The organism is Clostridium sp. BSD2780061688st1 H5 (genome assembly GCF_005845155.1).
Lineage (GTDB): Bacteria > Bacillota > Clostridia > Lachnospirales > Lachnospiraceae > Claveliimonas > Claveliimonas intestinigallinarum.
Window position 1 is genome coordinate 1 of sequence record NZ_SPGT01000002.1, and the last position, 56288, is coordinate 56288.

General features: G+C 53.3%; 61 protein-coding genes and 7 tRNA genes (1 of these 68 running past the window's edge). 54 read left to right on the plus strand and 14 right to left on the minus strand.

Features of this window, described 5'->3' with window-relative positions; genetic code table 11:
- Positions 1 to 294: 294 nt before the first annotated feature.
- Positions 295 to 585 (plus strand): hypothetical protein, encoded by a 291-nt coding sequence (locus FGQ86_RS01265; RefSeq protein ID WP_138302766.1) that lies wholly within the window; start codon positions 295 to 297, stop codon positions 583 to 585.
- Between the two features lies 1 nt (position 586).
- Positions 587 to 778, plus strand: coding sequence for a helix-turn-helix transcriptional regulator (locus FGQ86_RS01270; RefSeq protein WP_171031487.1), 192 nt, complete (start codon positions 587 to 589; stop codon positions 776 to 778).
- Between the two features lie 65 nt (positions 779 to 843).
- Here the strand turns inward: FGQ86_RS01270 and FGQ86_RS01275 are convergent, their stop codons facing one another.
- From FGQ86_RS01275 to FGQ86_RS01325, 11 genes are all read right to left on the minus strand, one after another.
- Positions 844 to 1038: a transposon-encoded TnpW family protein gene (locus FGQ86_RS01275; protein WP_138302768.1), complete on the minus strand. Its 195-nt coding sequence runs from the start codon at positions 1036 to 1038 to the stop codon at positions 844 to 846.
- 14 nt (positions 1039 to 1052) lie between these two features.
- Entirely contained in the window at positions 1053 to 1895 is an 843-nt protein-coding gene (locus FGQ86_RS01280) for an ATP-binding protein (protein ID WP_138302769.1), read from the minus strand.
- Entirely contained in the window at positions 1892 to 2650 is a 759-nt protein-coding gene (locus tag FGQ86_RS01285; protein WP_138302770.1) for a phage replisome organizer N-terminal domain-containing protein, read from the minus strand. The genes FGQ86_RS01280 and FGQ86_RS01285 overlap by 4 nt, the downstream gene beginning before the upstream one ends.
- A 112-nt stretch (positions 2651 to 2762) precedes the next feature.
- Positions 2763 to 3149, minus strand: coding sequence for a cysteine-rich VLP domain-containing protein (locus FGQ86_RS01295; protein WP_138302771.1), 387 nt, complete (start codon positions 3147 to 3149; stop codon positions 2763 to 2765).
- Positions 3139 to 4764 carry a relaxase/mobilization nuclease domain-containing protein gene (locus FGQ86_RS01300; protein WP_138302772.1) on the minus strand — a complete coding sequence of 542 codons (1626 nt, stop codon included), beginning with the start codon at positions 4762 to 4764 and terminating at the stop codon, positions 3139 to 3141. The genes FGQ86_RS01295 and FGQ86_RS01300 overlap by 11 nt, the downstream gene beginning before the upstream one ends.
- Positions 4736 to 5134 (minus strand): plasmid mobilization relaxosome protein MobC, encoded by a 399-nt coding sequence (mobC, locus tag FGQ86_RS01305; RefSeq protein ID WP_138302773.1) that lies wholly within the window; start codon positions 5132 to 5134, stop codon positions 4736 to 4738. Before mobC ends, FGQ86_RS01300 begins: the two co-directional genes overlap by 29 nt.
- A 593-nt stretch (positions 5135 to 5727) precedes the next feature.
- Positions 5728 to 6144 carry a pyridoxamine 5'-phosphate oxidase family protein gene (locus tag FGQ86_RS01310; protein ID WP_087213563.1) on the minus strand — a complete coding sequence of 139 codons (417 nt, stop codon included), beginning with the start codon at positions 6142 to 6144 and terminating at the stop codon, positions 5728 to 5730.
- Between the two features lie 105 nt (positions 6145 to 6249).
- Positions 6250 to 6384, minus strand: coding sequence for a hypothetical protein (locus FGQ86_RS16565; RefSeq protein WP_279230569.1), 135 nt, complete (start codon positions 6382 to 6384; stop codon positions 6250 to 6252).
- A gap of 154 nt (positions 6385 to 6538) precedes the next feature.
- Positions 6539 to 7183 carry an ABC-2 transporter permease gene (locus tag FGQ86_RS01315; protein ID WP_138302774.1) on the minus strand — a complete coding sequence of 215 codons (645 nt, stop codon included), beginning with the start codon at positions 7181 to 7183 and terminating at the stop codon, positions 6539 to 6541.
- Positions 7180 to 8043, minus strand: coding sequence for an ABC transporter ATP-binding protein (locus FGQ86_RS01320; protein WP_076776056.1), 864 nt, complete (start codon positions 8041 to 8043; stop codon positions 7180 to 7182). The genes FGQ86_RS01315 and FGQ86_RS01320 overlap by 4 nt, the downstream gene beginning before the upstream one ends.
- Positions 8043 to 8420, minus strand: a complete 378-nt coding sequence (locus FGQ86_RS01325; protein ID WP_076776053.1) for a GntR family transcriptional regulator — start codon at positions 8418 to 8420, stop codon at positions 8043 to 8045. The genes FGQ86_RS01320 and FGQ86_RS01325 overlap by 1 nt, the downstream gene beginning before the upstream one ends.
- Before the next feature lie 370 nt (positions 8421 to 8790).
- Between FGQ86_RS01325 and fba the strand changes: the two genes are divergently transcribed.
- The 24 genes from fba (at position 8791) to nspC (ending at position 26643) form a co-directional block, all read left to right on the plus strand.
- Positions 8791 to 9654: a class II fructose-1,6-bisphosphate aldolase gene (fba, locus tag FGQ86_RS01330; RefSeq protein ID WP_033124688.1), complete on the plus strand. Its 864-nt coding sequence runs from the start codon at positions 8791 to 8793 to the stop codon at positions 9652 to 9654.
- 104 nt (positions 9655 to 9758) lie between these two features.
- Entirely contained in the window at positions 9759 to 11870 is a 2112-nt protein-coding gene (locus tag FGQ86_RS01335; RefSeq protein WP_138302775.1) for a glutamine synthetase III, read from the plus strand.
- Between the two features lie 157 nt (positions 11871 to 12027).
- Positions 12028 to 12507: a DUF1700 domain-containing protein gene (locus FGQ86_RS01340; protein WP_138302776.1), complete on the plus strand. Its 480-nt coding sequence runs from the start codon at positions 12028 to 12030 to the stop codon at positions 12505 to 12507.
- A gap of 277 nt (positions 12508 to 12784) precedes the next feature.
- Positions 12785 to 13000 (plus strand): hypothetical protein, encoded by a 216-nt coding sequence (locus FGQ86_RS01345; RefSeq protein ID WP_138302777.1) that lies wholly within the window; start codon positions 12785 to 12787, stop codon positions 12998 to 13000.
- 115 nt (positions 13001 to 13115) lie between these two features.
- Complete coding sequence (locus FGQ86_RS01350; protein WP_138302778.1) at positions 13116 to 14279, plus strand: class I SAM-dependent RNA methyltransferase; 1164 nt, start codon at positions 13116 to 13118, stop codon at positions 14277 to 14279.
- Between the two features lie 2 nt (positions 14280 to 14281).
- Complete coding sequence (gene rdgB / locus FGQ86_RS01355; RefSeq protein WP_138302779.1) at positions 14282 to 14908, plus strand: RdgB/HAM1 family non-canonical purine NTP pyrophosphatase; 627 nt, start codon at positions 14282 to 14284, stop codon at positions 14906 to 14908.
- A gap of 30 nt (positions 14909 to 14938) precedes the next feature.
- The gene (locus FGQ86_RS01360; RefSeq protein WP_138302780.1) at positions 14939 to 15421 is read left to right on the plus strand and encodes a metallophosphoesterase; all 483 of its coding nucleotides are present in this window, start codon (positions 14939 to 14941) and stop codon (positions 15419 to 15421) included.
- Positions 15422 to 15529: 108 nt separating this feature from the next.
- Positions 15530 to 15604, plus strand: a tRNA-Pro gene (locus FGQ86_RS01365).
- Between the two features lie 11 nt (positions 15605 to 15615).
- Positions 15616 to 15686, plus strand: a tRNA-Gly gene (locus FGQ86_RS01370).
- 42 nt (positions 15687 to 15728) lie between these two features.
- A tRNA-Arg gene (locus tag FGQ86_RS01375) sits at positions 15729 to 15802 on the plus strand.
- Between the two features lie 96 nt (positions 15803 to 15898).
- A tRNA-His gene (locus FGQ86_RS01380) sits at positions 15899 to 15972 on the plus strand.
- A gap of 18 nt (positions 15973 to 15990) precedes the next feature.
- Positions 15991 to 16062 (plus strand) — tRNA-Gln (locus FGQ86_RS01385).
- 10 nt (positions 16063 to 16072) lie between these two features.
- Positions 16073 to 16145 (plus strand) — tRNA-Lys (locus tag FGQ86_RS01390).
- Positions 16146 to 16184: 39 nt separating this feature from the next.
- Positions 16185 to 16264, plus strand: a tRNA-Leu gene (locus FGQ86_RS01395).
- A gap of 158 nt (positions 16265 to 16422) precedes the next feature.
- On the plus strand, positions 16423 to 16857 hold the full coding sequence (locus tag FGQ86_RS01400) for a hypothetical protein (RefSeq protein ID WP_138302781.1): 435 nt from the start codon (positions 16423 to 16425) through the stop codon (positions 16855 to 16857).
- A 28-nt stretch (positions 16858 to 16885) separates the two neighbouring features.
- Positions 16886 to 18199, plus strand: a complete 1314-nt coding sequence (locus FGQ86_RS01405; protein ID WP_138302782.1) for a potassium transporter TrkG — start codon at positions 16886 to 16888, stop codon at positions 18197 to 18199.
- Between the two features lie 16 nt (positions 18200 to 18215).
- Entirely contained in the window at positions 18216 to 18878 is a 663-nt protein-coding gene (locus FGQ86_RS01410; RefSeq protein ID WP_033124697.1) for a TrkA family potassium uptake protein, read from the plus strand.
- A gap of 25 nt (positions 18879 to 18903) precedes the next feature.
- A complete protein-coding gene (locus tag FGQ86_RS01415) occupies positions 18904 to 19956 on the plus strand; it encodes an inorganic phosphate transporter (RefSeq protein WP_138302783.1) in 1053 nt (350 codons plus the stop codon).
- A gap of 31 nt (positions 19957 to 19987) precedes the next feature.
- Positions 19988 to 20611: a DUF47 family protein gene (locus FGQ86_RS01420; RefSeq protein WP_033124699.1), complete on the plus strand. Its 624-nt coding sequence runs from the start codon at positions 19988 to 19990 to the stop codon at positions 20609 to 20611.
- Between the two features lie 472 nt (positions 20612 to 21083).
- Positions 21084 to 22550 carry an aminotransferase class I/II-fold pyridoxal phosphate-dependent enzyme gene (locus FGQ86_RS01425; protein ID WP_033124700.1) on the plus strand — a complete coding sequence of 489 codons (1467 nt, stop codon included), beginning with the start codon at positions 21084 to 21086 and terminating at the stop codon, positions 22548 to 22550.
- 3 nt (positions 22551 to 22553) lie between these two features.
- Positions 22554 to 23405, plus strand: coding sequence for a polyamine aminopropyltransferase (gene speE, locus FGQ86_RS01430; protein ID WP_033124701.1), 852 nt, complete (start codon positions 22554 to 22556; stop codon positions 23403 to 23405).
- Positions 23395 to 24255 carry an agmatinase gene (gene speB, locus FGQ86_RS01435; RefSeq protein WP_138302784.1) on the plus strand — a complete coding sequence of 287 codons (861 nt, stop codon included), beginning with the start codon at positions 23395 to 23397 and terminating at the stop codon, positions 24253 to 24255. Before speE ends, speB begins: the two co-directional genes overlap by 11 nt.
- Positions 24256 to 24285: 30 nt before the next feature.
- Entirely contained in the window at positions 24286 to 25488 is a 1203-nt protein-coding gene (locus tag FGQ86_RS01440; RefSeq protein ID WP_033124703.1) for a saccharopine dehydrogenase family protein, read from the plus strand.
- Between the two features lie 9 nt (positions 25489 to 25497).
- Positions 25498 to 26643, plus strand: a complete 1146-nt coding sequence (nspC, locus tag FGQ86_RS01445) for a carboxynorspermidine decarboxylase (RefSeq protein ID WP_138302785.1) — start codon at positions 25498 to 25500, stop codon at positions 26641 to 26643.
- Between the two features lie 30 nt (positions 26644 to 26673).
- Here the strand turns inward: nspC and FGQ86_RS01450 are convergent, their stop codons facing one another.
- Complete coding sequence (locus FGQ86_RS01450) at positions 26674 to 27552, minus strand: AraC family transcriptional regulator (protein WP_138302786.1); 879 nt, start codon at positions 27550 to 27552, stop codon at positions 26674 to 26676.
- Between FGQ86_RS01450 and FGQ86_RS01455 the strand changes: the two genes are divergently transcribed.
- From FGQ86_RS01455 to yfcE, 5 genes are all read left to right on the plus strand, one after another.
- On the plus strand, positions 27518 to 28801 hold the full coding sequence (locus FGQ86_RS01455; RefSeq protein WP_138302787.1) for a beta-galactosidase trimerization domain-containing protein: 1284 nt from the start codon (positions 27518 to 27520) through the stop codon (positions 28799 to 28801). The two genes, FGQ86_RS01450 and FGQ86_RS01455, sit on opposite strands and share 35 nt — an antisense overlap.
- A 20-nt stretch (positions 28802 to 28821) precedes the next feature.
- Positions 28822 to 30174, plus strand: coding sequence for a glycoside hydrolase family 30 beta sandwich domain-containing protein (locus tag FGQ86_RS01460; RefSeq protein ID WP_242842798.1), 1353 nt, complete (start codon positions 28822 to 28824; stop codon positions 30172 to 30174).
- Between the two features lie 25 nt (positions 30175 to 30199).
- On the plus strand, positions 30200 to 31723 hold the full coding sequence (locus tag FGQ86_RS01465; RefSeq protein ID WP_138302788.1) for a family 43 glycosylhydrolase: 1524 nt from the start codon (positions 30200 to 30202) through the stop codon (positions 31721 to 31723).
- Between the two features lie 288 nt (positions 31724 to 32011).
- The gene (locus FGQ86_RS01470) at positions 32012 to 32779 is read left to right on the plus strand and encodes a hypothetical protein (RefSeq protein ID WP_033124707.1); all 768 of its coding nucleotides are present in this window, start codon (positions 32012 to 32014) and stop codon (positions 32777 to 32779) included.
- Positions 32776 to 33321, plus strand: a complete 546-nt coding sequence (gene yfcE, locus FGQ86_RS01475; protein ID WP_033124708.1) for a phosphodiesterase — start codon at positions 32776 to 32778, stop codon at positions 33319 to 33321. Before FGQ86_RS01470 ends, yfcE begins: the two co-directional genes overlap by 4 nt.
- A 32-nt stretch (positions 33322 to 33353) precedes the next feature.
- Here yfcE and FGQ86_RS01480 read toward each other — a convergent pair whose 3' ends face one another.
- On the minus strand, positions 33354 to 33983 hold the full coding sequence (locus tag FGQ86_RS01480; RefSeq protein ID WP_052083828.1) for a membrane protein: 630 nt from the start codon (positions 33981 to 33983) through the stop codon (positions 33354 to 33356).
- A 222-nt stretch (positions 33984 to 34205) separates the two neighbouring features.
- Between FGQ86_RS01480 and FGQ86_RS01485 the strand changes: the two genes are divergently transcribed.
- From FGQ86_RS01485 to FGQ86_RS01495, 3 genes are read left to right on the plus strand one after another with little or no spacing between them, the layout of a single operon-like run.
- On the plus strand, positions 34206 to 35189 hold the full coding sequence (locus FGQ86_RS01485; protein ID WP_171031488.1) for an AraC family transcriptional regulator: 984 nt from the start codon (positions 34206 to 34208) through the stop codon (positions 35187 to 35189).
- On the plus strand, positions 35182 to 35907 hold the full coding sequence (locus tag FGQ86_RS01490) for an ATP-binding cassette domain-containing protein (RefSeq protein ID WP_138302790.1): 726 nt from the start codon (positions 35182 to 35184) through the stop codon (positions 35905 to 35907). Before FGQ86_RS01485 ends, FGQ86_RS01490 begins: the two co-directional genes overlap by 8 nt.
- A 38-nt stretch (positions 35908 to 35945) precedes the next feature.
- On the plus strand, positions 35946 to 36878 hold the full coding sequence (locus FGQ86_RS01495) for a SufD family Fe-S cluster assembly protein (RefSeq protein ID WP_138302791.1): 933 nt from the start codon (positions 35946 to 35948) through the stop codon (positions 36876 to 36878).
- 94 nt (positions 36879 to 36972) lie between these two features.
- Here the strand turns inward: FGQ86_RS01495 and FGQ86_RS01500 are convergent, their stop codons facing one another.
- Complete coding sequence (locus FGQ86_RS01500; RefSeq protein WP_138302792.1) at positions 36973 to 37995, minus strand: LacI family DNA-binding transcriptional regulator; 1023 nt, start codon at positions 37993 to 37995, stop codon at positions 36973 to 36975.
- 306 nt (positions 37996 to 38301) lie between these two features.
- Here FGQ86_RS01500 and FGQ86_RS01505 point away from each other — a divergent pair, with 306 nt between their 5' ends.
- From FGQ86_RS01505 to FGQ86_RS01600, 20 genes are all read left to right on the plus strand, one after another.
- Positions 38302 to 38931: a hypothetical protein gene (locus FGQ86_RS01505; protein ID WP_033124714.1), complete on the plus strand. Its 630-nt coding sequence runs from the start codon at positions 38302 to 38304 to the stop codon at positions 38929 to 38931.
- A gap of 26 nt (positions 38932 to 38957) precedes the next feature.
- Positions 38958 to 40172, plus strand: coding sequence for an MFS transporter (locus FGQ86_RS01510; RefSeq protein ID WP_138302793.1), 1215 nt, complete (start codon positions 38958 to 38960; stop codon positions 40170 to 40172).
- Between the two features lie 87 nt (positions 40173 to 40259).
- Complete coding sequence (locus tag FGQ86_RS01515; RefSeq protein ID WP_033124716.1) at positions 40260 to 41633, plus strand: NCS2 family permease; 1374 nt, start codon at positions 40260 to 40262, stop codon at positions 41631 to 41633.
- Positions 41634 to 41657: 24 nt separating this feature from the next.
- On the plus strand, positions 41658 to 43070 hold the full coding sequence (locus tag FGQ86_RS01520; protein ID WP_138302794.1) for an FAD-dependent oxidoreductase: 1413 nt from the start codon (positions 41658 to 41660) through the stop codon (positions 43068 to 43070).
- A 144-nt stretch (positions 43071 to 43214) separates the two neighbouring features.
- Positions 43215 to 44033, plus strand: coding sequence for a hydroxyethylthiazole kinase (gene thiM / locus FGQ86_RS01525; RefSeq protein WP_138302887.1), 819 nt, complete (start codon positions 43215 to 43217; stop codon positions 44031 to 44033).
- A complete protein-coding gene (gene thiE / locus FGQ86_RS01530) occupies positions 44020 to 44649 on the plus strand; it encodes a thiamine phosphate synthase (protein ID WP_279230571.1) in 630 nt (209 codons plus the stop codon). The genes thiM and thiE overlap by 14 nt, the downstream gene beginning before the upstream one ends.
- Positions 44646 to 45347, plus strand: a complete 702-nt coding sequence (locus FGQ86_RS01535; RefSeq protein WP_138302795.1) for an HAD family phosphatase — start codon at positions 44646 to 44648, stop codon at positions 45345 to 45347. The genes thiE and FGQ86_RS01535 overlap by 4 nt, the downstream gene beginning before the upstream one ends.
- Positions 45344 to 46138, plus strand: coding sequence for a bifunctional hydroxymethylpyrimidine kinase/phosphomethylpyrimidine kinase (gene thiD, locus FGQ86_RS01540; protein ID WP_138302796.1), 795 nt, complete (start codon positions 45344 to 45346; stop codon positions 46136 to 46138). The genes FGQ86_RS01535 and thiD overlap by 4 nt, the downstream gene beginning before the upstream one ends.
- 157 nt (positions 46139 to 46295) lie before the next feature.
- Positions 46296 to 46727 carry a hypothetical protein gene (locus FGQ86_RS01545; RefSeq protein ID WP_033124721.1) on the plus strand — a complete coding sequence of 144 codons (432 nt, stop codon included), beginning with the start codon at positions 46296 to 46298 and terminating at the stop codon, positions 46725 to 46727.
- A 136-nt stretch (positions 46728 to 46863) separates the two neighbouring features.
- On the plus strand, positions 46864 to 47175 hold the full coding sequence (locus FGQ86_RS01550; RefSeq protein ID WP_033124722.1) for a hypothetical protein: 312 nt from the start codon (positions 46864 to 46866) through the stop codon (positions 47173 to 47175).
- 3 nt (positions 47176 to 47178) lie between these two features.
- Positions 47179 to 48225, plus strand: coding sequence for a V-type ATPase subunit (locus FGQ86_RS01555; RefSeq protein WP_138302797.1), 1047 nt, complete (start codon positions 47179 to 47181; stop codon positions 48223 to 48225).
- On the plus strand, positions 48222 to 50168 hold the full coding sequence (locus FGQ86_RS01560; RefSeq protein ID WP_138302798.1) for a V-type ATPase 116kDa subunit family protein: 1947 nt from the start codon (positions 48222 to 48224) through the stop codon (positions 50166 to 50168). The genes FGQ86_RS01555 and FGQ86_RS01560 overlap by 4 nt, the downstream gene beginning before the upstream one ends.
- 2 nt (positions 50169 to 50170) lie before the next feature.
- Entirely contained in the window at positions 50171 to 50605 is a 435-nt protein-coding gene (locus FGQ86_RS01565) for an ATP synthase subunit C (RefSeq protein ID WP_138302799.1), read from the plus strand.
- A gap of 1 nt (position 50606) precedes the next feature.
- Positions 50607 to 50915 (plus strand): V-type ATP synthase subunit F, encoded by a 309-nt coding sequence (locus FGQ86_RS01570; protein WP_033124726.1) that lies wholly within the window; start codon positions 50607 to 50609, stop codon positions 50913 to 50915.
- An 18-nt stretch (positions 50916 to 50933) separates the two neighbouring features.
- Positions 50934 to 51521 (plus strand): V-type ATP synthase subunit E, encoded by a 588-nt coding sequence (locus FGQ86_RS01575; protein ID WP_243127118.1) that lies wholly within the window; start codon positions 50934 to 50936, stop codon positions 51519 to 51521.
- Positions 51514 to 53280: a V-type ATP synthase subunit A gene (locus tag FGQ86_RS01580; protein ID WP_033124727.1), complete on the plus strand. Its 1767-nt coding sequence runs from the start codon at positions 51514 to 51516 to the stop codon at positions 53278 to 53280. Before FGQ86_RS01575 ends, FGQ86_RS01580 begins: the two co-directional genes overlap by 8 nt.
- Positions 53281 to 53297: 17 nt before the next feature.
- On the plus strand, positions 53298 to 54728 hold the full coding sequence (locus FGQ86_RS01585) for a V-type ATP synthase subunit B (protein ID WP_138302800.1): 1431 nt from the start codon (positions 53298 to 53300) through the stop codon (positions 54726 to 54728).
- A gap of 182 nt (positions 54729 to 54910) precedes the next feature.
- Positions 54911 to 55534, plus strand: coding sequence for a V-type ATP synthase subunit D (locus FGQ86_RS01590; RefSeq protein WP_138302801.1), 624 nt, complete (start codon positions 54911 to 54913; stop codon positions 55532 to 55534).
- A 308-nt stretch (positions 55535 to 55842) separates the two neighbouring features.
- A complete protein-coding gene (locus FGQ86_RS01595) occupies positions 55843 to 56184 on the plus strand; it encodes an addiction module toxin RelE (protein ID WP_138302802.1) in 342 nt (113 codons plus the stop codon).
- A gap of 14 nt (positions 56185 to 56198) precedes the next feature.
- Positions 56199 to 56288, plus strand: the 5' end (the start) of a protein-coding gene (locus FGQ86_RS01600) for a type II toxin-antitoxin system MqsA family antitoxin (protein ID WP_033124731.1). Its footprint extends 219 nt past the window's final position; 90 of the gene's 309 nt are visible here — the first part of the coding sequence; the start codon lies at positions 56199 to 56201; the stop codon falls past the right edge of the window.

The window sequence follows — 56288 nt, forward strand, 5'->3', positions numbered from 1 at the left end:
AGGGCGGTAATGAGGTTTTGGGTGGCTTGTCTTAACATAAAATCCTCCGTTTCCGACAGCCAGCCCCACTATTCCGTATTATTATCATATCACATGGGGTGGCTGTCTGTATAGACCAATCTGCTTCTTTATGGTCTGTCAAAATAATTGATTTTCCTTGTAAGAATATCTGGCGAAAAACAGCCAGAAAAATGTCAAAAACTCTTGACATTTTTCTGTCGCTCTGATATTATGAAAATGTCAAAAGTATTTGACACTTCTGTATTGATTAAGTATCGAAAGGAGCGAAGTATTATGCCAGTAGGAGCCATTATTTTTTTAGCAGTTGTTCTTGTTGTGTTTCCCGTATTAGACATCATCATGTTAGTATCGCTTTTAAGACCAGGAGACGAACGCAATCAAATCATTGCGTGGAAAGCCAGTTCTTTTACCTTGCTTGCAATGGTGGGGGCAAACATATTGAGTGTCATTGAAAATTTTGTAAGAGCGCAACCCATGACCCAAAACCCTTTTATCCAACTGGAAGTTGCCGCTATCGTGTACTTTATAGCTCTCATGTATTATAGACGAAAGCATGGTGGTTGATATGGAGAACACAATTCGGAATAAGCGGAAAGAATTAGGTCTGTCACAAGAGGAATTAGCAAAAAAATGTGGTGTTTCCCGTCAAACAGTCAATGCAATAGAGAATAATAAATATGACCCAACGCTGGCTTTAGCCTTTTGCCTTGCAAAGGAATTACAAGTAACCGTTGATGAATTATTTACACCTTCATAAGATTTGACCGATTGTATTTTTAGCGGCCATGCTCCCCGGCATGGCCGCTTTTTCCATGCCCCGGCTCACGCCGGATAAGTTGGCTCCTGTGTAGCAGCGGCTTCCGCTTCCAGTACCCGCGCCATTTTATCGGCGGCGGTGGTCGTGGTATCTTTCTTGAAATAGCCGGACACGACAAGGACGGAATTGCCCATGCGGATTTCCGTCACGCAGTCGGGGCGGCGGGTGGTGCGGTGGTCGTGCTGCTTGTTATCTGCCATAGGCAATACTCCTTTCAGTCGGTAATCAGTTTCTTCATGCTCTCCATTTTCCGCTGCGCGGTTTCCTGCCGGAAGTTGTCGCCGGTAAAGCGTACCGGGACGCACATGGAAAGCAGGCGGTCATAAATCCGGGAATGGGCGGTGTCCTCTGGGTTGTGCAGGTCGTCCAGCGTGAGGTTGGTCGTGACGATCAGCGGCTTGCCGCTGCGGTAACGGCTGTCAATCACATTGAAAACCTGTTCCAATCCGTACTCGGTGCCGCGCTCCATGCCGAAGTCGTCAAGGATAAGCAGCGGATAGCGGCAAAGGCGGGAAATGTATTCGTTCCTGCCCTCGAAGCTGGCGGCAAGGTCATTGAGGATAAGGGCAAAGTTCGTCATGTGGACGGGGATTTCTTTCTCCATGAGGGCGTTTGCGATACAGCCCGCAAGGTAGCTTTTCCCGGTTCCCACGCCGCCCCAGAACAGGCAGCCGATATTGTCGGCTCGCATATCCTCCCAGTGTTCCACATACCGGCGGGCAATCCCGGCCTGCGGGTTCCTGCCGTTGTCGTTCTCAAAAGTCCAGTCCCGCATGGTGGGGTCGGTAAAGCCACGGCGTTTCAGTTCTTCCACGGTGTCAAGGTGCCTGCGCCGCTTCTCGGCGGCCTCCCGTTCCTCGCGGGCGGCTCTCTGGCAGTCGCACTCTGCCGGGTGGCGGTCGCGTCCAAAGATAGCGGCCTTATCCGGCGCAAAATAGGCTTCTTTCGGTTTGCGGCACTTGCCGCAGTACAGTAAACCGTCCTCGCCGGTGTAGTCCTCCGGCTCCGGGGTGGCAGTCGGCATATTCTCCAAAACAGCGTTGATTTCGTTCTTCATAAACTCTCGCCCTCCTTGCATGAGTAGTCTGGTATGCCCTTTTTCGGGGCTTTCTTGGCTGCGTCCTCCTGCGCCCATTTGTAGATTGTGGCGGCATGGCTGCGGTATCGCTTGCCGCTGGACGCGATATGGCAGGATAGCCGGTCAATGTAGTAGTTCCATTTGTCTGGCAGGTCTGCTTTCAGCCCGTCCAGTTCTGATTGCGAAAGAAAGACATTTTCATACCGGCCATAGGCGGCGCGGGCGGGCTGTCCCTTATCTAACTCTCGCTCTCTCTCTTTTTCTATCTCTATCTCTTTCTCTATCTCTATCTCTGGTGGACAAATGTCCGCTTGATATGGTGGACATTTGTCCGCCCCGGCCTTTGGCAAGGCTTTTTGCTCCTGCAAAGCCAGCCTTGCCCGCCGTTTTCGCTCCCCCTCGGTAGAGGATTGACCGATCAGCAGTTCAATGTTGCTCATATACAGCGCGCCATTCTGTAACGGTTCCACAAGCCCCAGCTTCATAAAAATCTGCAAGGCTCGCTCTACGGTGCCGACTTGCTGGCGGGTAATGGTGGCAATCATCTGCGCGGTGTAGGGGATATTTTCATCAAGCTGCAACTTCCCGCCGTTTTTCAGCGATTTCAGGTACAGTTTCAAGAGAATGTTGGAATAGAGGATACCGTCCTGCATACTTTCCAGCAGCACGATAGCGTCCTCGTCAAAGTAATTCTCTTTCAGCTTGAGGTAGTAGTATTTTCGGTTGTCTGACATGGTTCCTCCTTTGGGTGGATTTGGGGCGTTTGTACGCATTTAGAACGCCGTTTCCGGGGGAAAAGGATAAATGTATCGCGTACCCTTTGACACCCACGAAAAAAGCCTTAATTTATGCGGGTTTGAAAGGCTCTAAAGCGTGACATCTCTGCCTTTGTTTCCGCTTCCTCTCGGCGGCTTTGATTTTCTTCATGCGTCCGGCGCAGTCGGGGCAGTATTTTCCCCGGTTGGATTTGGGGACAAAGGCCGCCCCGCAGACGGCGCAGCGTTTCCGGCTCCCTCGGTACAAAAGGGCTGCGGCCAGTTCCCCGTCAAGGGGCAGGACAGCCACACGGAACCAGCGGCACATGAGGGAAAGGGAAATGCTCTGGACGCACACGCAAGGCTCCCCGTCGTCTAACAGCAGGCAGTTCCCCTCGTCATAGTTACAGCACTCATGTACCAGCCGCCGCGCCTGCCGGTGCTGGCGGTAGTCCATGCGGGGCGGGTTATCGCTCATGGCTCTGCTCCTTTCTGCGGTGGGGTTCCTCCCGGCGCAAAATCTGGTCGATGTTCCGCTTGACGGTCTGCAACTCCTTGAACCGCTGTTTCTGTTCGTGATAGGTGTTATACAGGCCGTCTTTCTCGGAGATAAGCTGCTCGATCTCGGCCTGCAATGCTTTCCGGGCGGGCAGCTTGGTAATGCCATGCGCCTTGAAATACCGGGCGGCGGCTTCGGCTATGATAAAATCGCTCTCGTTTGCCTGCCGGTAGGCGGCGCGGGCTTTCTCGGATTTCTGCGCTTTCAGCCCGTCGCGGGTGGGCTTGGTCTTGGCGTAGGCAAGTACCTGTTGCTGCAACTCCTTTTTCCCTTGTAGCTTGGTTTCCAGCGCTTTCAGTTCGCCGCTGGTTTGGCGCATTTCCTGATAGGCGGTATCAACGGCGGCTTCTAACTGCTCCGGGGAAGTGAAGCCGTATTCCTGATACACATTCAGCGTCGCGGCCATTTGTTTGAGGTTGTGCATGGTCGCCCAGCGTTCATAGCCCCGGCCTTTGCCCTCGGCCATTTTCTGCTCAATGTCCACAAGCCGCTGCACACCGTCCTGTTTCGGGGCGGTTTGTGGGGCTTTTGTGGGCTGTATGCCGGTTTTCCCATGCCGGAGGTATTCGGGTATGGCCGCGGCCTTTTCTGTGGCTCTGGCGGCGTTCTGCTCCAAAACGGCAAGGACAGCGGTGCGGTCAAAATCGTCGCCCAGCTTTCGGGCGGTAATGGGTTTCGTCCTGTCCGGCGTGAGGTAGGACAGCCGCCCCCGGCTCTCCTTGACGCTCACGCCCTCCCGCAGCAGCAGAGAGGAAAACTCGTCAAAGCTGGCGGCGGTGGCAAGGGCTTTCCGTATAGTCTGCCGCAGCTTCTCCTTGTTCGTTTCAAACTTGGTTTGCCGGGGCGTGATACCGCCTGCAATCATGGGGGCGTTCTGCTTGTCCAGCGCGGCCTGCCCCTTTTTCTGCGCCCAATACTCCCGATCTGTGACGCGGTTCTTGCTGCCGTTCAAGAGGTCGATTTGGTAAAGCCCCTCCCGGTGACACATCTCCATGATTTCGGACTTGAAGTAGCGCAAGGCCGCGTCGGTACAGCGGTGCTTGCAACCGGCTTTCGTATCGGCTGGCCTGTCCATGTAGGGCAGGAACGGCACTTCCTCTATCCGCAGCGAATTGATAACGATATGCACATGAATGTTGCCGCTGTGGTTATGGCCGTCCGGGTGGGTGCATACAAGGGCTTGGTGGCCGGGGAAATGCTCGGCGCAAAACTTCTTGCCCAATTCCTGCGCCCGGTCTACGGTCAAGCCGTTGTCCGGCCCGTCCCGTGGGTCAAAGCTGATGATATAGTGGTGGCTTTTCACATCTTCCCGCCGCTGGTTCTTCCCATAGCGGAGATTTGCCCGCATACACGCAACGGCAAAATCCTCCCCGTCGCAGTTCAGCGTGGACAGCCGGTAGTCCTCGCGGGGGATAAGCCTGCCGGTTTCATCAAGGACGGGCTTCATGGTAAACTCGTCATGCTCAAAGAGAAGATATTGCTCGGCGGCTCCGTAGTCGGCGTTTTTAGAGTTGATATGCTTGAGTGTTGCCAACCGCGTCACCTACTTTCTTGAGGACTTCATACTTGAGGGCGGCAAGGTCGGCTATGGCGGCGCGTACTTCGCCGGAGAGGGCGTTGTAGGGTGCGCCGTACTCGTTCAGATACCGGGCAATCTGGTTGAGGTTGCCGCCGATCCTGCCGTACTCGGCGGCCAGCTTCCCGACAGCGGAGAGCAGTTCGTCATTGACCGCCGAAACATGGATAACGGGGCGTATGGTCGCCCGCCGTATCGCCTGCCGGAGAAATTCGGACTGGCTGATACCATAGGGCGCAAGCCGCGCTGTGAAGTCGGCGTATTCATCTTCGGACAGCCGGGTTTTCACAACGCGGCTGCGGTGGGGTGTGTTGTATTTCTTTCGCATGGTCGTGACCTCCTTTCTTGCCGCATGAGCGCGGCGGGGATAAGCGGCGCAAGCCGCATAGCAGGGTTTGGGGAAGGCACTCCCCAACAAGTTTCCCGCGAGGGACAAAACCGCAGAATTGCGGATTTTGGCACCGTGGTAGAAACTTGCTCTTTGTAAGCCGTAGACTGCCCCTGTCCGGGCTTTTCCGTACATAGAGCGAACAGGGCGGGGCTTTCAGCCCGCTGTGCGCGGTCTTTTTTTCTTTCGCCAAAGATACATTTGAAAGGCCGCCAGCTACCCGCTGTCCGGGGATTTTTTCAAATTTTCTTTTGCCTTAGTAATTCGGGAAACAGGATTTTGGCAACCGGCGGGGCAGAGAATTTTTCCTTTCACTCCCTACAACACCGCGTTTTGAAATTTGCCAAATGGGGCAGGCAGCTTTTTTCCGGCTTCACCTATCTACTACGGGTGACTTTGCGATTTTGCCAAATGGACAACAAAAAAGCAGCAAATCTTTTCAGACTTACTGCTTTCGCTGGCCGCCGGTGGGCGGCGGTTATTCAGTTTTGTAAGTTCAGGTCAGGTTGGCCCGACAAATTAGGATTTGAAGTTTAAAATTCATATCTTGTTCCATGTGAAAGTAACAGTCCGTCCGTTAATTTCACGCATAGAATTATGGTGTTTTCATCATCAAAATCATTATGCCCATTATCAATCCATTCGGCAAAAACGATTTTCAGTTTCTCAGCAATTATACGATTTTCTTCTTTTCCAAAATACCCTAAATTGTTTCCCTTTCCATGTGCAGTAAACCAGTCACTCGCTATTGCAACATTTGGGTTTTTTTCTATTTGTTTTATTTTGTTAGAAAGTGCATATGTAATAATATAAAATGAGCCATCCTCATAATAAGCATTTACATTCCGCACATATGGCATTTCTTGTTCCACCGTTGCTAATGCAATCACCGTGTCTTTTCCAAAACGTTCGATCATTATTTTTTCAGCTTCTGAGCTTAATTTTCTCATAAGGTTATCTCCTATACAAATTCCAATTTCTGTTGCGTCCATTTCTTGATAACAAAAGAGTTACATCAGAGTTTTTATTAAACGTATTCCAAATTCATCAGATAATCAAGGGAAACTTCCCGTTCCCACCTCCGGCGCAGATTCAAAAAGTTTATCTATGGCTGCGTGCCGAATAACAATCTTGCAAAAGGCGTTAATGGTGTACTGGATATGTACTTTGTAGGCTTCATCTTCGGTCATGGAAATTCCCCCTCTCTGATAATAGTTCGGGGCGGCAGCACTCCTTGCTGTCGCCCCTTGATTGCCTACCAGCAAAGGCGGGCGGGGCTGTCAACGGCGGCGCGTGTGCGCCGTTCATCTTGACCGTTGACTGGCTCGGCTGGCTTTGCTATCTTTAAGCATATTTCCTTTTGAACAATGAAATCGACAAAACATAAGATAGTGCGAAAATAACGATTGTACTCACAAATCCAATTATCATGCTCAAATCAAAATTCTCTACAACAAAGCCCATAATCGCATTGTTTGTTACTCGTGACCAAATCCCTAAAACTACCAACAGTATGATTAGAATAAACATCACTGCAAATCCCGCATTGACCCCCATCCAATAGTTAGAGGGCAGTATAAAGGCAAGGAACAGTAAGACAACACAAAATGAAGCTACAGACATAAACAAATAAAAACCAAACTGATATGCTGGAAAGCAGAAGTAGGAAATCGTGTTTACTGCAAGAGCAACACATAATCCGATGATTGCTGCAATCCCCGCAAAGGCATAACGGCTACTGACAATCTGCTTTTTTGAGAGCGGTAACGCAACCGCATATTTTCCCCATTTCCATTGTTCATCAGAATTGGCAAGGATAATCAGCATAGAGGCAACTTCCAGCGGAACAAGTAGGAAACTAATATAAATGGAACCAGCCCCCTCCAAAATAATCATCAAAGCAGCAATGATAGCGAGATCCATGATAAGACGGGCAATTCCGTATTTTTTCTTAACTGTCAGGAAGTCTTTTGTCAATAAACCTTTCATTGCATTTCCCCCTTTACATAGAACAACATGATTTCTTCAATCGTGGCCGGGCCAACGATTGCATTTGGATATTGTTTTGCGGCCTTGTTGCGGTCTTTTACCAGAACCTTAAACTGATAATCTTCTTTCCGGTAAGCAACGATTTCGGATTTATCCAGAGTGTCAAATACAGCGGCACCACAGCTCAAAATGCCGTAATTGTCAACCAGTTCGTCTTTTTCGTGGGTGAAAATCAATTTTCCTTTGTGGAGAAAGGTAATATAGTCCGCCACCTTTTCCAAATCACTTGTGATATGAGATGATACTAAAACGGAGTGGTTTTCATCTTGAACAAAGTCAATGAGCATATCTAAAACATCATCACGGATGATAGGGTCAAGTCCGCTGGTTGCTTCGTCCAAAATCAGCAGTTCCGCCTTGTGGGACAGAGCCACAGCAAATGCCAATTTCACTTTCATGCCTTTGGAAAAGTCTTTAATTTTTTTATCCTTCGGCAGTTCAAATTTTTCGAGATGCTGGCGATAAAGCGGCCAATCCCAGCCGGAATAAATTCCAGACATGAACTTCCCGATTTCTTCTGCCGTGAAGATGTCAGGGAAATGATTTTCATCGAAAACCACGCCGAGCTTATCTTTAATTTCGATTTCATCTGAAATATGGTCTTTACCAAAAATGAGTATTTTACCACCAGTTTTTTGTGTTTCATTTAGGATACAGTTAATCGTTGTCGATTTTCCTGCACCATTTTCTCCAATCAGCCCCATAATGACACCACGGGGGAGTGAAAAACTTACTTTGTCAAGAACAAAGTCGCCGTAATCTTTCGATAATTCTCGAATTTCCAAAACATTATCGCCCATCATTCATCCTCCTGATACATTAGTGTGAGTAATTCTGCCAGCTTATCCAGAGATATTCCGCTTGTGCGGGCAATCTCGATAGCTTCTGAAAACTTTTCTTCTATCTTTTTCTGCTGTTCTTCCAGATAGAAATCTTGATTTTGCGCTGATACATAACAACCCTTTCCGGCGGTCGTTTCAATAAAGCCATCTTCTTGCAATGTGGCGTATGCCTTTTGAACCGTTAAAATGCTGATATGCAATGACTTTGCCAATGACCTTACAGACGGAATTGCTTCGCCAGCTTTTAACTCACCACTCATAATTGCCGCTTTAATTTGTGACGCTATCTGCTCGTATAAAGGTCGGCTTGCCTTATTGCTTACGACTATCTCCAAATTCCCACCACCATTCCGTTCTTTAGTGTTATGCTGTTACAAGTACAGTATAAAACGGAAAAGCACAGATGTCAAGAGGGTAAATTACAAAAATCAGGCCAAACGCTTGTGTTCAGTCTGCTTTTTGCAATTTATATGGACATGGAATAGTGTATGGCTGTCTTTCAAATTCGTGTGTTACTTTATGGCACATGAGCATTAAAGCCCGGGATCTCTGCATATATGGATGAACGGCGGCACGGACAGGAGTGTGCAGATAAAAAAGATTGTCATTTTTATGGGATTGAGCTATAATAAAAAAAGCGAAGTCTGTGCTGTGCGCGGTACATGACGCTGCGCAGCATAATTTAAGGAAGTGGAGGAGACAATCATGTTAGTATCAGCAAAAGAGATGCTTGAAAAAGCAGTAGAGGGCCACTATGCAGTAGGCCAGTTCAACATCAACAATCTGGAGTGGACAAAATCCATCCTTCTGACAGCAGAGGAGCTGAAATCTCCCGTGATCCTGGGCGTGTCCGAGGGCGCAGGAAAATATATGACAGGTTTCAAGACAGTTGCTGCCATGGTGAAGGCTATGATCGAGGAGCTGAACATCACAGTTCCGGTTGCCCTTCATCTGGACCATGGAACATACGAGGGATGCTACAAGTGCATCGAGGCAGGATTTTCATCCATCATGTTCGACGGCTCCCACTATCCCATCGAGGAGAACGTTGCTAAGACAAAAGAGCTTGTTGCCGTATGCGCGGAGAAAGGACTGTCTCTGGAGGCAGAGGTAGGCTCCATCGGCGGCGAGGAAGACGGCGTTGTGGGAATGGGCGAGTGCGCAGATCCCCAGGAGTGCAAGATGATCGCTGACCTGGGCGTTACTATGCTGGCAGCCGGCATCGGAAACATCCACGGAAAATATCCGGCAAACTGGCAGGGACTCAGCTTTGAGACTCTGGACGCCATCCAGAAGCTGACAGGCAAGATGCCTCTCGTACTTCACGGCGGCACAGGTATCCCGGAGGATATGATCAAGAAGGCCATCAGCCTTGGCGTTGCGAAGATCAATGTAAACACAGAGTGCCAGCTCTCCTTTGCTGACGCTACACGCAAATACATCGAGGCAGGCAAGGATCTTGAGGGCAAGGGCTACGATCCCCGCAAGCTTCTGAAACCGGGCGCAGACGCGATCATGGCAACTGTAAAAGAGAAGATGGAGTTATTCGGTTCCGTAGGCAAAGCCTAAGAAGAGCCGGCCATATAGGAAGAAGAGCGAAGGTGTTCCGGTCCGGTGAGGGCCGGAGTACCTTTTTCTGGTCATACAGGGAAAGAAAGGATACAGGGTAAAATATGAGCGAATTGATTAATATTGCGGAGATCTTTGGAGAAAATGTCTTTGATGACGCTACCATGCAGGAGCGACTGCCAAAGAAAGTCTATAAAGATCTGAAAAAGATGATCGAGGACGGCAAGGAACTTGACCTTGCCACTGCGGACGTCATTGCCCATGAGATGAAAGAGTGGGCCATTGAGAAGGGAGCAACCCATTACACCCACTGGTTCCAGCCGCTGACGGGAACCACGGCGGAGAAACATGATTCCTTTATCTCCGCTCCCATGGAGAGCGGCAAGGTGCTGATGAGTTTTTCGGGCAAGGAGCTGATCAAGGGAGAGCCGGATGCATCTTCCTTCCCGTCAGGCGGTCTGCGGGCTACCTTTGAGGCGAGAGGCTACACGGCCTGGGACTGCACGTCCCCGGCTTTTGTGAGGAAGGATGCGGCGGGAGCGACTCTGTGTATCCCCACGGCCTTCTGTTCCTACACGGGGGAGGCTTTGGACCAGAAGACTCCGCTCCTCCGCTCTATGGAGGCTATCAATGAACAGTCTCTGCGTCTGATCCGTCTGTTCGGCAACACGACAGCTAAGAAGGTAACACCCTCTGTGGGCGCGGAGCAGGAATACTTCCTGGTAGATGCCAGGAAGTTCCACGAGAGAAAGGACCTGATCTACACCGGGCGCACGCTCTTTGGAGCTATGCCGCCCAAGGGACAGGAGCTGGACGACCATTATTTCGGCACCATACGACAGCGGATCGCGTCTTTTATGAAGGATGTCAATGAAGAACTCTGGAAGATGGGCGTGACAGCCAAGACACAGCACAATGAGGTGGCGCCGGCCCAGCATGAGCTGGCCCCCATCTACGCCAAGGCCAATGTGGCGGTGGATCACAACCAGATTGTTATGCAGACCCTGAAGCGGATTGCCTCCGAGCACGGTATGAAATGCCTTCTCCACGAGAAGCCATTTGCCGGCGTCAACGGCTCCGGCAAGCACAATAACTGGTCCCTCACAACGGACGAGGGCAAGAACCTGCTGGATCCGGGCAAGACACCCCACGAGAATATCCAGTTCCTGCTTGTTCTCACCTGTATCCTGAAAGCGGTGGACGAGCATGCGGCTCTTCTGCGGGAGTCAGCGGCAGACCCGGGCAATGATCACAGACTGGGAGCCAACGAGGCACCTCCGGCCATTATCTCTGTCTTTTTAGGAGAGCAGCTGGAGGATGTGCTGGAGCAGCTGATCATGACAGGGGAGGCTACCCACAGCCTGAATACCGGGAAACTGCAGACCGGTGTGCGGACCCTTCCGGATCTTGCCAAAGATACGTCCGACAGAAACAGGACCTCTCCGTTTGCGTTTACAGGCAACAAGTTTGAGTTCCGTATGGTGGGCTCCAGAGACTCTGTGGCAGGCTCCAACATCGTGCTCAACACTATCGTGGCGGATGCATTTGCCAAAGCCTGCGATATCCTGGAAAAGGCGGATGACTTTGAGAAGGCAGTCCATGATCTGATCAAACAGTATGCCACAGAGCACTACCGCATCGTCTTCAACGGAAACGGCTACTCGGATGAGTGGATTGCGGAGGCGGAAAGAAGAGGGCTTCCCAATATCCGTTCTATGGTGGAGGCTATCCCAGCCCTGGTGACGGAGGATACTATCACTCTGTTTGAAAGATACCACGTATTCACAAGAGCAGAGCTTGAGTCCCGTGCGGAGATCAAGTATGAGAATTACGCAAAGGCTATTAATATAGAAGCAAGGACTATGATCGATATGGCCAGCAAGCAGATCATCCCGGCCATCATCAAGTACACAAAGACACTGGCAGATACTGTGAACTCTGTGAGAGAGGCGGGAGCGGAGCCGGTTGTACAGACGCAGCTTCTGGGAGAGATCTCAGACCTTCTTGTGCAGACCAAGAAAGCGCTGGATGTTCTGGTGAAGGAGACTGAGTCGGCGGCGTCCATGGAAGAGGGCGAGATCCAGGCCAGATTCTACCACGATACGGTGTTCCCGGCTATGGAAGCGCTCCGTGCGCCGGTAGATGAGCTGGAAATGATCGTGGACAAAGAAGCGTGGCCTATGCCATCCTACGGCGATCTCATGTTTGAGGTATAGAAAGAAAAGGGCGCTTCATACTTAATAAAGTTATAATAAAATGTTCATAACCCTGCACTTGGAATAGAGGGACAGATATGCTATTCTAGGTGCAGGGTATTTTGCGCCAGGGAAGAGCCGCGGCGCGCATGGAATAAAAGGGCAGGAGGACAGGTGAATGACAAGACAGGAATTTCTGGCAAAACTCAGGCAGGCGCTGGAGAGTGAACTGGACCACAGGACTGTGCAGGAAAATGTGGATTATTACAATTCCTATATTATAGAAGAGACGGCGAAGGGAAGGCCGGAGAGCGATGTGATCGCAGAGCTGGGTGATCCCTGGGTGATCGCCCGCTCCGTCATCGGCATGTCCGGGGACGGGCTGGGAGCCCAGACAGCCTATGAGACGGCTTCGGGAAGAGGCCAGGAAAACAAGAGCCGGGAAAAGAGCGGCGGCTACCAGGGCAGAGGGGAGGGAGGCGGATTTTCCGCTTTCGGAACCTGGTGGAAAAGATTGCTTCTTGTTCTGGGGATTATCGGCGTATTTCTGCTGGTGATCGCAGTGATCGGGGGGATCTTCTCCCTGCTGATGCCGATTCTCGTGCCGGTGCTGGTGATCGTGCTGATCATCCGGCTGATCGGCGGGGTGAGGCGGTGACAGATCCTTGAACTGGAAAAGAGGAGACGGCGCAGAAAAGCGAGAAAATAAAAAGACAAAGGTAAAAGACCGATGGGGGAGCCATCGGTCTTTTGAGGGGAGTATAAATAATTAATAAGGGGTTGTAGAAAGTATTCTTTCTACATGCATAAGTATAATATACTGCACTGGAAAAAGCAAGAAAAAAATTAAAAAAAACTTAATATATAAATGGACACATAGAAAGGCTGTTTTCGGACACACTAACTGTGTACCAAATGAACAGGAGGAATGAAATATGGCAAAGAATTGTAATCATTCAAACAACATGGGAAATTCTGAAAACGCATATGAGTCCAAAAAGAATGGGTACAGCAAAAACGCTTCCCGAAATGCCAACGACAAAAATGCGTCTACAAAAAACACAGCTGGAAAAAATGCATCCGGCAAAAACGCATCCAGGAACCAGACGACAGACAGCTACAATTACAGTGACACAACAGACAACTACTAGATGGCTGTCAGACAGGACAAGGGCGGAGATCTCGCGAGGGATCTCCGCTTTTGCATTGACAAAATTCTTTTTTGACCATAAGATGTAAGTTAAAGATAGAGAGATGGAGAGAGATATGGATAGAATAGAACTGATCGCCCCCTGTCATTTCGGCCTGGAAGCAGTGCTGAAAAGAGAGATACAGGATCTGGGATATGAGATTTCCGGGACGGAAGACGGCAGAGTGACTTTTTATGCGGATATGGCAGGCATCAGCAGGGCAAATATTTTCCTGCGGACTGCGGAGAGAGTGCTTCTTAAGGCCGGGGAATTCAAGGCGGAGACTTTTGATGAGCTCTTTGAAAGGACCCGGGAGATCCCCTGGGAGAGATACATACCCTCTGATGGAAAATTCTGGGTGGCCAAGGCGGCGTCAGTGAAGAGCCGGCTGTTCAGCCCCTCGGATATCCAGTCCATCATGAAGAAAGCCATGGTCCGGAGGCTGCAGGAGCACTACCGCACGGACTGGTTTAAAGAGGATGGAGCCTCTTACCCCCTGCGGGTCTTTCTCAAGAAAGACGTGGTCACTGTAGGGATCGACACCTCCGGGGTATCGCTTCACAAGAGAGGATACAGGGAAGTGTCGGGAAAGGCGCCTATTACGGAGACGCTGGCGGCTGCCCTGATCATGCTGACTCCCTGGAGGGGCGACCGGATCCTGGTGGACCCTTTTTGCGGCAGCGGGACTTTCCCCATTGAAGCGGCCATGATGGCGGCAGATATCGCGCCGGGCATGAACCGTTCCTTCACGGCGGAAGAGTGGACAAATCTGATCCCAAGGAGAGCCTGGTACGATGCGGTGGACGAGGCTGCATCCCGGGTGCGGACTGAGATTGAGACGGATATACAGGGATATGACATTGACAGCTCTGTCATCAAAGTAGCCAGACGAAATGCCCGGGAGGCGGGAGTGGATCACCTGATCCATTTTCAGGAGAGGGATGTGAGGGATCTGCGGCATCCGAAAAAGTACGGCTTTGTCATCACAAACCCGCCCTACGGGGAGAGACTGGAGGACAAGAGGGACCTTCCGGATCTGTACCGTGCATTTGGGGAGAGCTTTAAAAGGCTGGACAGCTGGTCAGCCTACATGATCACCAGCTATGAGGATGCGGAGCGGTATTTTGGCAGAAAGGCGCAGAAGAACCGGAAGATATATAATGGAATGCTGAAGACGTATTTTTATCAGTTTCCGGGGCCAAAACCTCCCAGGAAAGATGCAGGAAAAGGAGCAGACTGAAGATGAAAAAGATTATATTTGCCACAGGCAATGAGAATAAAATGGTGGAGATCCGGCAGATCCTGTCAGACCTTGGCATGGAGATCCTGTCCCAGAAGGAGGCGGGGATCCAGGCAGATCCGGAAGAAAACGGGACCACCTTTGAGGAGAACGCCCTGATCAAGGCCAGAGCAGTGCGCAGCATTGCCGCCGGGATGGAGGAGAACAAAGATGCGGTTATCCTGGCTGACGACTCAGGACTGGAGATCGATCACCTGAACAAGGAGCCGGGTATTTACTCCGCCCGCTATATGGGAACGGACACATCCTACGATATCAAGAACAATGCGCTGCTTGAAAGACTGGAAGGCGTGCCGGACGAGGAGAGAACCGCCCGCTTTGTATGTGCCATTGCCGCCGCTTTTCCTGACGGCACGGAGGAAGTGGTGCGGGGAACGATGGAGGGACGCATCGGCCATGAGATCGCAGGAGGGAACGGGTTTGGCTATGATCCAATCTTCTTCCTGCCGGAGTACGGCTGTACAAGCGCCCAGCTGTCCCCGGAGAAAAAGAATTCTCTCAGCCACCGGGGCGAGGGGCTGAGAAAGATGCGCAGGATCATGGAAGAGCGGCTGGAGGAAGGCCGGTAGGCACAGAATAGTTGGAGAAGGAATGGTCAAATGAGGATACTGATCGTAAGTGATACACACAAGGCCCATGGAAATCTGGAAAGAGTGCTGCAGATGGAGGGACCCATCGATATGCTGATCCATCTGGGTGATGTGGAAGGGAGAGCGGACTATATTGAGGCGATAGCCGGCTGTCCGGTGCATATGGTGAGCGGAAACAATGACTTCTTCTCCGATCTGCCCTGGGAGGAAGAATTTTTCATCGGGGATCACCATGTCTTTATCACCCACGGGCATGGCTACTTTGTTGGAATGAATGAGGACAAGCTGAAGGCGGAGGCGAGAGGCCGGGGAGCAGACATTGTCATGTACGGCCACACCCACATGCCTGCCCTCACGATAGAAGCGGACCTTGTGACACTGAATCCGGGCAGTATCTCCTACCCCAGGCAGAAGGGGAGAAAACCCAGTTATATTATGATGGAGATGGACCCGGAGGGCAGAGCATTCTATGAGATAAGATACCTTGTGTGAGGCTGTTATCGGATCCGGATGAAAAAATAAAAAAAGTTGTTGACATCGGAAGAAGGTTCAGATATAATTATTCTCGTGCCACGTGAGTGCGCACAAGTGAATAGGCCTCGGGGTGTGGCTCAGCTTGGCTAGAGCGCCTGGTTTGGGACCAGGAGGTCGCAGGTTCAAATCCTGTCACCCCGATCATCACATATGCGGGTGTAGTTCAATGGTAGAACACCAGCCTTCCAAGCTGGATACGTGGGTTCGATTCCCATCACCCGCTTTCTTGGGGCAGTTACACGGACAAGCCTTGAGAACTGTATTTGAGTCTGTAGCTCAGCTGGATAGAGCAACGGCCTTCTAAGCCGTAGGTCGAGGGTTCGAATCCCCCCAGGCTCGTTGACACGTTCACAGACAGGACATGTGTCATGGTTGTGGCGGGTCGGTCCATAATGCCTTGATAAGAGGCCTGGTGTATGGAGATAATAGTATATGGTGGGTATAGCGCAGTTGGTTAGCGCGCCAGATTGTGGCTCTGGAGGCCCAGGGTTCGAATCCCTGTATCCACCTTTACCCGAAAGGGCTATTGGGCTATCGCCAAGCGGTAAGGCACAGGACTTTGACTCCTGCATTCGTTGGTTCGAATCCAACTAGCCCAGTTTTATGTATGGGCGTGTAGCTCAGGTGGTAGAGCACTTGACTTTTAATCAAGTTGTCCGGGGTTCGAATCCCCGCACGCTCACTGACACGCAGCTAAAAAGGCTGCGTGTTTTTTCATCCTGCGGATGTGGCGGAACTGGCAGACGCGCCAGACTTAGGATCTGGTACTTCGGTGTGCAGGTTCGATTCCTGTCATCCGCATGTATTTTTGTTCGGGAAGCGGTCGGATGCTGCGAAAAGCAGCGCCCGGCCGCTTCTCTTTTCTGGTGCTTGACAGCCGGGACAATTAATGATATAAGAAATATTGTTTGCTACTGTGAAATGAATGTAAAATTTCTTGTAAGAGAGGGCTGTAAAAGATGCACCGCAAACTCAGAACAGTCATGTTGATTATAGCAATGGCCATCATCTGTGTGGCCGCGCCTTCCAGCCTTTTTCTAAGAGGAGAGGCTTCAGATGTACCGCCCACCGTCACACACGCCGGCATCTGTCATATAGACAACTCCTGCGGGATGAGCCTGTATGACGTGTGTCTGGACGACAGCGCGAGTCATAAGACGGGGGGAACCCTGGTAAGTACGGCAGGGCGGACAAAGCATGGCGCTGGCAGAGGGCAGTGGCTGACATGGCTGTGCTGTCCTGCTCTGGCAGCTTTGTTCCTGTGCGCCCGCATGAGGAAAAAGGCGGTGCTCCTGAAACCAGACCCATATCTTCCTGCACGGTTTCTGTGCGATCTATTTATCCTGTATCAGAAAGATGGAAAAAAGAGAGAAGCTGTTTTGCTGACAATGTGACATCACTTGCAGAAAACAGGAGTAAAAAATGAAAAGCAGAATAACACTTATCGGATTTTTTAAGAGACAGCCTGCCGGGCGGCTGATAGCGATAGGCTTTGCCTCAGTGATCCTTCTGGGGGCCGTGCTTTTGTGTCTGCCTGTATCCGTGAAGGACGGAGCGCATGTATCCTTCATCGACGCGCTGTTTACATCCACAAGCGCTGTCTGTGTGACGGGGCTGATCGCCATTGACACGGCGGACCATTTTACGGCCTTCGGGCAGGGACTGGTGGCTCTGCTGATACAGGTCGGCGGCCTGGGAGTGACCTCGGTGGGCGTGGGACTGATGCTGGCGGCAGGAAAGCGGGTGAGTATCAAGACAAGGCTTCTCGTGAAGGAAGCCCTGAACGTGGATAGTTACAAGGGGATGGTGCGCCTCATACGGTCTGTCCTCCTGATGACGCTTCTCTTTGAGGCGGCCGGGGCTATCTTAAGCTACCCTGTGTTCAGTCGGGACCATGAGCCGCTCCACGCGGTGGGGATCAGCATTTTCCACTCCATCGCGGCCTTCAACAACTCGGGATTTGACATCCTGGGAGGCCTTCGGAACCTGACCATTTACCAGGACAGCGTCCTTCTGAACCTGACCACGGCCGGGCTGATCATATTCGGCGGCCTGGGCTTTCTGGTCATTATGGACATTGCAAAGAAAAGGTGCTTTAAAAAGCTGTCCTTCCACTCCAAGGTGGTCATCTCCACAAGCATTGTGCTGATCATCGCAGGCACGCTGCTTTTAAAGGCCACGGAGGATATTTCCTGGCTGGGAGCGTTTTTCCAGAGCGTGTCGGCCAGGACGGCGGGATTTTCCACCTATGCCATCGGAGATTTCACGAACGCCGGACTTTTCGTCCTGTGCGTGCTCATGTTCATCGGCGCTTCGCCGGGATCCACCGGAGGCGGTATCAAGACCAGCACCTTCTTTGTGCTGTTCCAGGCGGCCAGGAGCGCATGTGTGAAGAAAAATGTCTGCGCGTTCCGGAGAAGTATTTCCCGGCAGAATATTTCAAAAGCCAGCATGATCACTGTGCTGTCCATGATGGTGGTGTGCGTGGCCACCTTCCTTCTGTGTGTGCTGGAGCCGGACCGCACGTTTATCCAGGTGTTCTTTGAGGTGGTGTCCGCTTTTGGAACGGTAGGACTTTCCACGGGCATCACGCCTGGCTTAAGTGTGGCGGCCAAGATCGTCATTATCTTTGTCATGTTTATCGGAAGACTGGGAGCGTTTACGCTCCTCACTATCTGGATCAGCCATCCGGAACCGAAGATACGCTACTCAGAGGAGAATATTGCCATCGGCTGATAGAGGAGAAAAAATCATGAGGAAAAAATCGAAATTAACATACGGAGTCATTGGTCTGGGACGCTTCGGCATGGCACTTGCCGTGACGCTGGCAGAGTCCGACAATGACGTCATCGTCATGGACCGGGAGGAGAGCTCCATACGGGAAATGCGAAATTATACAGACTATGCCTTTGTGACAAATGACCTGAGCATGGAGGCGCTGAGGGAAGCGGGTATCCACAACTGCGACGTGGTCATCGTCTGCATTGGCGAGAAGGTGGATGTCAGCGTCCTGACTACCATGAGCGTGATAGAGATGGGAGTTCCCAGGGTCATCGCCAAGGCGCTGTCGCCGGAGCAGGGCGCTGTGCTGAAAAAGCTGGGCGCCGAGGTGGTCTACCCGGAGCGGGATATGGCACTGCGTCTGGGACGCCGGCTTCTGTCCGGGAATTTCCTGGACTATATCCCCCTGGACCACAGCGTGCAGATCACACAGATCCGCATCCCGGAGAGGATGGTGGGAAAAACCGTGGAGCAGATCCAGCTCCGGCGGAAATACGGCCTGAACATCATTGCCATAGAGAGCGGCAGCGAGACTACCATAGAGGTGCAGCCTGATTACCAGCTTAAGGACGGCGACATCATCGTAGTCATCGGAAAGGCTGACAATATCAATACATTTGAGGAAAGCCTGTAAACAGCAGGCGGGAGGGAAAAGGTTTATGGATGTTTCGTTAAGTTATTTCCTGGATGCCATGTCCGGCAGCCCGGTCCTTGTCATTACGCTGCTCCTGACGCTGGGAGTGATCTTCGTCAACGGATGGACGGACGCGCCCAACGCCATCGCCACCTGCGTGACGACGAGATGTCTGCCGGCCCGCACGGCTATCATGATGAGTGCGGCCTTCAATTTTCTGGGTGTGTTTGTCATGACCCAGATCAACAGCTCCGTGGCATCCACCATAAGCAACATGGTGGACTTCGGCAGCAATACCCAGGAGGCTCTGGTGGCCCTGTGCGCGGCCCTCATCTCCATCGTGGTGTACAGTGTGGCCGCTTCGGTCTTCGGCATTCCGACCAGTGAGAGCCACAGTCTCATTGCGGGTATATCCGGCGCCGCCATCGCCATCCAGGGCGGCGTGGGCGGCATCAACGGGGCGGAGTGGGTCAAGGTCATCTACGGCCTTGTGCTGAGCCTGGCTCTCGGATTTATCACCGGCTGGGTCATCTGCCGGGCCATTACGGTCCTTTGTCAGAACATGGAGAGGCGCAGGGCGGACCGGCTCTTCGGGGGGGCCCAGATCGTGGGCGCCGCCGCCATGAGCTTCATGCACGGGGCTCAGGACGGCCAGAAATTTATCGGCGTGCTGTTCCTTGGCATCGCCTTCTGCAACGGCCAGAATTCGGTCAGCGGCATGGAGATCCCGGTGTGGCTCATGCTCCTGTGCAGTATCGTCATGGGGCTTGGGACGAGCGTGGGAGGAGAGAAGATCATCAAGTCCGTGGGCATGGACATGGTGAAGCTGGAGCGCTACCAGGGCTTTTCTGCCGACCTGGCAGGGGCCTTCTGTCTGCTCCTCTCCAGCGTGTTCGGCATCCCTGTATCCACCACCCACACAAAGACCAGCGCCATCATGGGCGTGGGTGCGGTGAAGCGGCTGTCCGCCATTAATTTTAATGTGGTGAAGGACATGATGCTCACCTGGATCTTCACATTCCCGGGGTGCGGCATTATCAGCTTTGTGATGGCCAAGATATTCATGGCTGTCTTTTAGGTAAAATACAGGAGAAAAGGAGAAAAGAACAATGTCAAAAAAACAGGACGCGTTTTATTATGATAATTTTGCCGCGTGTGCGGAGCTTGCAAGAAAAGCGACCCATTTTCTGAAGGAGAAGCTGACGGCCTTTGACCCGGCGAAAATGGAGGAGAATATGGAGGAGATCCACCGGATCGAGCACGAGGCGGATGAAAAGAAGCATCAGCTCACAGACCGGCTGGCCAAGGCCTTCATCACCCCCATTGAGAGGGAGGATATCATATCCTTAAGCTACAATATCGATGAGCTGACTGACAAGGCGGAGGAGGTCTTCATCCGCATCTACATGAACAATGTGCAGACCATCCGTCCGGACGCCCTCAGGATGCTGGACATCGTCATCGCCTGCACGGAGGAGGTGTGCGCCCTTGTGAAGGAGTTCCCGGATTTCCGCCGCTCCAAAAAGCTGAATGAGAGTATCATCCGCATCAACTCCCTGGAGGAGCAGGCGGACAGGATCTATTTTGCCAGCATGAGGGCGCTCCATACGGAGGTAGGAGATGTGCTGGAGATCCTGGCCTGGAGAGAGATCTACACCTACCTGGAGAAGTGCGCGGACGCCTGCGAGCACGTGGCGGACGTGGTGGAAGAGGTTGTGATGAAAAATTCCTAGACCGGTTTTTTTCGAAAATATTTCTTGCATGTTTACAAAAAATATGATATAAGTAAACACGTATGGAAAACAGATATGGCTTCCATGCAAATATTTTTTCGGCAGCAGAGAGACAGGCTGCCTTATTGATTGAGTTAGAAGCTCAAATTTTATAAGTTGGTTACTTTATAACCAGTGTGCAAAAAGGCATACAAAACTTGTGAAACGGTCAATAAGAGTAGTAAAAGTAAAAATATTTGCTATATAGACTCTAAAAGGTCCCATATCTGTCCATAACATGACACCAGGAAACGCGAAAGGATTTTTCTGCGGGTGTGTCTGTATGTATATTTGTGATAGAGTGATGAAACGCAAGTGGAAGGTGCCCTTCTGCCTGCGTTTTTTTGTTCTGCCGGAAAGTCCCTGGGACGCCCGGGCAGGATAAGAGTCCTCCGGCGGGACCGCAGGCGCTGCAGGAAGGAGTGAGTGAAGCATGAAAAAATATGTACAGGAGGATGCCCCCATCTACGAGGCGCTGGAGCAGTTCCGGAGGATGCGGATCGTGCCCTTTGACGTGCCGGGGCACAAGAGGGGAAGAGGGAACCCGGAGCTCTCAGAGCTTCTGGGGGACAGGTGCGTCAATATCGATGTAAACTCCATGAAGCCGCTGGACAATCTGTGCCATCCGGTCTCTGTGATCAAGGCGGCGGAGGAGCTGGCGGCGGAGGCCTTCGGGTCGGCCCACGCCTTTCTCATGGTGGGCGGCACCACATCGGCGGTCCAGAGCATGGCCCTGGCCTGCTGTAAAAAGGGGGATAAGATCATCATGCCGAGGAATGTCCACAGGAGCATTATCAATGCCCTTGTCCTGTGCGGCGCAAGGCCGGTGTATGTGAACCCGGATGTGGACCGGCATCTGGGGATCTCCCTTGGCATGAAAGTGGAGCAGGTGGAGCAGGCCATCCGCGACAACCCGGACGCGGTGGCCGTGTTTGTGAACAACCCCACATACTACGGCATCTGCTCCGATCTTCGGACCATTGTGGAGGCGGCCCACAGCCACGGCATGAAGGTGCTGGTGGACGAGGCCCACGGCACCCACTTTTACTTCGGGGAAAACTTCCCTGTGACAGCCATGGCCGCAGGGGCGGATATGGCGTCGGTGAGCATGCACAAGTCCGGCGGGAGCCTGACCCAGAGCTCCCTCCTCCTGGTGGGGAAGGACATGCACCCCGGCTACGTGCGGCAGATCATCAATCTGACCCAGACGACCAGCGCCTCCTACCTGCTGCTTTCCAGCCTGGACATCTCCAGGAGAAATCTGGCCCTGCGGGGGAGGGAGGCCTTCGCGAAGGTAGCGGAGCTGGCAGAGTACGCGCGGGAGGAGATCAACCGGATCGGCGGCTACTACGCTTTTGGCGATGAGCTGGTGAACCGGGACAGCGTCTATGCCTTCGACCCCACAAAGCTGTCTGTCCACACCCTGGACATTGGCCTGGCCGGCATCGAGGTGTACGACATCCTGCGGGATGAGTACGACATCCAGATCGAGTTCGGGGATCTGGGAAACATGCTGGCTTACCTGTCCATCGGCGACAGGAAGCAGGAGGTGGAGCGCCTGGTCAGCGCCCTGGCGGACATCAAGCGGCGTTACCAGAAGGACAAGACAGGTATGCTCTCCCAGGAGTACATACCGCCCCGGGTGGTGATGACGCCCCAGGAGTCCTTCTACGCGCCCAAGGAACAGCTCCCCATCCAGGAGGCGGAGGGGCGGATCTGCAGTGAGTTCGTCATGTGCTATCCGCCGGGGATCCCCATCCTGGCGCCGGGGGAGGAGATCACGGACGAGATCATCGAGTACATCCTCTACGCCAAGGAGAAAGGCTGCTCCATGACCGGGCCGGAGGATGAGAAGATCGAGAAGCTCAATGTTGTCACAGAGAAGAAGGGAGGCGTGTAGACCATGGAAATGTGGTTTTCAGATGAACACACAGAGGACGTGAAGCTGTCCATCCGCATCAAGGAACAGCTTTTCAGCGCCCAGAGCGAGTTCCAGCGGATCGATGTGCTGGACTCCCGGGAGTTCGGCCGGATCCTTGTGGCGGACGGGGACCTGATGCTGACAGAGAAGGATGAATTCATTTACCACGAGATGATCACCCACGTGCCCATGGCGGTGCACCCCCATGTGGAGGACGTGCTTGTCATCGGCGGGGGCGATGGCGGTGTGGTCCGGGAGCTGATCAAGTACGAGGAGATCCGCCACATCGATGTGGTGGAGATGGATCCCCTTCTTGTGGAGGTCTGCCGGAAATATATCCCGGAGATCGCCTGCAGTCTCAACGATGAGAGGGTGGAGATCTTCCACGAGGACGGCCTGCGGTTCATCCGTTCCCAGACGGACCGGTATGACCTCATCATCATCGACTCCCCCAACCCCTTCGGACCCGGGGAGGGACTGTTCACAAAAGAGTTTTACGGGAACTGCTATAATGCCCTCCGGGAGGACGGCATCATGGTCAACCAGAATGAGAGTCCTTTTTACACGGAGGAGGCTTTCCAGTGCCAGCGGATGCACAAGCGGATCGTGGAGACCTTTCCCATCTGCCGGGTGTACCAGGCCCACCTGCCCTCCTACCCGTCGGGGCACTGGCTCTTTGGCTTTGCGTCAAAGAAGTACCATCCCCTGGAGGATTTAAACGCTGTGGCCTGGAAGCTGAAAGGCATCCGCACAAGATACTATGAACCAAGACTGCACGCAGGGGTGTTTGCACTGCCTGTCTATGTGGAGGAGCTGCTGGAAGATGTTGAATAAAAATATTGTAGATTACATGGGATGTGACTGTACATACGAGGAGGCGGACATTGTCCTTTACGGGGCGCCTTTTGACTCCACCACCTCCTTCCGGCCGGGGACCCGCTTTGCCGGTGGCGCCATACGGACGGACTCCTACGGGCTGGAGCTGTACAGTCCGTACCAGGACAGAAGCCTGGAGGAGTGCCGGGTCTTTGACATGGGAGATCTGGAGCTGGCCATCGGAAGTTCGGAGAAGGTGCTGGATGAGATCGAGGAGACGGCCGGGGAGATCTTCCGGGACGGGAAGCTGCCCTTCCTCATCGGAGGAGAGCACCTGGTGACCCTGGGAAGTGTCCGGGCGGCGGCCCGGAAATATCCCGGTCTCCACATCATACATCTGGACGCCCACACGGACCTGCGGGAGGATTACCTGGGGGTGGAGCTGTCCCACGCCTGCGTCCTTCGGCGGTGCTGGGAGCTGCTGGGGGATGGCCGTATCCACCAGTTCGGCATCCGCTCCGGGGAGAGGGCGGAGTTTGGCTGGGCCCGGGAGGGACACACGGATCTTCATCCTTTCACCCTGGAGGGGCTGGGGGAGACGCTGGAGGAGTTGAAGGGCGTCCCGGTGTACTTCACGGTGGACCTGGATGTGATGGACCCGTCCGTCTTTCCCGGGACAGGGACGCCGGAGCCGGGAGGCGTAAGTTATATGGAGCTGCAGAGAGCCGTGACGGAAGTGTGCCGGAAGGCAGAGGTCATCGGGTGCGATGTGACAGAGCTGAGCCCGCCTTTTGACCCCACAGGGGCTTCCACGGCCGCGGCATGCAAGATCATAAGGGAGATGCTCATCGCCCTTGGAACAAAATAGAAAAGAGAGAAGAAAAGGAGGATATTAGAAATGGGAAAAGTACTGATCATCGGATGCGGAGGAGTGGCCAGCGTGGCTATCCAGAAATGCTGCCAGAACAGCGAGGTGTTTTCAGAGATTTGCATCGCCAGCCGCACCGTGTCCAAGTGTGACGCGCTGAAGGAGAAGCTGGAGGGCACTACAAAGACAAAGATCACCACCGCCCAGGTGGATGCGGACAATGTGGAGGAGCTGAAGGCGCTCATCAGAAAAGTGGAGCCGGAGGTGGTGCTGAACCTGGCTCTTCCCTACCAGGACCTTCACATCATGGACGCCTGCCTGGCCTGCGGCGTACACTATGTGGACACGGCCAACTACGAGCCCGAGGACACGGCAAAATTTGAGTACAAATGGCAGTGGGCCTACCGGGACGCCTACGAGAAGGCAGGCCTTACAGCCCTTCTTGGAAGCGGTTTTGATCCGGGAGTGACCAGTGTGTTCTCCGCCTACGCGCTGAAGCACTATTTTGACGAGATCAACTATATCGACATTCTGGACTGCAATGCGGGAGACCACGGCTATCCCTTTGCCACCAACTTCAACCCGGAGATCAACATCCGGGAGGTGTCCGCCAAAGGCTCCTACTGGGAGGACGGACACTGGGTGGAGACAGAGCCCATGGAGATCAAGCGGGTCTACAACTTCCCGGAGATCGGCCCGAAGGATATGTATCTTCTCCACCACGAGGAGATCGAGTCGCTGGCTCTCAATATCCCTGGCATCAAGAGGATCCGCTTCTTTATGACATTCGGGGAGAGCTATCTCACCCACCTGCGGTGCCTGGAAAATGTGGGAATGACCTCCATTGAACCCATTATGTTTGAGGGGAAAGAGATCGTGCCCCTGCAGTTCTTAAAGGCCGTGCTGCCGGATCCCTCCTCCCTGGGACCGCGGACAAAGGGAAAGACAAACATCGGCTGCATCTTTGTGGGAAAGAAAGACGGAAAAGAGAAGAAGATCTACATTTACAATACCTGTGATCACCAGGAGTGCTACAAAGAAGTGGGCTCCCAGGCAGTGGCTTACACCACAGGCGTGCCGGCCATGATCGGCGCTATGATGATCTTAAACGGCACATGGAAGAAGCCGGGCGTGTATAATATGGAAGAGTTTGACCCGGATCCGTTCATGGAAGCGCTGAACAAGTGGGGACTTCCCTGGAAGGTCAGCGAGGACCCGGAGCTGGTGGACTAGGAGAGAAAGATGAGACAAAGCAAGATACATACGCCCTGCTACATCGTGCAGGAGCGGGCGCTCAAGGAAAATCTGGAGCAGCTTGCCGGCCTGGCCCGGGAGACGGGATGCCGGATCCTGCTGGCTCAGAAGGCCTTCTCCATGTTCCGGGTCTACCCCCTCATAGGAAACTATCTGGCAGGGACCACAGCCAGCGGCCTCTACGAGGCCAGGCTGGGGGCGGAGTGCATGGGGAAGGAGAACCACATCTTCTCCCCCGCCTACCGGGAGGAGGAGATGGGCGAAATCCTCTCCCTTTGCGGACACATAGTCCTCAACTCCCCCCAGCAGATACGGAGATACAAGAGGCAGATCCTGGCGGCGGGGAGGAGCCCGGGACTTCGTGTCAATCCGGAGTGCTCCACCCAGGAGGGCCACGCCATCTACGATCCCTGTGCCCCCGGCTCCCGGCTGGGGACTACCCTCTCCCAGCTTGAGAGGGCCCTTGCGGAGACGCCGGACCTGCTGGAGGGGATAGAGGGGCTGCATTTCCACACTCTGTGCGAGCAGGACGCGGACGCCCTGGCAGTGACCCTGGATGCAGTGGTGGAAAAGTTCGGTGTGTACATGGCGAAGATGAAGTGGGTGAACCTGGGCGGCGGACATCATATCACCCGCCTGGGGTACCACATGGAGACGCTGAAGCAGTGCATCCGCCGGGTGCAGAAGCTCTGCGGAGGGACAGTCTATCTGGAGCCCGGGGAGGCGGTGGCGCTGCAGGCCGGGACGCTTCAGACCAGTGTGCTGGAGATCACGGAAAACGGCGTGCAGACAGCCATCCTGGACGCCTCCGCCGCCTGCCATATGCCGGACGTGCTGGAGATGCCCTACCGCCCGCCCCTTTCCGGGGCAGGCCTTCCAGGGGAGAAACCTTTCACATACCGCCTGGCAGGCCCCACCTGTCTGGCGGGGGATGTGATCGGAGACTACTCCTTTGACCGCCCCTTGGAGACCGGGGATGTGCTGGAGTTCCAGGACATGGCCATCTACTCCATGGTAAAAAACAATACATTCAACGGCATGGCCCTTCCGGATATTGTCCTTGAGAGGGAGGACGGGAGCAGGGAGCTGGTGCGCCGGTTCGGCTATGAAGATTTTAAAGGCAGGCTTTCGTAAGCCTGCCTTTTCCGTGGCCGTGCGGGAAGCTCAGAATTCCCGCACGCCGTACTGATCCCTGTACTGCTTCAGCGTCATGCCGGTGTGCTTCTTGAAGGTCTTTCCCAGATGGCTCTGGGAAGAAAAGCCCAGGTAGGCGGCAATCTCACTGTAGGAGTAGGGAGAGTAGGAGAGCAGGTTTTTTGTCAGCCCTACCTTTTCCTGGAGGATGAACTCCGTGATGGTGAGGCCCTCATACTGGCGGAAGATCTCGGACAGATAATTCGCGTTTAGGTACAGCTCGTCGGCAATGTCCTGGATGCGGATCTTTTCATGGAGATGCTTGAATATATAGTCCTTGCACTGGTCCACCCTGGGGTTCTGGTCTTTCCTTGGCCGGCCTGCCTTCTGGGAATTTAAGTCCGCCACCATCTCTGCATATTTGAATTCAAACTGGTGCATCATGTTCAGCAGGACAGCCGTGTCTGATTCCTCCTCCAGCTTCTGGATGAAGACGTCGCTCATGGAGAAGGATACCTCCGGGAGAAGGCCGCCTCTGATGGCTGCACGGCTTGCCAGCGTGACCACCACAATGCCCCGGTTGCGCATGTGGCGGACCTCGTCTTTGGCCAGTGTCCCGATCTTTCCCGTGTAGTCCTCCTGCAGGCTGCGCCGGAGCATGCCGATGTCCCCGTGCTCGATGCTGGAGAACTCCCGCAGCTCCTGGTCGTAAGGATTGTGGGGCTGCTCCTGCTCCCTCCGGTCAAAGACCAGGGAGGAGAAGTCCTCCATGATGGCGTCGTCCATGGAGCTGTCCATGCAGTTGGCGGTCACCAGGTCGTCCCGGGAGAGGAAGCTGGTGTGCAGCAGGTTGTAGACGAGGAGCACATGGGAGGTGAAGTCGGAGAACTCGCACTCCGGGGCAGACATTGCCCAGGACGGGTATTCCTATTGCGTACAGCCGGATCTCAATCACTATGAGGCATCGAAGTGCGTAGACCTTGCGGGCACGGATATCTACTTTTCCACCCAGGATGAGCTGACCGGAACGGAGGCAGCATTTGGCGGGGACTCCATACGAAGCCTGAAGAATGAAAATTATCTGGTGCTGGAGAGCCAGGCTCAGGCATTCAAGTACTGGACTCCCTATCCGGGACAGCTCCGGCTCCACGCCTACAGCCACCTGGCCAGCGGCGCTATAGGGGAGCTCTACTGGAACTGGCACTCTATCCACAACGGGTATGAGACCTACTGGCGCGGCATACTGAGCCATGACCTGCTTCCAAATCCGGCCTACACAGAGATATGCGATATCGGCCGGGAATGGAAGGAACACGGGGCGGAGCTGGCCGGGCTGAAGAAAAAGAACCGGATTGCCCTCCTTGTGGACAACCGCTCACTGACTGCTCTTCAGTGGTTCCCCATTGACAGGGACTTAAGCTACAACGATGTGGTCCGGTGGATGTACGACAGCCTCTATGAGCTGAACCTGGAGTGCGACGTGGTGGACGCCCACGCCCTGGAGGAGGACCGTTACGATATGATCGTCACCCCAGCCCTCTACTGCGCCGGGGAGGAGCTCATTCACCGCCTTGACGCCTTTGTAAAGCGGGGCGGAGTCCTTGTCAGCTCCTTCCGTTCCTTTGTGGCGGATGAGCACTCCAGCGTGTACCCGGATGTCCAGCCCCATGGACTGACGGACTGCTTCGGAATGACCTACAATCAGTTCACAGAGCCCGGCAGGACTTCCATTGCAGGAGAGAAGGTCCGGTATTTTATGGAGCTTCTAAAGCCAGAGACAGCGGAGGCGAAGGCATCCTATGCGCACCCCTACTGGGGGCAGTACGCGGGGATCACGAGGAACCGGTACGGAGCCGGAGCTGCCTGGTACGTGGGCTGCTGTACGGAGAAGAGGCTTCTGAAGGATGTGTACAGGCAGGCAGCGGCAGACGCGGGAATTTCCCTGCCATCCTGTGAGTGGCCTGTCACTCTCAGAAGCAGTGAGACAGAGGACGGGAGAAGGCTGCACTTTATCCTCCACTACAGCCAGGAGGAGCGGACAATCCCCTGCCCCTTTGATCACGGGACAGACATTCTGACAGGGAAAAGCTATGACAGGCAGGCTCCGATCCATCTGAAGGACTGGGATGTGGTGATCCTGGAGGAGAGACGGAAGTAAAAGCGTGGAGGAGAGAGGAAATGCTGCATTTATATATGGCAGAGAGCCCGGAGAGACTTTATCCGGAGCGAAGAGAAGAACAGTATACATTTATCCCGGAGGACGGCACAGAGAACGAGGTGGTCAATCTGTATCCTGACGTCACCTTCCAGACTATGGAGGGCTTTGGAGGGGCTGTCACAGACGCGGCCGGATATGTGTTTTCCAGGATGGACAAAGCCAGGCAGGAGGAGCTGCTGGACATGTATTTCGGGGAGGAGGGCATGCACTACAACCGGGTGCGCCTCCACATGGACAGCTGCGATTTTTCCACCCGGCTCTACTCAGCCGTGGAGGACGAGACAGACGATAATCTGGACACTTTTTCCTTTGCTCACACGGAAAAACACATGATTCCTCTCCTGGAGGCGGCCCAGAAGAGAGCGGGGAAAAAGCTGAAGATCATGCTCTCCGCCTGGTCTCCGCCGGAGTTCATGAAGACAAACGGGAGCCGCATCGGAGGCGGCTCCCTGAAAAAGGAGTACTACGGGAGATGGGCCCGGTATCTGTGCCGCTACATTGAGGAGTTTGAAAAGAGGGGCTATGAGGTGGAGCGCATGTCCCTCCAGAACGAACCCGCCGCCGTGCAGACATGGGACTCCTGCGTCTACACGGTGGAGGAGGAAAAGATATTTCTGCGGGATCACCTCTTCCCGGAGATGAAGAAGAGAGGGCTGGAACACGTGGAGATCTTTGGCTGGGACCACAACAAGGAGCGGCTTTTTGAGAGGGCCCGGGGGCTCATCGATGAGAGGACGGACTCCATGATCACAGGGCTGGCCTTTCACTGGTACAGCGGGGATCATTTTGAGGCCCTGGATCTGGTGCGGCAGATGTACCCGGACAAGAAGCTGATCCTGTCCGAGAGCTGTCTGGAATTCGGAAAATACGACAAGGACTTGGAGACGGAGAACGCCATCCGCCTCTCCCACGATATGATCGGGAACCTGAACCACGGCATGTCCGCTTTTTATGACTGGAACATCCTGCTGGACGGCCAGGGCGGCCCCAACCACCAGGACAATTTCTGTGACTCGCCCTATCTCTACCACGAGGAGGAGGGACGCCTGGAGGAGAGGAGGATCTGCCGGTATTACTGGCATTTCGCCCACTTTATCGAGGCCGGGGCTGTCCGCATCGCCCACACGAAGTACACGGAGAAGCTGGATATGACGGCCTGGAAAAATCCCTCCGGTGACATTGCCTGCATTTTCATGAACAAGTCAGACGAAACGCTGCCGGCGGTGATCCGCATGGAGGGAGAACTCTGTCCTATCGAACTGGAGCCAAGGGCTATCGCCAGCTGCGTGATCAAAGAAGAAAGAGAAGCATGAGAGAGACTGGAAGGAGAGAACAGACATGATAACAAATCCAATTATTCCCGGGTTTAATCCCGATCCATGTATATGCCGGAAGGGGGAGGACTACTATTTGGCGGTGTCCACATTCGAGTGGATGCCGGGCCTTCCGGTCTACCACTCCAGAGACCTGAAGCACTGGGAGCTGTACACCCATGTGATCACCGACGATGAGAAGGTGGACTTAAAGAAGCTGCCATCCGCCAAGGGGATCTGGGCCCCCTGGAGCGAGCCCGTGTATCTCCATTCCTCAGGCTTTGACGCCTCTCTCTTCCACGACGATGACGGACGCAAGTACGTGGTGGCCCTGGAGTGGGAGACAAGAGAGGGCTACGAGAAGCCGGGAGCCATCTGCATGGTGGAGTATGACCCGGAGAAGAAGGAGATCAAAGGGTATCCGAAGCGGATCTGGAACGGGGGAACAGACCGGGGCTGCATTGAGGCTCCTCACCTGACCAAGAAAAACGGCTATTACTATATTATGTGCGCGGAGGGTGGCACTGGCTATAACCACTGTGTCACCATGGGCCGATCCCGCAGCGTGTGGGGCCCCTACGAGAAGGATCCCACCAACCCCATCCTTACCTCTGTGCCAGGAGAGTCCTACGAGAGACACAACCCGGATCATTTAAAGCCCAAATACTATAACCCGGACTCCGTCCTTCAGAAGGCGGGGCACGGCAGCTATGTGGAGACGCCGGCGGGGGAGGTCTACATGGTCTTTCACGTGTCCAGGCCCTTTGTCCCGGAGCTGTGCTGCACTCTGGGACGGGAGACGGCGATCCAGAAGATGATGTGGACCGAGGACGGGTGGCTCCGGTCTGCCTCCGGAAGCAACATGGCCCAGGAGGAGACGCAGGAGAGCTCTCTGCCGGAGCGCCCGCTGCCGCAGACGCCGGATTTTGATGACTTTGACAGTGGGGAGCTGGGAAATTGGTACTATGCCCCCAGGATCATTCCCCGGAGATTTGCGGATGTGAAAGCCAGGCCCGGCTGGGTGCGCCTCCGGGGACAGGAGTCAAGGACGTCCCTCAACAGGGTCAGCATCCTTGCCAGAAAGCTGACAAGTGTCTACGCCCGGATCACCACGAAGATGGAGTTCCTGCCTGAGGTGCACCAGCACAGTGCGGGCCTCATCCTCTACTACGACAATATGAACTACATCAATCTCCGGAAATATTACAGCGAGACGCTGGGAGGAAGCGCCCTGTCCATCATCCACCTGGAGAACGGCGTGAAGACGGAGTTCCTCAATACCAGGACTGCTGTGGAGGACTGTCCCATTTACCTGCGTCTCTGGATCCAGGGGAGAAAGTCCTGGTTCGAGTGGAGCTACGATGGGGAACACTACACGAAGATCGGCCGGATCTTTGAGACGGCGAAATTCTCTGACGAGTACTGCCAGTACGGGGAATTCACCGGCACGATGGTAGGCCTGACCTGCGCGGACAGGGTGAGGCACCAGCACTGTGCGGATTTTGATTTCTTCGAGTACATCGCCGATGAGACAAAGCCGTTGGATTAGTATATGGGGACGTAATATTTTTCAAAAGTATTACGTCCCTCTTTCTATGTCACATATTCTTGCGGCGGCGGTGGAAGTGTGCTATCCTGTTGACAGGCATTATTTTTCTCATATTCTTATGTGGCATCTGTCATGTCAAAGAAGGGCCGGGAGTATCTCCGGCGTTCCTGTCAGAAATCTTAATGCTTATTTTCACAATCAGAGTAAGCAGAGAGGTTTCAAAGGAAGGAGAGAAATATTTCTGAATGTCTTCTGAGGCCTCCTGCGAAAATTAAAGGAGGAGGGCCTATGGAACAGAAGACAAGGCTGCAGTGGCACCCGGCGTTTGCAGCTGTTCTCAGGATTGAGCTGGAGAAGGAGCTTGACCGGCTGGAGATTGAAGATGAGGTCCAGCTGACGAAAAAACCGCTGCAGATGGATGTGCTGCTCATCAAAAAGGACGGGGAGAAGCCAATCGAAAAGAATATTGGCCGCATTTTCAGGAAGCACAATATCATTGAGTACAAGTCGCCGGGAGATAGCCTGAGTGTAAACGATTTCTATAAAGTATACGGCTATGCATGTATTTACCAGTCTGACACGGACAGGGTGATGGAGATCCGTCCGCAGGAGCTGACGCTGACATTTGTGTGCAGCCGTTTTCCGAGAAAGCTGCTGCAGCATTTGCGGGGCAATCTGCGCAGGGGCAGAGAGATTGAAGAGCTGATGGAGAGGTATGAGGAACACAGTCATTCCCGGTGGTATCAGTCGGCGATGGATCTGATCGTCCGGGCCAACTGGGAGAAAGTGAAGGAGGAGAAGGATATGTGCGAAGCGTTAAGAGAACTGTTTGCGGATGAGCTTCAGGAGTCGGAAGATGCTGGAGCGGAGAAGCAGATCATTTCCGTCGTGTGTAAGAAGCTGGAGAAAAACAGAGGGGTGTCTGAGATTTCTGAGGCCTTGGAGGAGCCGGAGGAAAAGATCCGCCTCATCTGTGAGGCCGCCGCGGACTATGCGCCGGATTATGACGTAGATAAAATATACAATAAGCTGAGAGAAGGAGAGAGCAGGAAATGAAGATACTGATCGCATCTGACATACACGGGAGCGCCTATTACTGCCGCTGCCTTTTGGAGAGATACCGGGAGGAGAAGCCGGATAAGCTGCTCCTTCTGGGGGATATCCTCTATCACGGCCCTAGGAACGACCTGCCCCGCGAGTACGCGCCCAAGGAAGTGCTGGCTATGCTCAACAAGGTGAAGGAGGAAATCCTGTGCGTCCGGGGGAACTGTGACACGGAGGTGGATCAGATGGTGCTGGAGTTCCCAATCCTGGCGGATTACTGCATTTTGTATACCGGAGACAGGATGATCTTCGCAACCCACGGGCATCAGCACAATACAGCCCATCCCCCTATGCTGAAAGAGGGAGACATTCTTCTGCACGGGCACACCCATGTGCCGGTGCTTGAGGAGTTTGATGGAAAATACTATATCAATCCCGGATCCGTGTCCATTCCAAAGGAGAACAGTGCCCACAGCTATATGATGCTGGAGGACGGCGTGTTCACCTGGAAGGATGTGGAGACGGGGGAGACATACAAGGAGGCAGCGCTGTAGGGCGCTGCCTCCTTTATGCCGGGCAGTTTTCCTCATGCCCGTGCGGCTCTTTTTTTCCCGTACCGCAGCGGTTCCGACACATGTCTGCGGAAGAAGGCAATGACAGGCCCCATGAAAAAGGCTGTGATCACAGTGCCGATTCCCACCGTGGCATGCAGGGAGAAGCCGATGACAACACAGATTACATCGGTGGTGATGCGAAGATACTGGAACTGGAACCGGGTGTGGGCGTCCAGGTACAGGGCGATGACATCGTAGGTGGACACGCCCAGATCTGCTGTGAAATACAGAGCGGCAGCCAGGCTGACGAGAAGGACACCCGCCACAAGAAAGACGCATTTCAGAGCGAGGCCGGGATGGGGGAAGAGAGTGTCCCAGACCCATCCGGAGAACTCGGCCACATAGCCCAGGAGAAAGAGGTTGATAAAGGTGCCCAGACCGATCTTTGCCCTGTCCATGAAGAACATGGCGGCCAGCAGGATCAGATTCAGAATCATATAAAAGGTGCCAAAGCCTATGGAGGTCAGATTCCACACACCGTGGGCAAAGACCTGGAAGGGATCCATGCCGAAATCAGAGAAGTTGAACATGCCCACGGCGATACCGTTCAGGGTGATCCCGCAGACAGTCATCAGGATACGTCTTGTCTTTTCGTTTTTCATCACTTTATCTCTCCTTTGCGATTGAACAGGCAGTACCGGAAATGCTTCTGTCAGGACTCGCCAACAGCCTGGTTTGAGGCAGCCTGTCCTGTAATCGGGCTGCCCCACTTGACATACCGGGTGTATACTATATAATTATAGTGCCGGAAACATCCAGCGTCTGTCAAATTCAGACCAATTCATATAATATTTGTACCAGAAATGATAAAGGAGGGGACATGCGTGAGCTATCTGCAGACACAGGACAGGATCCGGGTGGACCAGAGGATGTACGAGCTACAGAAGCACGGGACAAAGGAGTTCCCCTTCCAGGTATATTTTAATGATTTCCCGCACTTTCGGGATCATCTTGAGGACTGGCACTGCCATGCCGAGATGGAGTTTACCGTGGCGCTCAAGGGGGCCTTTGAGTGCGGACTGAATGAAAGGCGGTACAGGATCGAGGCGGGAGAAGGTATATTTGTGAATTCGGGCGTGCTGCATATGTACCGCGCCCTCGGCAAATACGAGGACAGTGAGAGCATATCCATTGTCTTTCTCCCCCAGTTTCTCTCAGGAGGGACGGAGAATCTGATCTTTCATAAATTCATTGAGCCGGTCATGGAGGATGCCGGGATGCGGGGAGAGCCTCTGCGCCGCGGAAGCGGCTGGCAGGAGGAGCTGCTCGTCTGTCTGCGCAGGCTGTACTGTCTGAGCAGAGAGGACGGCTGGCTGACAGAGATGCGCCTTAGGAACCAGCTCTCCCAGGCATGGGAGCTTTTTATCAGAAACTATGCCAGGGGGGACGAGGAGGCGGAAAAGCCTTCCAGGGAAATGATCTATGAGGAGAGGGCAAGGAGGATCCTGCAGTTCATCCAGGAGCACTACTGTGAGGACATCACAGTGGAGGATGTGGCGGAGCAGGTCCACATCAGCAGGACAGAGTGCTTCCGGTGCTTTCAGAAGATCACCGGGCAGAGCCCTAAGAGCTATCTGAACAGTTACCGGATCAGACAGGCTATGCGCCAGCTGGAGACAACGGATGACAGTATCACAGCGATCTGTTTTTCATGCGGGTTCAACAGCATGAGCTATTTTGTGAAGCGGTTCCGGGAGAGCGCCGGCATCTCGCCGGGAAAATACCGGGAACTGACAAGACGAAAGGGAAACACAGAGGAGCTGAACATGAATACGCAGCAAAAGAAAGGAGATCAGGAACATGCTTGAAGTAAAGAACCTGACTTTTAAAGTGAATGAAAACGGTGTGGAGCGAAGCATCGTGAAGGATATCAGCTTTACCGTGGAGAACGGGGAGATGCTGGTGATCACAGGGCCCAATGGGGGAGGGAAATCCACCCTGGCAAAGGTGCTGATGGGGATTGAGAAGGCGGATGCCGGACAGATCATCCTGGACGGGGAGGATATCTCCGGATATGATATCGACCACCGCGCAAAAGCGGGAATCGGCTTTGCCTTCCAGCAGCCCCCGCGATTTAAGGGGATGACAGTGGACCGCCTGCTGTCCTTGGCGGCAGGTGAACCGCTTCCGGAGCAGGTGGCCTGCCGGATGCTCAGTTCGGTGGGACTGTGCGCGAAGGAGTATTTAAAGAGGGAGATCGACGGGACGCTCTCAGGAGGAGAGATGAAGCGGATCGAGATCGCCACAGTGCTGGCGAAGAGCCATAAGCTGTGTGTTTTCGATGAGCCCGAGGCGGGCATTGACCTGTGGAGCTTTTCCATGCTCATACAGCAGTTTGAAAGGATCCACGAGAAGAAGGATCAGATGCTGATCCTGATCTCCCACCAGGAGAGGATCATCCGCATGGCGGACAGGATCATGGTCATTGACGATGGACGGATCAAGAATATCGGCCCGAGGGAGGAAGTGCTCCCCCCGCTCCTCAAGGAGGAGCCGTCCTGCACATGTATGGATCAGCAGGCGTAAGCAGCGGAAGAAAGCAAAAAGAGAGGAGAAGATGACAGATGCCAGCATTATTAGATAAGATCACAGAACAGGTGCTGCGGCAGATAGACAGCGGCTCCGGATTTAAGCAGGAGGGCGCTTTCAATCTCCGCCAGAACGGAATTTCCCTGTGCCACGGCAGCACGGAGCATATTAAGATAAAGAAAAAGGAAGACAAGCCTGGTATAGATGTATATATAGACGGGGACACAAAGGGCGAGCAGGTGCATATCCCGGTTGTGGTGAGCGCCTCCGGCATGGTGGATATTGTGTACAACGATTTCTATATCGCTGGCGGCGCGGACGTCACGATCGTAGCCGGCTGCGGCATCCACAACAGCGGCTGCGATGAGAGTCGTCACGACGGTATCCATGCCTTCCACGTGGGGAAGGGGGCCAATGTCCGCTACGAGGAGAAGCACTACGGTGAGGGTGAGGGAACAGGAGCCCGGGTCCTGAATCCGGTGACAAAGATCTATATGGAAGAGGATTCTATGTTTACCCTGGATACGGCCCAGATCAAGGGCGTGGACTCCACCGTGAGAGAGACTGAGGTGACTATGGGAGCCGGAGCGAAGCTCTATGTGGTGGAGAAGCTGATGACCCACGACAATCAGAAGGCGGAGTCCAACATGGCCGTTTACATGAAGGGGGAGGACAGCTCCGCCCAGATTATCTCCCGGTCTGTGGCAAAGGGAAGCTCTACCCAGGTCTTCCATCCAAGGGCTGTGGGAGAGGCAAAATGCCACGCCCACATCCAGTGCGACTCTATTATCATGGATGAGGCGCAGGTGCGCTCCATCCCGGAGATCGACGCCCGCCATCTGGACGCGGCAATCATCCATGAGGCTGCCATCGGAAGGATCAACAACGAGCAGCTCATCAAGCTGCGCACCTTCGGAATGACTGAGGAAGAGGCAGAAGGCGTGATCGTGGAGGCGTTTTTGAATTAAGTTCATAAGAGCTGTCATATCAGGAACATAATCGTAGATTTAATAAAGGACAGGTAAATGAGGTGGAATTCCACTTTATTTACCTGTCCTTTGATTATCTTTGTGTATACATTTTTTCAGATCCCCGCAAACGTATTTCCGGAATCAAAGATGTACGGATTTTTTCGTGATTTGTTGAAGAGGAGATACGTTTTAAGATAGTTTCGGCGGCATATTCACCTATACTAAAGGTTCTTTTGACTATGGAGGTGATATTAAAATTCAGGCTCCAAAGCAGCTCTACATCACCAAACGCCACGATTGATATATCTTTTCCAATCTGTAGATCATGTGTCAAAAGATATTTTACAAGTCCCAGGGTAAAAATGGTATCAGCAGTAAAAATAGCTGTTGGAGGTGGGCTGAGTGAAAACAGGTCGGAAGCCATTTCATAGGCGGTATCAATTTTTGAAGGCCCAAATTTTACATAATTTGGATTGACGGGTTTTCCGCAATTTGTCAAAGCATCAATATATCCTTGATGACGCTGATGCATATAGAGAATTTCAGGTTTTCCGCACATGATAGCAATTCTCTCATGACCATTTCTGAGCAGAAGAGATGTGGCATCAAAGGCGCCTTCCTGTTCAGCCATGAAAATGTTGTCAAAACTGGAACACTTCATATCTCTTCCTACAACTACAACGGGAACAGATAAATCCTGCAGAGCAGAGATGGTTGCAGGCAGAAAGGCCCCTTTATTATTGACCGGAGAAAGGATAATCCCGTCAATATTTTGGTGAGAGAGCTCTCTGATTAGCTCCAGTTCTTTTTTTTCGTCTTCGTTAGAAGAAAAGTACATGATGTTAAAATGCGCTTTTTCGAAAGGATCGTTCAGTCCGGTCAAGATCTCGGCGTAAAAGCTGTCTGTGATGTTAGGGAGTAGGACGGCTATGGTGTTATAGGTTTGTACCTTGACTGTTTGACCTTTCGGACGCTGATAATTTGTCTGAATGAGAATTTCTTCCACCAAATCTCTGGTTTCTTTTTTTACATATCCGTTCCCGTGTATTACACGGGAAACAGTAGCAACGGATACGCCTGCCATCTGAGCGATATCCCTGATAGTAGCTGCCATTTTTTACCTCGCTTGCATTTATACAAAGTAGTAGTGTTTATAGACCCTCTCCAAGGTCTGAATAATCTGTTTTATAATTGTTAATTTATTATATCATATCTCTCTTGCGAAAGCCAACGGTTGAAGTGTAACAAAGTGAATGAAATTACATGTAAAATTGTGTATTATTGCACATATAAAATGTAATTAAATGTAAAAAATGCGAATTGAATAGAGAGAGATGTATTGATATAATTGCAAATATAAAGGATCCGGATAATATGTAGCATGTTACACAAACTAAATAAAAGAAAGAGGTAAATAGAGATGGCAGAATTTATGAAATATGATCCATGGGCTAAGATTACAACAAGAAATGGATTTGCAGGCGATGAGATTATCTCAATGTTGCAAAAGTCGATCAGAAAAGCAAAAGAAGAGAATGCAATCAGAGCGGCTTATGAGATGTATATTACAAGTCCTCAAATGGAAGAAAAGCTGTGGAGACGTCTGCTGGCCATTAGTGTAGAGGATATTGGATTCGGAGATCCAAATGCCTGCGTCTATGTATGGACGTTAAATCAGATCCGCAAAGAATTTCTCTATGCAGACGGGGACAGGTCTCTGTTTTTTATTCAGGCTATCAGGTATCTTTGCAGATGTAAAAAAGAACGTTCCTCGGATCATATCAAATGCAGGATTATGGCGGAGTTTGAACACGGGAAAACACTGGAAATACCTGATTATGCGTATGATATGCATACCCAGAAAGGGAAAGCAATGGGCCGTGATGTGATTCATTTCCTTGAAGATGCCAGCTGTGTTACACCAGAGCTTGAGGATGAGGAGTTTAAAAAGATAAAGGCAGACTATATCAAATTTTGTAAGGAAGATAAAGACAGGATGGAGGGTAGGCCGGAAACAGAGCCTTTTGAATACAATGGATGGCAGTATTGATAGCTGATTGAGAAAGAGGTGATACTATGGAAAAAACTGTGAGTAATGGGATAAGGATGCACGCTTTTTATGTGTTTATGCTTATTTTTATGATTGCATTGGCAGTTACGACTACATTTATTGGCAATCTGACGCCCAATATTATTGAGCATTATGGCCTTAATTATTCACAGGCGGGAAATATAAATCTGTTTTTTCAGATTGGCGGCTTCGCATCTCTTTTACTTGGTGCCTTTTTTTCTGATAAGACGAAAAAAAGCAATATTATTATAGCTGCGGCCATTGTGATGAGTGCAGGGCTTTGCCTCATTGGTCTGGTACCGCCGTATATTTTTCTCCTGATCATTTTATTTGCTCTAGGCATGTCAACACAGATATTGAATATCCTTACATCAGGGTATACATGTGATATTGTATGTGCAGAAAAACAGAGCGGTTATGTAACATTTTTGCTGTCCTTTTACAGCATAGGATCCACAGTTGCTTCACAGCTCTCGATACGGCTTGAAGATTATGTGTGGACGTCCCGATTTCTTATCATAGGGATTGCCAGCGGTGTATTATCGTTATTGTTTCTGGCGTCAAAGCTTATTTTAAAAGAACCTGATAATATCGGAATTGAGGAGGCGGCATCTGTAGAAAGGGCGGAGAAAAATCCATATTCGCTGGCCCATCTTGGAAAAATGCTTCACAATTACAGATATTTTCTAATTCTGATCATGGCATTTTTATATACGGGACACCAGACAACCATTACAATGTGGTTCCCTACCTATCTGACAGAGGATCTGAAATTTTCAGCTGCTTTCATGGGCAGTGTGATTTCGCTATACTGGACCGGAGTGCTGATCGGGCGCATATTATATACTTTTGTTTTTAAAAAGATAAAGGCGGCAGTGTTTATAATGGTCACATCTATCCTCGGAAGCGTGCTGCTTGCTGTGGCCATTCTGGGCGGAACGCAGATCCTATGGCAGATAGGAGTGGCTGGCCTTGGAATTCTGACGGGAGCCTTGTTTCCCCTGTTTATTATGTTGGGATGCTCTCTTTTCCCGCAGAATTCCGGAAGTGCAAGCTCCTTTGTGGGTGTAGCTTTTGCACTGGGTTCTGCACTGTTCCCCTATATGCTTGGCTTTGTGGCAGAGTATGTGGAACTGAGAATTGCTATATATATTTCAGTATTAGCGTTGTTGGTTATCGGTATCTTGATTCCAGCAGGAAGATTTAACAGTGATAAATAATAGCAGAGCAAGGTGCGGTATAGGAAAAGGTATGTCGCACCTTGGTTTCTGTATAGATTATCAGATATTGTGGAAGAGAGGAAGAAAATGAAGAAGCAGTTAGATAAAATTTTTCATCTGAGCGACAATAATACAAATATAAGGACAGAACTTGTTGCGGGAATCACTACATTTATGACTATGTCATACATTCTTGCGGTTAATCCATCGCTTCTTTCGGAGACGGGGATGGATAAAGGAGCTGTTTTTACGGCGACTGCTCTGGCTGCATTTGTCGGAACGTGGGCTATGGCATTGCTGTCAAATTACCCGGTTGCCCTTGCTCCTGGTATGGGACTGAATGCCTATTTTGTGTATACTGTTGTACAAAGCATGGGATATACATGGCAGATGGCATTGGCGGCAGTTTTTATAGAAGGAATCATATTTATTATATTGTCCTTGTCTCATGTCAGAGAGGCTTTGTTTAATGCAATTCCTCAGAATCTTAAAAATGCGGTTTCTGTAGGCGTAGGAATTTACATTGCGTTTATAGGGCTGCAAAATGCAAAGATTGTTGTGGATAGCACGACTCTTGTTAAAATATACTCTTTTAAAAATTCTATTGATGAGGGAATGTTTAACCGTGAAGGAATTACAGTTGTACTGGGGCTGATAGGGATTCTGATTACATCTGTTTTAGTGATAAAAAAGGTGAAAGGAAATATTCTGTGGGGAATTTTGATCACTTGGGGATTGGGGATTATCTGTCAGCTGACGGGGGTATATACACCAGGTGAAGGCGCTCCCAGCCTGCTGCCGGATTTTTCAGGTGGTATCTCTGTACCGAGTCTTGCGCCTACTTTTATGAAATTTGATTTTTCGCAGGTTTTCTCTTTGGAATTTTTAGTTGTTATGGCCGCGTTTCTTTTTGTGGACATGTTTGATACATTGGGAGCACTGATCGGAATAGCTGGGAGGGCCGATTTGTTGGACAAAGATGGAAAGCTGCCTCATATAAAAGGTGCGCTGACTGCTGATGCAATTGCTACAACAGTCGGAGCCGTATTTGGTACATCCACTACAACCACCTATATAGAAAGTGCCTCAGGAGTAGAAGAAGGAGGGCGTACGGGCCTGACGGCGATCATAACGGGCCTGCTTTTTTTGGCGGCACTTTTCTTGTCTCCTGTTTTTCTGGCTATCCCGTCATTTGCGACGGCACCGGCACTGGTTGTTGTTGGTTTTCTGATGATGACATCTATTACCAAGCTGGATTTTGAGGATATGACGGAGACAATTCCCTGTTTTATTGCTATAATCGCTATGCCTTTTATGTACAGTATCTCAGAGGGTATTGCAATGGGTATTATTTCATATGTTATAATTAATGTCGTATGTGGTAACGCCAAAAAGAAAAGAATAACACTGCTGATGTATATTCTCATGGCGATCCTGCTGATAAAATATATATTGATTTAATTTGTACAATGGAAAGGACAAGTTATGAAAAAATATGACGTGATCATTATCGGGGCAGGCCCGTCCGGGATCTTCTGCGCCTGCCGCCTGAAAGAGCTGGATCCGGACATAGAGATACTGATAATCGAGAAAGGGCGGTCCATAGAGGACCGCTCCTGCCCCAAGCGGGTGACAAAGGAATGTGTGGGATGCCGTCCCTGCTCCATCACCACCGGCTTTGCCGGGGCGGGGGCCTTCTCCGATGGAAAGCTGTCCCTCTCCCCGGATGTGGGAGGCACCCTGCCGGAAATACTGGGGTATGACAGGACACAGGAGCTGATCCGCAGGGCAGATGAGATCTATCTGAAATTCGGCGCGGACAAAAAGGTCTATGGTATCGATGACCCGGATGCCATTGACACCATACGGACAAAGGCCATCCGCGCCAATCTGAAGCTCATCGAATGTCCCATCCGCCATCTGGGGACAGAGGAAGGCTACAAGATTTACGCAAGGCTCCAGCAGCATCTGCTGGACGCGGGTGTGGAGATTTTATTCCGCACTATGGTCCGGGATATCCTGGTGGAGGACGGCCGGGCCGTGGGCGTTGTGACGGAGGACGGACAGGAGTACCGCGCCGGGGCTATCGCGGCCGGCGTGGGAAGAGAGGGCTCCGAATGGTTTGCAAGGCTGTGTGAAAACCACCAGATCCAGACAAAGAGCGGCACAGTGGACGTGGGTGTCCGGGTGGAGGTCCGGGACGAGGTCATGAAGGAGCTGAACGAGAAGCTCTACGAGGCCAAGCTTGTCTACTATACCCCCACATTTGACGACAAGGTGCGGGTGTTCTGCACCAACCCCTCAGGGGAGGTGGCCACAGAGTACTACGACGGCGGACTGGCTGTGGTAAACGGACACGCCTACAAGTCCCGGGACATGAAGACGCGGAACACCAATTTTGCCCTCCTCGTGTCCAAGAATTTTACCGAGCCCTTCAAGTCCCCCATTGAATATGGAAAACACATTGCCCAGCTTGGAAATATGCTGAGCGGTGGAAAGATCCTTGTGCAGAGGTACGGGGATCTGAAGAGGGGACGGCGGACAACCGAGGAGCGGCTTGTGCGAAGCAATGTAGTGCCAACCCTGAAGGATGCAGTGCCCGGGGATCTCTCCCTTGTGCTGCCTCACCGGATCATGACAGCCATCCAGGAGATGATAGAGGCTCTGGACAAGGTGACGCCCGGCATTGCCAGCGATGAGACCCTGCTCTACGGCGTGGAGGTGAAGTTTTACTCCAACAAGGTGGTGACGGACAGACAGTTCCGCACCTCCCTTCCAGGGCTCTACGCCATGGGGGACGGCGCATCCATCACAAGAGGGCTGATGCAGGCCTCTGCCAACGGGCTGTGCGTGGCGGAATGTATCGACGCAGAGCGAAAAGAGAATACGCAGGCATAGCTCCTGCATGACAATGCCCGGCTCTTGTATTTTTACAGGCCGGGCGTTATACTGTAACTAATTTTCCGGTACAACCGGGAAAAAAGAAAGAGGAGGGAGAACGGCATGAACGGGGAAGAGAGACGGGAGAGAGGCGGCATGGCCATGGCGGAGCAGGCGGCGCTGCTGCTGGACAGACTGCAAAGGAGAAGGCCCCTTGTCCACTGCATCACCAACTATGTGACCGCCAACGACTGCGCCAACATCCTCCTGGCCATAGGGGCCTCCCCCATCATGGCGGACGACCCGGAGGAGACGGAGGAGATCGCGGCTGCGGCCTCCGCCCTTGTCCTCAACATGGGAACCCCCTCCAGGCGGAAGCTGGAGGCCATGATCCGTGCCGGCAGGAGGGCCAATGAAAAAGGAATTCCCGTGATCCTGGACCCGGTGGGGGCAGGCGCCTCCCGGCTTAGAAGCGAGATGGCAGAAAGCCTCATCCGGGAGGTCAGAGTGGACATCCTGCGTGGCAATGTGTCGGAAGTCTCCTTTGCGGCGGGCCTTGCCTCCCGTGAAAAGGGGGTGGACGTATCCGAGGCGGACCGGGGGATCGACCGGACAGAGGCGGCCCTGGCGGCGGCCAGGCGACTTGGCTGCACTGTGGCAGTGACCGGCGAGGTGGACGTGGTGACTGACGGAAGACGGACGGCCAGGATCCGGGGCGGCAGCTCCATGATGGCCAGGGTGACCGGGACCGGCTGTATGACCAGCGCCCTGGCAGGGGCTTTTGCCGGAGCCGGAGCAGAAAGAGGAGATGCCTTCCCCGCTGCTGTGGCTGCTCTGGCATCCATGGGGATCGCCGGGGAGACGGCCTTTGAGAAGGCAGGACATTTAGGATGCGGCAGCTTTCATATAGCCCTCCTGGATGCCGTGGGAGGCCTGAACGAAAAAAGTATAAGGGAGAGAGCAGAAATTGAAGAAGGATAAGATCGATTATACATTATATCTGTGCACGGACCGGGGACTTATGAGCACAGACACTCTGGAAGAAGCGGTAGAGCAGGCAGTCAGAGGAGGCTGTACCGTGGTGCAGCTCCGGGAGAAGGACTGCACGTCCCTGGAGTTTTATGAGACCGCGAAAAAGGTCAAGAAGATCACGGACAGGTACCAGGTACCTCTCATCATCAACGACCGGGTGGACATTGCCCTGGCTGTGGATGCGGACGGCGTCCACGTGGGACAGGACGATCTTCCGGCAAAGGAGCTCAGGAGGATCCTGGGACCGGACAAAGTAGTCGGCGTATCTGCCGGGTGTGTGGAGGAGGCCGTGAAGGCGGCCGCAGACGGGGCGGACTACCTGGGAGTGGGAGCCATGTACGCTACCAGTACAAAGGAGGACGCGGATGTCACCTCCAGGGAGGAACTTCTTCGGATCCGGGCAGCTGTGGATATTCCTATCGTGGTGATCGGCGGCATCAACCAGCATACCTATCAGAACTTTAAGGGCATTGGCATTGACGGCCTGGCCGTGGTGTCGGCAGTGATCGCGGCGGAGGATATTGAAAAGGCGGCCAGGGAGCTGTCAGAAGGCTTTCGCAGTTGAAACGAGAATGGCAGGAGAGGAACCAGGGAATGATAAAGTACAACGGAAAAATGTGGGAGGGCGCAGTGTTTGACCTGGACGGGACGATCCTGGACTCCATGTGGATCTGGGAGAGCGTGGACGGCAGGTTTCTTGCAAACCACGGCCTTCCCGTTGAGGAGAGCTACCTGAAGGCCCTGACCAATATGAATTTTCCTCAGGCGGCAGCCTACACAAAGGAGCGGTACGCCATGGCGGAGAGCGAGGCGGCCATCATGGAGGAGTGGTATGCCCTGGCCAGGGGGATGTACGAGAAGGAGATCGGCCTGAAGCCCCACGCGGCGGAATACCTGGAGTACCTGCATCGGGCAGGTGTGAAGATCGCCGCGGCCACATCCTCGGAGCCGGTGCTCTTTGAGGCGGCTCTCAAAAACAACGGAGTCTACGACTATTTCCACACCTTTGCCCTCTCGTCGGAGACGCCCCACGGGAAGGACACGCCGGAGGTATACTGCCTGGCGGCCAAAAGGTTGGGGACAGAGCCCCAGAGGAGCATTGTGTTTGAGGATATTTTAAAGGGGATATGCAACGCCAGACAGGCCGGATTTTACACCGTGGCCGTGGAGGATAAGTCCGCCGCGGAGGAGATGGAGCAGATCCGGGCGGAGGCGGATGTGTACATTACAGACTACAGACAGATGAAGGAGATTGAAAAATGAAGTGTGTGCTGACTATAGCCGGGAGCGACTGCAGCGGAGGCGCAGGCATCCAGGCGGACATTAAGACCATGGAGGCAAACGGGGTGTATGCCATGAGCGCGGTGACGGCCCTGACGGCCCAGAATACTACCGGCGTGTACGGAATTATGGAGTCCACGCCGGAGTTTCTTGAGAGCCAGCTTAACTGTGTCTTTTCAGATATTTTTCCGGACGCAGTGAAGATCGGCATGGTCTCCTCCGTACCCCTCATCCAGGTGATCGGGGACAGCCTTACAAAGTGGAAGGCTTCCAATATCGTGGTGGATCCGGTGATGGTATCCACAAGCGGCAGCAGGCTCCTCAAGGAGGATGCCCAGGCGGCGCTCATGGAGAGACTTTTGCCGCTGGCGTCAGTGATCACCCCCAACATCCCGGAGGCGGAGGTGCTGACAGGAATGTCCATCGCCAGTGAAGAGCAGATGGAGGAGGCGGCCTGCCGGCTGGGAGAGCTGTACCCGGGGGCGGTGCTGATCAAGGGGGGACACCAGGTCAGCGACGCCAACGACCTGCTGTATGATCAGGGAAAGCTGGTCTGGCTGCGGGGAGAGCGCATCGACAACCCCAACACCCACGGCACCGGATGCACCCTGTCCTCGGCCATTGCCAGCAATCTGGCCAAGGGCTTTTCCATGGAGGAGAGCATTAGGAGGGCAAAGGCCTACATCTCTGGAGCTCTTCGGGCAGGCCTTGACCTTGGCAAGGGGAGCGGTCCCATGGACCACGGCTATGGGATCCCGGAGATCGAGCTGTAGACAGAGAAGAAAATTTTCCTCCAGAGTATATAAAGGCGTATTCTGGCCCATACTATCTGTATCGGGGACCTTCGCCGGCCCGGCATGCCGGAGCCGGCAGGACAGGTGCCGGGGACAGTGCGGCAAGCAAATATGATAAAAAAGGAGTCGTGGATGTATGGGTGAGCAGACAAGAAAGCTTTTGGAGGAGTGCAGCAAGGGGTGTAAGATGGCCATAGGCAGCATAGATCAGATCCAGGAGCACGTAAAGGACAGGAAGCTTAAGGAGCTGATCAGTGGCTACAGAAAGAAGCACAGAGATCTGGAGGAGGAGAGCGGAGCCCTTCTGGCAAAAGAAGGAGAGGGGGCGCCGCCGGCAGGGCTGGCCGCATCGGCCATGTCCTGGATCACTACCAACGTGAAGCTGATGATGGACGAGAGCAGCAGCAGGATCGCGGGTCTCCTCATGGACGGCTGCAACATGGGCGTCCAGGGGATCACAGAGGCAGCCAACAGGTATAAGGAGGCCTCCCGGGAGAGCCGATCCGTGGCGGAAAAGCTGGTGAAGCTGGAGGAGCAGTTCGCAAAGGATTTGAAAGTGTATTTATAAAGATAAGGCGCTGATTTCAGATATGGAACCAGCGCTTTTTTAATATACTGAAATATTTCCAAAATCCTTTGCTTTTTTTGCGCAAAAGGTGTACCATTAGGGTAAATTGGCATTTCGTACAAAAAGGAGGCTTGTTATGGACTCTGTTATCAACAAATTGACTGAAATCGAAGAGGCCGCTTCTGCCATTGTCTCCCATGCGGAGGAGCAGAAGGCGGCTCTGGACAAGGAGTACGAAGAGAAGAGGAAGGCCTTTGACGAGGAACTGGAGGAGAAGACACAGCGAAAGCTGCAGGCGATCCGGGATGAGCTGGAGGGGGAAAAGAAGCGGCTCCTTCACGGACAGTCGGCGGGAAGCCAGAACTCTATCCAGCTCCTGCGGCAGGAGTATGAGGCAAACCACACAAGGTATGCCAGGGAGATCCTGGAGCGGATCACAGAGGTGTAGCCTATGGGAAATTTACTTGCTTACAGCGGCATTGCCACAAAGGTGAGGGCTATGGAGGCGAAGCTTCTGGAACCGGGGGATTTTGAGGAGATTGCAGCCATGAAGAGCGTGCCGGAGGTGGTCTCCTGGCTGATCCAGAATTCCACTTACAAGGAGGTGCTGGAGAGCCTGGATCCGGAGCTGATCCACAGGGGAAATATTGAGAAGCTCCTGCAGCTCTCCCTCTATCACGACTACACGAAGATTTACCGGTTCTGCAGCCTGGAGCAGAGGAAGTTCCTGCGGCTGTATCTGAAACGGTATGAGGTGGAGCTGATCAACTACTGCCTCCGCATTGTCATCAACCACTACCAGGAGCCCTTTGACCTGAACTACAAGAAGGAATTTTTTGACAGGTATTCCCAGATTTCCCTCGAAAGGCTGATCCGGTCCAGGACCACGGATGAGCTCATCGAGAACCTGCGTGACACGGAGTACTATGAGACTTTGAAAAAAATGCGGGACGGGCGGGCGGTGACTCTTTTTGACTACGACCTGGCTTTGAACCTGTACTATTTTACGACTATGTGGAAGGGCAGGAAAAAAGTGCTGAAAAAGAAAGAGCTGGAGATTTTCACCAGGGACTGCGGCTCCAAGATCAACCTTCTGAACATTCAGTGGATCTACCGGGCCAAGAAGTATTTCAGCCTGGCGCCGGCAGACATCTACGCGCTGCTCATACCCATCCACTACAAGCTGCGGACAGAGCTGGTGCAGGAGATGGTGGAGGCCGAGACGCTGGAGGATTTTGACAAGGCCGTTGCAAAGACAGCCTACGCCCGGCACAGTCATTTTTCAGATGAATATACAATAGAAAAAATGTATGGGGACTGCCTGTATCATCTCTATCTGACGGACCGCAGGAGCAATCCGTATTCCATTGCCTGCATCAACACCTACCTCTTTTTGAAGGAGCAGGAGCTGGAGAAGCTGACAACAGCTATGGAGTGCGTCCGCTACGGCGTTTCGCCATATGAGACACTACAGTATGTGGGAGGTCGCAAATTATGATCGTGAAAATGAAATTTATCAACATATCGGGGCCCAGAGACGACATTGACCGGGTGATGGACCTGTATCTGTCCAGGTACGAGATCCAGCTCGAGTCAGCCCTCTCCGAGCTGAAGACCGTGGAGAACCTGCGGCCCTTTGTGGAGATCAACCCCTACAGGGAAGCCCTTCTGAAGGCCCAGCAGTATGTGGGGTATCTGAGTGAGCCGGAGAAGATCACGCCGGATACCTCCATGGGACTGGATGACATATTTGAGCTGATCCGGGTGACCAACGAGGAGTACCTCACCTTTCAGTCCCGGAAGGATGTGCTGAAGCGCAGGCAGGAGGAGCTGCAGGCAAAGCAGAAGGTGATTGAGCCCTTCCGGCCCATGGACGGGGACCTGGGGAAAATCCTTTCCTTTAAGTATATTACCTGCCGGTTCGGAAAGCTGCCGTCGGAGCAGTACCAGAAGATGGAGAAATATCTCATGAACGACCTGGGAGCCATCTTTGTGAAGGGGCAGCAGGACGAGAGCAGCGTGTACGGAGCCTATTTTGTCTCTCCGGGGGAGGCTCAGAAGGTGGACGCCGTATTCCGGTCCCTCCACTTTGAGCGGATCGAGATCCCGCCCCAGTACAAGGGGACGCCGGAGCAGGCCTGCCGGGATCTGGCGCAGCAGATATTTGATATCCAGAGGGAGATGGACGACATAGACAAGGAGGCCGCGAGGATGCTGGGCGAGAAGGCTCCCCGGCTGGTGGCGGCCCGGAACCGCCTGGAGGAGCTGGCGCACAACTTTGACGTCCGGAAGATGGCTGCCAGGGTGGCGGACAAGAAGGAGGACTACTACATCCTGTGCGGCTGGATGGCGGACGACGACGTGGAGAAATTCATGGAGGAGGCCAAGGACGACGACAAGATCTTTATCGTGGTGGAGGATGACCATGACAGCTACTTCGGCGAGCCCCCCACCAAGCTGGAGAACCCGAAGATCTTCAAGCCCTTTGAGATGTTTGTGCGGATGTACGGCCTTCCGGCTCACGGGGAGATCGACCCCACCGTGTTCGTGGGGATCACTTACTCCTTTATCTTTGGCGTCATGTTCGGAGATGTGGGGCAGGGGCTTCTACTGGTCATAGTGGGAGCGCTGATCTACCATTTCAAAAAGGCGCCTCTGGCGGGGATCATCGCCACGGCGGGGATCTTCTCCACGATCTTTGGTTTTATGTTCGGGAGTATTTTTGGATTTGAGGACATCATAAAGCCGCTGTGGCTGCGGCCCATTGACCACATGACCACCCTTCCCTTTGTGGGCAAGCTGAACACAGTGTTCATTGTGTCCGTGGCCTTTGGAATGGGGATCATCATCATAGCCATGATCCTGCACATTGTCAACGGCCTGAGGGAGCACGATACCCAGGGAACCTGGTTTGACGCCAACGGGGTGGCGGGACTTGTGTTCTACGCCTCGGTGGTGGCGGCGATCATCCTCTTCATGACCGGCCACAGCATGCCGGCGGGGGTGGTGCTGGCAGTCATGTTCGGGCTGCCGCTGCTCCTCATCCTCTTTGGAAAGCCCATCACAGACAGACTGAAAAAGAAGAAGGCGAAGCAGGAGGAGGGAGCGGTGATGTTCCTTGTACAGGGATTTTTCGAGCTCTTTGAGACGCTGCTGAGCTATTTCTCCAACACCCTCTCCTTTGTCCGTATCGGAGCCTTTGCCGTCAGCCACGCCGCCATGATGGAGGTGGTGCTGATGCTGGCGGGAGCGGAGGAGGGAAGCCCCAACTGGGTCGTCATCGTCCTGGGCAACCTGTTTGTGTGTCTGATGGAAGGCCTGGTAGTCGGAATCCAGGTTCTCCGTCTGGAGTACTATGAAATGTTCAGCCGTTTCTACAAGGGAAGCGGACGGGCGTTTGATCCATATACGAAAAAGAACAAAAATAAAGGAGGAGCTTAATTATGACTCTTGCATCCAGACTCATTCTCATCGCAGCACTGATCTTAAGTATCATCATCCCCTTCGGGTACTACCTGCTGGGGGAGAAGAAGAAGGGGCGCTACAAGGCCGCCCTGGCGACAAACATATTTTTCTTCTTCGGCGCCTGCATCATCGGCAGCATCATGATGTTCCATGGGGCCGACGTGCAGGCTGCGGACGCGGCCGCCCAGGCGGTGTCCAATGCCACAGGACTTGGCTATATCGCCGCCGCTCTGGTAACCGGTTTATCCTGTATCGGAGGCGGTATCGCCGTGGCCAGCGCTGCCAGCGCTGCTCTGGGGGCCATCAGCGAGGACTCCAGCGTGCTGGGCAAGTCGCTGATCTTCGTGGGACTTGCGGAAGGTGTCTGCCTCTACGGGCTTATCATCTCCTTCATGATCCTGGGACAGCTGTAGGATGAAAATGTATCTCATCAGTGATAATGTGGATACCTATACGGGTATGCGCCTGGCAGGGGTGGACGGCGTGGTCGTCCACGAGAGGGAGGAGCTTTACGGAGCGCTCCAGGATGTCCTGCAGGACAAGACAGTGGGCATTGTGCTTCTCACAGAGAAGCTGGGCCGGGAGTTCCCGGACATGATCGACAAGTTCCGTCTGGAGCGGAAGATGCCCCTTCTTGTGGAGATACCCGACAGGCACGGAACCGGCCGCAGCAAGGACTTTATCACATCATATATCACGGAAGCGATCGGGCTGAAACTATAAACAAAGGAGGGATACCTCTTGACAGTAGAAGAAAAAATCGCCCACATACAGGCAGTCTCCATGGAGGAGGCCCGGGCGGAGGGAAATGAGATCATCAGCGCCTATAAGGCGGCCCTTGAAAAGGTGTTTGAGGATCACAAAAGAGAGGCTGTCCGCCAGTCTCAGACGCGGGTGCGGGCGGAGAGCACCAATGCCAGGCAGCAGAAGAACCAGGCCATGGCAAAGGCCCAGCTGGATCTGAAGCGGGAGCAGGGCAAGGTTCAGCAGGAGCTGAAGGACAAACTCTTTGCGGAGGCAGAGGAGCTTGTCCGGGAGTTTATGAAGACAGCGGACTATGATGCCTTTATTGTAAAGTGCATACGAAGCGCTCTGGATTTCGCGGCCGGCGAGGAGATGACGCTCTACATCAATCCCTCCGACGCGGACAAGAAAGAGAGGCTGGAACGCGAGACAGGGACGGCCCTGACAGTCAGCGCCGAGGATTTCACAGGAGGCATGCGGGCTGTGCTCAGGGGAAGAAATATCCTCATCGACCACTCCTTCAAGGCCGCCCTTGCCAACGAGTATGACAAATTTGTGTTCTCAGGAGGTGATGACATTGGTTAAGACGGGAAAAATCTACGGCATCAACGGACCGGTCATTTATCTGAAGGGAAACACAGGCTTCTCCATGTCGGAGATGGTCTATGTGGGAGAAGAGAGACTGGTGGGAGAGGTCATCGCCCTTGACAAGGACCGGACCACCATCCAGGTGTACGAGGAGACCAGCGGACTGCGTCCCGGCGAGACCGTGGAGGCCTCGGGTGGACCGGTGTCCGTGACCCTGGCCCCCGGCATCCTGAACAATATATTTGACGGCATCGAGCGCCCCCTGGAGAGGATCGCGGATATCGGCGGCGCCTTCATCACAAGGGGAGCGGCCGTGGACTTCCTGGACAGGGAGAAAAAGTGGGAGACCCACATTACGGTGAAGGAGGGGGATTACCTCCACGGCGGGGACATCTTCGCGGAGGTGCCTGAGACAAGGGCCATTGTCCACAAGTGCATGGTGCCCCCGGATCTGGAGGGGACGGTTGTCTCGGTGGTCAGCGATGGCAGCTACACCATCGAGGAGCCCCTTCTCACACTGCAGGCCGGAAACGGGACCCAAAGCCAGATCCCCATGGCCCAGAAGTGGCCCATCCGCAAGGCCCGCCCCGTGAGCCAGCGGTGCGGCGCCTCTGTCCCCCTTGTCACGGGGCAGAGGATCATAGACACTATGTTCCCTATCGCCAAGGGAGGCACCGCGGCCATCCCGGGAGGATTTGGAACCGGAAAGACCATGACTCAGCACCAGATTGCCAAGTGGTCGGACGCGGATATCATCATCTACATCGGATGCGGTGAGCGTGGCAACGAGATGACCCAGGTGCTGGAGGAGTTCGGGGAGCTGACAGACCCAAGGACCGGCAACCCTCTGATGGACCGGACCACCCTCATCGCCAACACCTCCAACATGCCTGTGGCCGCCCGTGAGGCCAGCATTTACACAGGGCTCACCCTGGCGGAGTACTACAGGGATATGGGCTACGATGTGGCCATCATGGCGGACTCCACCTCCCGGTGGGCGGAGGCCTTAAGAGAGCTCTCCGGACGTCTGGAGGAGATGCCGGCCGAGGAGGGCTTCCCGGCCTACCTGGCATCCCGCCTCTCCGCCTTCTACGAGAGGGCGGGCATGATGCACAACTTAAACGGCACAGACGGTTCCGTCAGCATTATCGGCGCCGTGTCCCCCCAGGGAGGAGATTTCTCTGAGCCTGTGACCCAGAACACAAAGCGTTTTGTGCGCTGCTTCTGGGGGCTGGACAAGAGCCTTGCCTACGCCAGGCATTTTCCGGCCATCCACTGGCTCTCCAGCTACAGCGAGTATCTGACGGATCTGGCGCCCTGGTACCAGGACAATGTGTCACCCAAGTTCATCGACTACCGGAACCGGCTCATGGCTATCCTCAACCAGGAGAGCAGCCTGCTGGAGATCGTGAAGCTGATCGGAAGCGACGTGCTGCCCGACGACCAGAAGCTGATCCTGGAGATCGCCAGAGTGATCCGGCTGGGCTTCCTGCAGCAGAACGCCTTTCACAAGGATGACACCTGTGTGTCCATGGAAAAGCAGTTCCTTATGATGGACACCATCCTGTATCTCTATAAGCAGGCCAGAGCCCTTGTGACCATGGGCCATCCCATGTCTGTGCTGAAATCAGAAAATATCTTTGAGCGGGTCATTGCCATCAAGTACGATGTGCCCAACGACCGCCTGGAGATGTTTGCCCAGTATAAGCGGGACATCGACAGCTTCTACCAGCGCGTGCTGGAGAAAAACGCATAAAGGGGGAAGAAAGAATTATGCCAATAGAATATCTGGGACTTAGCAGTATCAACGGCCCCCTGATCGCGCTGGAGGGTGTCCAGGACGCCTTCTACGACGAGATCGTGGAGTTTATCATTAACGGCAGTGAGCGGCGGATCGGCCGCATCATAGAGCTGTACGAGGACAAGGCTGTGATCCAGGTGTTTGAGGGCTCGGAGAACATGTCCCTCAAGAACACCCACACCCGCCTTACAGGCCGTCCCATGGAGATCACCCTCTCCAAAGATATGCTGGGGCGGACCTTCAACGGCATCGGCCAGCCCATTGATGACCTGGGCCCCATTGTCTCAAAGCTGAAACGGGATGTAAACGGACTGCCCCTCAACCCGGTAAAAAGGGAATATCCAAGGAACTATATCCGCACCGGCATCTCAGCCATCGACGGGCTGACCACGCTGATCCGGGGACAGAAGCTGCCCATCTTTTCCGGCAACGGGCTTCCCCACGACCAGCTTGCCGCCCAGATCGTGAAGCAGGCCTCCCTGGGGGAGGACTCGGACGAGGAGTTTGCCATCGTGTTTGCGGCCATGGGCGTCAAGCACGACGTGGCGGATTTCTTCCGCAGGACCTTTGAGGAGAGCGGAGTGGCGGACCATGTGGCCATGTTCCTGAACCTTGCCAACGACCCGGTGGTGGAGCGTCTTATCACCCCAAAGGTGGCGCTCACCGTGGCTGAGTATCTGGCCTTTGAACAGAATATGCACATCCTTGTTATCCTGACGGATATGACCTCCTTTGCGGAGGCCATGCGAGAGGTCTCCTCCTCCAAGGGAGAGATCCCCAGCAGGAAGGGTTATCCCGGCTATTTGTACAGTGAGCTGGCCGCCATCTACGAGAGGGCGGGCATTGTCCAGGGAGTGAACGGGTCTGTGACCCAGATTCCCATCCTGACTATGCCAAACGACGACATCACCCACCCCATTCCGGACCTGACAGGCTACATTACAGAGGGGCAGATCGTGCTGGACCGGAGCCTCAATGGCCAGTCCATTTACCCACCCATCAGCGTCCTTCCATCCCTGTCCCGTCTCATGAAGGATGGCATCGGGGAGGGCTACACCCGGGAGGATCACCAGGATCTGGCAAACCAGCTCTTTTCCGCCTACGCCAAGGTAGGAGACGCCCGGAACCTGGCCTCTGTCATCGGCGAGGATGAGCTGTCTCCCATAGACAAGGAGTATCTGGCCTTTGGAAAAGAGTTTGAAGAGAAATACATCGGACAGGGCCCCGACGAGAACCGGACCATTGAGGAGACCCTGAACCTTGGCTGGGAGCTCCTGGGGCGTCTCCCCAAGGAGGAGCTGGACCGTGTGGACACGAAGATACTGGACAAATACTATCAGCCCACCAAGCGGGACGAGGGCGTCACCACAAGTGCCAGCCTTGGATCCATCGCAAATATGTGACAACGGATAAGCAATGCGCAAGGTGCGGGAAAAGGGAAGGACAAATTTATTTGTCCATACGTTTTCCTGTACCTTGCATATGGCGCTCCGCCATCATCCGCGGGAACGGCTGGAGGACGTTCCCGCGGATGGCATTGCTGTTTTATGAATAACATCGGATATACCAGGAAGGGAGGAGTTTCATGGATCCGCGCACATTTCCCACAAAGGGCAACCTGATGCTGGCCAAAAATTCGCTGGCTCTGGCCCAGCAGGGCTATGAGCTGATGGATAAGAAGAGGAACATCCTGATCCGGGAGCTGATGGAGCTCATCGACCAGGCCCGCAGCATCCAGGAGGAGATTGACAGCACCTTCACTTACGCCTACCAGTGCCTGCAGAAGGCCAACATCGAGAACGGGATCAGCATGGTCTCCCAGATTGCCTACACGGTGCCCATCGGGGACTCCATTGTGATCCAGACGAGGAGCATTATGGGGACGGAGATACCCCATGTGAAATACACGCCGCAGACGCCGGTGCCCACCTACGCCTTCAGCACCACAAGAGAGTCAGTGGACCGGGCAGTGGACGCCTTCCGCAAGGTGAAGGATCTGACGGTGAAGCTCTCCATGGTGGAGAACGCGGCCTACCGTCTTGCCACCAACATCAAGAAGACCCAGAAGAGGGCCAACGCCCTCCAGAATATCACGATCCCCATGTACACCACTCTCGTCCATGACATCAACAACGCCCTGGAGGAGAAGGACCGGGAGGAATTCACCAGGCTGAAGGTGATCAAGAGCCGGAAGCAGAAGGCGGAATAGGAATCCATGCCCCGGCAGAATAAGCGGAATATATCAGGAAGATGGCAGAGTTTTTCAGCGGAAATCTCTTGCTGTCTTCCTCTTTTTATGTTATCTTATATAGTATACTCATATTGTGTCGGCAGAGCTCTTCTGCCGGAAATATCTCTCAACGTGAGAGAACATCTATAAGCCTCAGGGCTTTCTCATTTTCGGAGCTTCCGTATCGGAGATCATACCCGTAAATGAATGGAACCAAAAGAGAAACGGTGTCTTTGATGACATTGACAACCCCTATTTAATAGGGTATATTGTAAGGAGAAATCTGGATGACGAGAACCTTTATACAGACGACAGAATTTTCAAAATGTCGGGATAGTTTTGGATTAGATGACGATGATCTGCGCAGACTGGAGTATGAGATATTGACCAATCCGAAAGCCGGTCCGGTCATCCGCGGGACAGGGAAGCTGAGAAAAATGCGTTTTTCCTTTGAGGGCAGGGGGAAAAGCAGGAGTACCAGAGTCTGCTACGTTGACTTCCCCGGTGCCGGCATAATTTATCTTATCACGATATACGAAAAGAAAGGGAAAGACAATCTTACGGCAGCTGAACGCAGCAGCATTAGAAAAATGATACAAATTCTTGAACGGTCGCTTACCGGCCAATGAAAGGAGCGTAAAGTATGAGTGAAGTGTATAGCAGCATTATGGCTGGATTGTCCGAGGCAGTGGACGACACCAGGCAAAAAAATTTGCGGAGACGTGTTGTGACG

Coding starts and splice junctions, on each gene's coding strand:
- FGQ86_RS01265 (WP_138302766.1), top strand. CDS start 295: ATGCCAGTAGGAGCCATTATTTTTTTAGCAGTTGTTCTTGTTGTGTTT.
- FGQ86_RS01270 (WP_171031487.1), top strand. CDS start 587: ATGGAGAACACAATTCGGAATAAGCGGAAAGAATTAGGTCTGTCACAA.
- FGQ86_RS01275 (WP_138302768.1), bottom strand. CDS start 1,038: ATGGCAGATAACAAGCAGCACGACCACCGCACCACCCGCCGCCCCGAC.
- FGQ86_RS01280 (WP_138302769.1), bottom strand. CDS start 1,895: ATGAAGAACGAAATCAACGCTGTTTTGGAGAATATGCCGACTGCCACC.
- FGQ86_RS01285 (WP_138302770.1), bottom strand. CDS start 2,650: ATGTCAGACAACCGAAAATACTACTACCTCAAGCTGAAAGAGAATTAC.
- FGQ86_RS01295 (WP_138302771.1), bottom strand. CDS start 3,149: ATGAGCGATAACCCGCCCCGCATGGACTACCGCCAGCACCGGCAGGCG.
- mobC (WP_138302773.1), bottom strand. CDS start 5,134: ATGCGAAAGAAATACAACACACCCCACCGCAGCCGCGTTGTGAAAACC.
- FGQ86_RS01310 (WP_087213563.1), bottom strand. CDS start 6,144: ATGAGAAAATTAAGCTCAGAAGCTGAAAAAATAATGATCGAACGTTTT.
- FGQ86_RS16565 (WP_279230569.1), bottom strand. CDS start 6,384: ATGACCGAAGATGAAGCCTACAAAGTACATATCCAGTACACCATTAAC.
- FGQ86_RS01315 (WP_138302774.1), bottom strand. CDS start 7,183: ATGAAAGGTTTATTGACAAAAGACTTCCTGACAGTTAAGAAAAAATAC.
- FGQ86_RS01320 (WP_076776056.1), bottom strand. CDS start 8,043: ATGGGCGATAATGTTTTGGAAATTCGAGAATTATCGAAAGATTACGGC.
- fba (WP_033124688.1), top strand. CDS start 8,791: ATGTTAGTATCAGCAAAAGAGATGCTTGAAAAAGCAGTAGAGGGCCAC.
- FGQ86_RS01335 (WP_138302775.1), top strand. CDS start 9,759: ATGAGCGAATTGATTAATATTGCGGAGATCTTTGGAGAAAATGTCTTT.
- FGQ86_RS01340 (WP_138302776.1), top strand. CDS start 12,028: ATGACAAGACAGGAATTTCTGGCAAAACTCAGGCAGGCGCTGGAGAGT.
- FGQ86_RS01345 (WP_138302777.1), top strand. CDS start 12,785: ATGGCAAAGAATTGTAATCATTCAAACAACATGGGAAATTCTGAAAAC.
- FGQ86_RS01350 (WP_138302778.1), top strand. CDS start 13,116: ATGGATAGAATAGAACTGATCGCCCCCTGTCATTTCGGCCTGGAAGCA.
- rdgB (WP_138302779.1), top strand. CDS start 14,282: ATGAAAAAGATTATATTTGCCACAGGCAATGAGAATAAAATGGTGGAG.
- FGQ86_RS01360 (WP_138302780.1), top strand. CDS start 14,939: ATGAGGATACTGATCGTAAGTGATACACACAAGGCCCATGGAAATCTG.
- FGQ86_RS01400 (WP_138302781.1), top strand. CDS start 16,423: ATGCACCGCAAACTCAGAACAGTCATGTTGATTATAGCAATGGCCATC.
- FGQ86_RS01405 (WP_138302782.1), top strand. CDS start 16,886: ATGAAAAGCAGAATAACACTTATCGGATTTTTTAAGAGACAGCCTGCC.
- FGQ86_RS01410 (WP_033124697.1), top strand. CDS start 18,216: ATGAGGAAAAAATCGAAATTAACATACGGAGTCATTGGTCTGGGACGC.
- FGQ86_RS01415 (WP_138302783.1), top strand. CDS start 18,904: ATGGATGTTTCGTTAAGTTATTTCCTGGATGCCATGTCCGGCAGCCCG.
- FGQ86_RS01420 (WP_033124699.1), top strand. CDS start 19,988: ATGTCAAAAAAACAGGACGCGTTTTATTATGATAATTTTGCCGCGTGT.
- FGQ86_RS01425 (WP_033124700.1), top strand. CDS start 21,084: ATGAAAAAATATGTACAGGAGGATGCCCCCATCTACGAGGCGCTGGAG.
- speE (WP_033124701.1), top strand. CDS start 22,554: ATGGAAATGTGGTTTTCAGATGAACACACAGAGGACGTGAAGCTGTCC.
- speB (WP_138302784.1), top strand. CDS start 23,395: ATGTTGAATAAAAATATTGTAGATTACATGGGATGTGACTGTACATAC.
- FGQ86_RS01440 (WP_033124703.1), top strand. CDS start 24,286: ATGGGAAAAGTACTGATCATCGGATGCGGAGGAGTGGCCAGCGTGGCT.
- nspC (WP_138302785.1), top strand. CDS start 25,498: ATGAGACAAAGCAAGATACATACGCCCTGCTACATCGTGCAGGAGCGG.
- FGQ86_RS01450 (WP_138302786.1), bottom strand. CDS start 27,552: ATGTCTGCCCCGGAGTGCGAGTTCTCCGACTTCACCTCCCATGTGCTC.
- FGQ86_RS01460 (WP_242842798.1), top strand. CDS start 28,822: ATGCTGCATTTATATATGGCAGAGAGCCCGGAGAGACTTTATCCGGAG.
- FGQ86_RS01465 (WP_138302788.1), top strand. CDS start 30,200: ATGATAACAAATCCAATTATTCCCGGGTTTAATCCCGATCCATGTATA.
- FGQ86_RS01470 (WP_033124707.1), top strand. CDS start 32,012: ATGGAACAGAAGACAAGGCTGCAGTGGCACCCGGCGTTTGCAGCTGTT.
- yfcE (WP_033124708.1), top strand. CDS start 32,776: ATGAAGATACTGATCGCATCTGACATACACGGGAGCGCCTATTACTGC.
- FGQ86_RS01480 (WP_052083828.1), bottom strand. CDS start 33,983: ATGAAAAACGAAAAGACAAGACGTATCCTGATGACTGTCTGCGGGATC.
- FGQ86_RS01490 (WP_138302790.1), top strand. CDS start 35,182: ATGCTTGAAGTAAAGAACCTGACTTTTAAAGTGAATGAAAACGGTGTG.
- FGQ86_RS01495 (WP_138302791.1), top strand. CDS start 35,946: ATGCCAGCATTATTAGATAAGATCACAGAACAGGTGCTGCGGCAGATA.
- FGQ86_RS01500 (WP_138302792.1), bottom strand. CDS start 37,995: ATGGCAGCTACTATCAGGGATATCGCTCAGATGGCAGGCGTATCCGTT.
- FGQ86_RS01505 (WP_033124714.1), top strand. CDS start 38,302: ATGGCAGAATTTATGAAATATGATCCATGGGCTAAGATTACAACAAGA.
- FGQ86_RS01510 (WP_138302793.1), top strand. CDS start 38,958: ATGGAAAAAACTGTGAGTAATGGGATAAGGATGCACGCTTTTTATGTG.
- FGQ86_RS01515 (WP_033124716.1), top strand. CDS start 40,260: ATGAAGAAGCAGTTAGATAAAATTTTTCATCTGAGCGACAATAATACA.
- FGQ86_RS01520 (WP_138302794.1), top strand. CDS start 41,658: ATGAAAAAATATGACGTGATCATTATCGGGGCAGGCCCGTCCGGGATC.
- thiM (WP_138302887.1), top strand. CDS start 43,215: ATGGCGGAGCAGGCGGCGCTGCTGCTGGACAGACTGCAAAGGAGAAGG.
- thiD (WP_138302796.1), top strand. CDS start 45,344: ATGAAGTGTGTGCTGACTATAGCCGGGAGCGACTGCAGCGGAGGCGCA.
- FGQ86_RS01545 (WP_033124721.1), top strand. CDS start 46,296: ATGGGTGAGCAGACAAGAAAGCTTTTGGAGGAGTGCAGCAAGGGGTGT.
- FGQ86_RS01550 (WP_033124722.1), top strand. CDS start 46,864: ATGGACTCTGTTATCAACAAATTGACTGAAATCGAAGAGGCCGCTTCT.
- FGQ86_RS01555 (WP_138302797.1), top strand. CDS start 47,179: ATGGGAAATTTACTTGCTTACAGCGGCATTGCCACAAAGGTGAGGGCT.
- FGQ86_RS01560 (WP_138302798.1), top strand. CDS start 48,222: ATGATCGTGAAAATGAAATTTATCAACATATCGGGGCCCAGAGACGAC.
- FGQ86_RS01565 (WP_138302799.1), top strand. CDS start 50,171: ATGACTCTTGCATCCAGACTCATTCTCATCGCAGCACTGATCTTAAGT.
- FGQ86_RS01570 (WP_033124726.1), top strand. CDS start 50,607: ATGAAAATGTATCTCATCAGTGATAATGTGGATACCTATACGGGTATG.
- FGQ86_RS01585 (WP_138302800.1), top strand. CDS start 53,298: ATGCCAATAGAATATCTGGGACTTAGCAGTATCAACGGCCCCCTGATC.
- FGQ86_RS01590 (WP_138302801.1), top strand. CDS start 54,911: ATGGATCCGCGCACATTTCCCACAAAGGGCAACCTGATGCTGGCCAAA.
- FGQ86_RS01595 (WP_138302802.1), top strand. CDS start 55,843: ATGACGAGAACCTTTATACAGACGACAGAATTTTCAAAATGTCGGGAT.